The sequence below is a fragment of the Amycolatopsis kentuckyensis genome (genome assembly GCF_041679295.1).
GTDB lineage: Bacteria > Actinomycetota > Actinomycetes > Mycobacteriales > Pseudonocardiaceae > Amycolatopsis > Amycolatopsis kentuckyensis_A.
This window is the reverse complement of record NZ_JBGDMD010000018.1, coordinates 1-55,429: the sequence shown is the minus strand read 5'-3', so window position 1 is coordinate 55,429 and position 55,429 is coordinate 1. Positions and strand designations below refer to the sequence as shown.

The following is a 55,429-nucleotide window of genomic DNA, read 5'->3' as shown; positions in this document are numbered from 1 at the left end:
TGTCCGCGCCGGGCGTGGACGTGCTGTCTTCGCTGCCCGGCGGCGAGTACGGGCTGCTGAGCGGCACGTCCATGGCGACCCCGCACGTCTCGGGCACGGTCGCGCTGATGCTGCAGGCGAACCCGAAGCTGACCCCGGACGAGACCCTGGAAATCCTCGCCGGCACGTCGTTCTTCGACGACCGCTACGGCGCGCGGCCGAACACCCGCTTCGGCGCGGGCCGGATCGACGCGGCCGCCGCCGTCGCCGAGGCGCGGCTCGCGAGCGGCATCACCGGCACGGTGACCGCGTCCGGGAAACCCTTGGCGAAGACCACGATCACGGTCGCGTCCACCGGCCGGTCCTACACCAGTGACGGCGAGGGGCACTTCAAGATCCGGGTGCCCGCCGGCGCCTACGACCTCACCCTGTCCCGGTTCGGGTACCACGACGAGCGCGTGCGGGCCGTGGTGACCGCCGGGAAGCAGACGGCGCTGCGCGTCGCGCAGAAACCGACCCCGCGGGGCACGATCAGCGGCCGCGTCACCTACGGGCCGACCGGTTCGACGGTGCCCGGCGCGGCGGTCCGGGTGCTCGACGTGCTCGACGAGCTCACCGCCGTCTCGGACGGGAACGGCGGCTACACCGTCCGGGACGTGCCTGAGGGCACTTACCGGGTGGCGGCTTCAGCGGCCGGGATCTCGGCCACCGCCCCGCGTCAGGTCGTCGTGACCGGCGGCCACCGGCCCGCCGCGGCCGACTTCGCGCTCCCGCGGCCACCCGCGACGCAGCGGGTCTCGACGACCCGGGACGGCGGGCAGATCCGAGCCCACACCTTCTGGCCGGCGATGAGCGGTGACGGTGGGGTGATCGCGTTCGCCAGTGACTCCGCCGAGCTCGCGCCTGGCGACACCAACGACGACATGGACGTCTTCGCGCGGGACGGGCGCACCGGCGCGATCGACCGGATCACGGTGGCCTCGGACGGCACCGGGGCGAACGCGTGGTCGCTCAGCCCGAGCGTCAGCCCCGACGGACGGTACGTCGGCTTCCTCAGCGGCGCGACGAACCTGGTGCCGGGCGACGCCAACGGGATCCCCGACTCGTTCGTCCACGACCGCCGGTCGGGCGCGACCGAGCTGATTTCGGTGTCGTCGGAGGAGAAGCAGGCCGACGGGCTGTCCGGGCAACCGGTGTTCAGCAGCGACGGCCGTCACGCGGTCTTCCTCAGCCAGGCCACGAACCTGGCGCCGGGAGACACGAACGGCAAGCAGGACATCTTCCTGCGCGACCGGGTGGCCGGGACGACCGAGCTCGTCTCGGCGGGCCTCGGCGGCGCACCGGCGGACGGCGACTCGCTCGAGCCGAGCGTCAGCGGCGACGGCCGGTTCGTCGCGTTCGAAAGCGGCGCGGAGAACCTCGTGCCCGGTGGCGGCAACGCCCACCGTGATGTGTTCGTGCGCGACCGGAAGACCGCGACCACGGAGGTGATCCCGGCGCCCGGCGGGGCGGAGGCGACGCAGCCGTCGATCAGCGCGGACGGCCGGAAGGTGGCCTACGTGGTCAGCCCGGCCGACGGGCCCTCGCAGGTCTACCTCTACGACCGGCAGGCGCACACGAACACGCTGGTGTCGCAGGCGGCGAGCGGGACCGGCGGGGCCGATTCCTACACGGCGAGCCCGAGGATCAGCGGAGACGGGACCGCGGTCGCGTTCTTCAGCTTCGCCGGCAACCTCGTTCCCGGCGACGGCGGCGGGGCGTCCGACGTGTTCGTGCGCGACCTGCGCATGAACAAGACGGACAAGGTCTCCGGCGCGCTCGGCGGCCAGGAAGGCGATGCCTACGCCGATTTCCCGTCCCTCAGCACCGACGGCAAGTACGTGGCGTTCGAGAGCGAGGCGACGAACCTCGTCGAGGACGACACGAACGGGCGCTCGGACATCTTCGTCCGCGACCGGGCTCCCGGGCCGGCGCCGCGCTTCGCCGTGGCCGACCTCCGCACCGACGAAGGCCACGGGTGGTCGCCCGCCCGGGTCACCGCGTCGGTGAAGGACGTCGGGGAGCTGGCCGGTGAGTACCAGGCGGTGCTGTGGGTCGACGGCGTGGTCGCCGCCGAACGGCCGGTGTCCGGGTGGCCGGGCCGGACCGCGTGCGTCACGTTCGAGCTGCCGAACCTGGCCCGCGGCACGCACACCGTGCGGCTCGGCCCGCTCACCGGTTCGGTGACCGTGCGCCGCTGAGCGCGATCCGGCCGGGAGGGTGGCAGGCTCTCCCGGCCGGGATCGCCCGAACGGGTGGGTCCCGATCCGCCGGTGGGTGGGTTGGCTCGGGCGCCCGACGAGAGGGGAAGTGTGGCTGCGGTCGGCCGGGCACATGTTGGCCGTGGTCGGCGCCGACCACCCGGAGCCGGCCCCGCGAGACGACACAGCGCGTCACGGCCGGCCGACTCGGTCCAGGGCGCTCGGTGCAGCCGCCAGGCCAGGGCGACCTACATCGCTCTCAGCCGGTGGGGACGATGCGCCACCGGTTGGCCGCGGCGCCGTTGTCGGGGCCCTGGACGGCGAGCGCGCCGGCCGAGGCCGAGCCGTTCGCCACGGTCAGCAGCTTGCCGCTGTTGACGTTGCGGATCTTCGCCGTGCCGTCGCCCTGGTCGACCACCGTCCACCGGTGGTCGGCGGTGCCGTTGTCCGACCACTGCAGGACCTGGGCGTTGTCCACAGTGGACATATTCTGCACGCCGAGCACCTTGCCGCTGTTGGCGTTGCGGAACCGGACCGCCGTCCCGTCGGTGATCATCTCCCAGTTGTGGTCCGCGGTTCCGTTGTCGGTCCACTGCAGCGCGCGGCCACCGTCGGCCGTCGACATGTTCTCGATGCCCAGCAGCAGCCCGCTTCCCGCGTTGACCAAGTGGTATGCCGGCCCGCCGATGTACCAGTAGGCCGTGTAGTTGAAGCCCTGTGCGTCGTAGAACGGCACCAGGCCCACCGTCGCGCCGTTGGCCTTGGCGCTGAAGGACAACGTGCTGCTGCCGGCCCGGGTGACCGAGCTCGGGTCGAGCGTGGGCAGCCCGGTGAGCGTGCTGTTCCCGTAGTTGCCGGCCAGGACCACCGGCCCGTAGGTGACCGCAGCGACGTTCGCGTTGTCGTTGGCCGGCCGCAAGACGACCTTCATCGGCAGCCGGACGGTGACCGTGTCGCCGGTGGCCCACGCGCGGGTCACGGCGGCGTAGCTGCCGGGTGCGGTGGCGACGTTCTGGGCCACGCCGTTGACGGCGATGGTCGCCCCGCTCGTCCAGCCCGGGATGCGGACGCGCAGGTCCCACGTCCCGCCGACGTTCCCGGTGAGCTGCAGCGTGGTCGTGTCGCCGGCCGGGAAGGACGTCGTCTGGGTGACCGTGATGCCGCGCTCGGTCCAGTTCAGCACCGAGGGCAGGAACTGGTTGACGATCAGCGTCGTGCCGGCGCGGAAGTAGATCGAGTCCGCCAGCTTGGTCTGGGTTTCCAGGCCGGTGCCCTGGCAGCACCAGAAGGAGCTGTAGTCGGTGCTCCACGTGCCGCCGCCCCACGCCGGGCCGAGGCCGCGGCGGCCACCGGGGTTGAGCGAGCTGAAGTAGGTGACGTGCCCGTGGCTGTCGGCCGGGTTCTGCTGGCCGATCATCTGGTTGAGCAGCGCCCGCTCGTAGTAGTCGGCCAGGTCGGCGCGGTCCGGGTAGAGCGTGATCAGCTCCCGGGTCAGCTTGAGCATGTTGTAGGTGTTGCAGCTTTCGCACGTGTCCTGGTTCAGGTACGCGGCGATGGCGTTCGGCGCGCGGAAGTGCTCGGCCTGGCTGTTGCCGCCGATGGCGTAGGTGTGCGCCCCGACGGTGATGTTCCAGGCGTTGGTGGCGATGTCCCGGTAGCGGGTGGTGCCGGTGGCCTGGTACTCCCGCGCGGCGCCGATCCACTTCGGGACCTGGGTGTTGGCGTGCAGGCCGTTGAGCTGGTCGCGCCCGGCCGCCAGCGGGTCGAACACGGCGGCGTGGTCGAACCGCTGGGCGACGGCCAGCCACCGCGCGTCGCCGGTGGCCTGGGCGAGGTCGGTCAGCACGGCGTTCATCCCGCCGAACTCGGTGCCCAGCACCGACTGCATCTGGCTGTAGCCGAGCCGGCCGGTCCGCCGGTCGACCCACGCCGCCAGGTTCAGCAGTACGTCGCGGGCCTGGGTACTGCCGACGTACCGCCAGACGTCGAGCAGGCCGGCCATGGTCTTGTGGACGCAGTAGTACGGCACGTTGCCGTTCGACAGGCGGCCTGCCTCGAGGTTGTCGAAGTCGGCTTCGGGAAAGCCGGACAGGTACCCGGCGGTGAACCCGGCCGCGGTGTTGTTGGCCTGGCACTTGGCCAGCTCGGCGACCAGGTACGTGGCCTTGTCCCGGCAGGTGGTGTCGCCGGCGACCGCCCACAGCTGCGCCCACGCCGTCAGGAAGTGGCCCTGCACGTGGCTGCGGAACGGGAAGTCCGGCGCGTCCCAGCCCCCGTTGCTCGCGGCACCGCCGGTGGCGAGCCGGTGGTTGGCCCGGAAGACGTAGAGCAGCCGGTCGACGTCGACGAACCGCAGGTAGTTCTGCGTCCGGTTCTGGTTGTCCAGCCACCGGCTCGCGGTGAGCCGCACCTGGCCGAGGGCGAACGGAGCCGCGGGCACCGCGACCGCCGAACGGATCGGATCCGCTGCCGCGTCGGCGAAGGCGCCGCCGAGGGCGGGTCCGGCGGAGGTGGCGATGGCGGTGGCGCCGACGGCTCGAAGCCATTGCCGCCGGGTGTAGGAAGAGGTCACCGAAGTTCTCCGTTCAGTGGGGACGTGGTCGGAAAGGCACCCGATCGCCGGGTCGTTCCCGCGGAGCCGGCGTCAGCTCCACGGAGTGGCCGTGAGCCAACTGGTGTCCTGGGCCCAGGACACCGTGGAGTCCCGGCCGCTGGCACCGCCGTTGCCGGCCAGGTAGCCGGTGCCGGGAGCCACATACCCGCCGTACACCTTGTGCCCGCCGACGGTGACCGGTGCCTCGAAGGCGTTGGCGAGGTTGTCGTTGCCGTCGGCCGCCGGTCCGGGCGAATGGCCCCTGAGCGCGCGGGTGAGGTGGTTTCCTTTGCCCGACTCGTCGTAGCTGACGGCAATGACGCAGCTGGTGTTGGCGCAGAAGGATTCTTGCGCGGCGACGCACGGGGTGCCTCCCGCTGCGTAGATGTCGCAGAGCCCTTGCGCAGCCGCTTGCGAAGCAGTGCCGGAGGCGATCAGACCGGCGAAGACAACCGCCACCACGGCGGAGGACGCGATCGACCGCCTGCGAAAAGTTTGCCACGCAGGCACCGTGAACTCCTTTGTTCATCGATACGGAACAGCGCGCCACCCGGCCGTGTTTTCAATGCGTCGAGCAGCGCCGATGACCTCGCCGTCGAGGTTCATCGGTGCGAATGTTAGCGCTAACAGTTTTGGGTGGTTCGTTCATGCTCGGGCGTTCGGGTTGAGTTATCACTATCGACCCCCAGCAGGCCAACGTCAAGACGTCGGTCCGGGTGACTGACGTGAGGCAACGTGCGATCGACTTACCTCGAGAACGCCGCGAGGACAGGAAAACGCCGTCAGCGCCACGGTGCTCGCGCCGGAGCCGGACCCGACCACCCTCCGCAACGAGAAGGAGCCGGTCGAACACCTCGGTCACCACGACCCGAGCGACGCGCTCCGGATCCATACCGACCTGGTCCCGTCGAGTCATCGCCGGGCGGGGGAGGCAGCCGACGGGATCGTCGACCGCCGGTTGCCGTAGCAGCCGCCTCCAATAAGGACCATATGGTCCTTTTTTGTCGGGGCGGGTGCGTACGGCCGGAGCGGGCGCGACTACTGTGCACGCCATGACGGCCGACTGGTACGACGGGCCCCGACCACGTCTCGACGGTTCAGAGCCGGACTCTCGCGCACGCGTTGTGGCAGCAGCGACTGCACTCCTGGCGTGCCACGGCGTCAGCTCGCTCAGTTCGGCGTGCATTCAAGCCGCCGCCGGTGTGAGCCGCGCGGAACTCGAGCAGTTGTTCCCGGACCCCGACACGATGGTGGAGGCGATCGTGTCGTTCCAGCTCGACGCCGTGTTGAGAGTTCAGCGGCCCAGCCTCGAGGCCGTTAAGCATCTCGCGGATCTGGAGCAGTGGCTGTCACGACTACTCGACCCATCCGCGCCGGAAAGCAGCTGCGTACTCGGTTCGCTGATCCACCACCTCGCCGACCGGCACGATCGCGGTCACCAAGCACTTGCCGAGGCGTTCTCCCAATGGAAGACACTGCTGGCTTCGGCCTTGTCCCGCATCCAGGCGGCCGGCGAGCTCGACCCCCGCGTAGCGCCCGAGACGCTCGCTGTCGGCCTCATCGCCGCCTTGCAGGGAGGTCACCTGCTGGCGCACGTCACCCAAGACGCCGGCCAATTGCGCGTAACGCTCGAGATGGCGTTCGACCAGGTTCGCGCCCACGCGAAATAGTGGACCATGAGGTTCAGGTGAGAGCGACGGCCGGCTCAGCCGGTCGGGCCGAACCTGCTGACACGGATTCGCTTCACGTCAGCCCCGATGTCGACGAGCAGGCTGGTCGCCGAGTCGCAAAACCCCTGTGAACCGCAGACGTAGATCTCGCGGTCCACCTCGAGAAGCGGCCGGAGGTCGTCGGCCGTGAGGCGGCCCACGGGCCGGGAACTGCGCGCCGGGGCCTGGCGAGTGTAGACGACGGTCGTCTCAGGACCGGCGATTTCCTCTGCGTAGTAAAGCTCTTCGGGCGAACGGACGGACACGATCAGCCGCATCAAGTCGGTGCGGTTCGCGCGCCGGGCAACCCGCAGCATGGACATGAGCGGGACCACCCCGGAGCCGCCGGCGACGCCCAGGGCCGGTGCCGCGCCGTCCCAGGAGAAGAACCTGCCGATCGGGCCGCGAACCTGCAGGACGTCACCGACTTCGACCGCGTTGTGCAGGAACGCCGACACCTCGCCGTCCGGGAGCTTCTCGACCGTGAGCTCGATATCGTCTCCGCCGGGGGCACTGGCCACCGAGTAGTCCCGCTGGGCGTGGTAGCCGTCCGGGGCGGTCAGCCGGACGACGTAGAACTGGCCGGCCCGGTGCGTCCGGGGTTCCGGGAGGCGCAGGCGGAACGTCTTCGCGTGGAGAGTCTCCTTGCCGATGGCTGTCACGACACCGGCCTGCCAAGACGAAGGGGCGGTCATCAGTCCCCCTGGTAACGCTGCTCGAGCCACGGGTCGCCGTGGTCGTGGTAGCCGTTTCGCTCCCAGAAACCCTGCTCGTCCTCGGCCCGGAAGTTCAGTCCTGACACCCACTTCGCGCTCTTCCAGAAGTACAGGTGCGGTACCAGCAGCCGCGCGGGGCCACCGTGGATGTCGTCCAGCGGGGCGCCGTTGACGTCCCACACCACCCAGGCGCGGCCGTCGACCACGTCCTCGATCGGCAGGTTGGTCGTGTAGCCGGTGTGCGACCGCGCCATGACGTAAGCCGCGTCGTCACGCAGCCCGGTGACCTCGAGCAGGGTGTCGACGGAGACGCCGTCGAACCTCATGCCGAACTTGGACCACGTCGTGACGCAGTGGATCGCGCCCTCGTACCGGTCGCCCGGGAGGGCGTGGATCTCCTCCCAGGTCCAGGCGGTCGGCGTGTCGACGAGGCCGTCGATGGCGAACGTCCAGTCCTCGGTGTCGATCGACGGCGTCGCTTCCGCGTGCAGCACCGGCCAATCGCCGCCGGCGTCGTGCTGTCCGGGTGGTAGCCGTGGATCCCGGCCGGAGCGCCCACGCCCGACGAAGCCTCTGGTGACCACCATGTGCGTCTCTCTTTCTCGATTTCGTGTGCGTCGTGTCGACGGGTCATTCCGTGACGATGTGGATCGCCCTCGGTCACCTGACGGTGTTGGCCATGGTTTCTCCTTCGGGGAGTGGACCCTGTCGTTCATTCGTGTCGGCTCAGCCTCGGATCTTTCGTCCTGACAGCGAGAACGCGCAGTCCTTACGAAACGAGAACGTCTTCGCGGGCCCGGGGAATAGCGCTGGTTCGCGGCGTGTCTGTACCTCTGCACGTCCAGGTGCGTTCCACCTGGTTCCCCAGCTTCACGCCGCAAGGCGCGGAAGGGAGAGCTGTGCCCCAGCAGGCCAACTACCACAAGAACCCCGAGGCCGTGTCGCGCCTGACCCCGGAGCAGTACCGCGTGACCCAGGAGGACGGCACGGAGCGTCCCTTCGCGAACGCGTACTGGGACAACCACGAGCCGGGCATCTACGTCGACGTCGTGTCCGGCGAGCCGCTGTTCGCCTCGGTCGACAAGTACGACAGCCGCTCCGGCTGGCCGAGCTTCACCAAGCCGATCGCCAAGTCGAACGTCGTCGAGCGCGAGGACTTCAGCCACGGGATGATCCGGGCGGAGGTCCGCTCGCTGCACGGCAACAGCCACCTCGGCCACGTCTTCGACGACGGCCCGCTCGACAAGGGTGGCCTGCGCTACTGCATCAACTCCGCGTCGTTGCGGTTCATCCCCCTCGACGACCTGGAGAACGCGGGCTACGGCGACTACCGCACCCTGTTCACGAGCGACGCCGACGGCAAGTGAGAAGACGGCACGGCACCAGCCGTGCTGGTGCCGTGCCCACCCGCGCCCAGCCGGCGTGCGCAAGGAGTGCCCCGTGCCCGACCAGCCCCAGGCGATCGAACCGCTCGTCACCACCATCGCGGTGGAGGTCGTCGCGCTGCTGGTCTCCCCCGCGCACGCCTTCGACGGCCGCCCCGCGGACGGTCCGCGCCCGGACCCGGAACCCGTCGAGCGCGACGAGGTCGCCGTGCGCGCCGGCCTCGGGCTCGTCGGCGACCGGTACTTCAACCACCCCGCCCACCGCCGGGCCGCCGTGACCCTCTTCGACGCCGAATCGCTCGACGTTCTCGCGCGAGACCTCGGCCTCGCCGCGTCGCCACGCCCGCACCTGCCACGACGCAACATCGTCGTGCGCGGGTTCCCCGTCGACGAGCTGGCCGCGCCGCGCGGCGGAACCGGGGCGGTCTTCGGCCTGGACTCCGGGGCGGGCGAGGTCCGGTTCCAGGCCTATCGCCCCGCCCACCCCTGCGCCTGGATGGACGTGGTCCTGGCACCCGGCGCGTTCCGTGGGCTGCGCGGGCGCGGCGGCGTGCGTTGCGCCCCTCTCGACGACGGGCTGCTGCGCGTCGGTCCCGCGACCCTCACCGTCATGCACTCCCCCGTGGCCCGCGATCCGGCGTAGCGGGTTTCGGGCACTGCGCGGCTACGGGTTCCGTCCACCAGGGATCCCTGCGTGGCTCCGGTGGGACTCGCTGCTGAGGGGGCGCGGCCGGTGTCAGGGCTGGAAGCTGCGGATGTGGTCGATGGCCATGTCGAGCGCGATGCGCATCGGCGTGACGTCGTGGTCGGTCTGCGCGAGCAGGTACCCCCCTTGGAGGGCGCCCATCAGGCCGATGGCGAGCCGTTCGGGATCGGCGTCGGACCGCAGCTTGCCGGAGTCACGCATCCGCCGCAGACCGTCGGCGATCAGGCCACGCCACGTCTCGAAGTGACCGGCGAGAGCCGACCGCGCGCGCTCGTTCTGGTCGGAAAGCTCACTCGCCAGCGAGCCGAGCCGGCAACCATGGGCCCCGTTGCGCAACGCGCTGCGCTGGACGAGCGCGTCCCGCCAGCGCTCGAGCCCCCGGATCGAGTTGAGCCGGCGCAGCTGTTCCCCCTGGAAACCCAGCACCTCCCCGGCCTGGTACTCGATGACGTCCTGGACCAGGGCGTCCTTGTCGGGGTAGTGGTGGTAGAGCTGCGACTTGCTGGTGCTGCTGGCCGCGCGGACGTCGTCGAGCGTGGTGGCGGCCACCCCTTTCACCGTCATCAAGTCGACCGCGGCCTGCAGGATCCGCGCCCGGGTCGCCTCTCCGCGCGCCGTGCGCCGGACAGGCCTCACAGTGCTCTCCGGTTCCACCACCGCACCAGGTTATCGCACCGGCGCCGCCCACGACGTCGGACGCAGCGGAAGACGGACTCCGCGGACCACTTCCGGCCCGGCGGGAACGCCCTGCCGCTTTCATCGTCGTCGCAGTGCGATCGAGACCCGGCGGGCCAGCTCGGGGACGACCTCGGCGTCGAACCACGTGTTCCTGGCGTGCCAGCGGTGGTTCAGCGGTGACGGGTGCACCAGCGGGAACTCGCCGGGAAGGTACTCACCGTAGGCCCGCACGGTCTCGGTGAGGTTCGCCTTGGTCCGGCCCGCGAGGTAGTACCGCTGTGCGTACGCGCCGATGAGCACGCGGAGGGTCACGTCGGGCAGGCCGGCCAGGATCCGCGGGTGCCACCGCGGCGCGAAGTCCCGGCGCGGCGGCAGGTCGCCCGTCCTGCCCTTGCCGGGAAAGTAGAAATCCATCGGCACGATGGCGAACAGCCCGGGATCGTAGAACTCGTCGTCGCGGACGCCGAGCCACGAGCGCAACCGCGCGCCGCTGGCGTCGTCCCACGGGATCCCGCTCTCCTGGGCGCGCCACCCCGGCGCCTGACCGATGATGACGACGCGCGCCGAAGGCGATCCCGCCCACACGGGACGGTAGCCGAGGTCACGTGCCCACGCGTTGGAGGGATCCGCCGTCAGCTCGTCCAGGACTGCGCGCAAAACGTCTGCCAACTGCACTCCGGATCTTCGTCATCGGGAACTTCGGCCGCCCGAGACGATACGCGAAGTGGACCATTCCGTCCAACTTGCGATCACGTACGGGGAGGGAACATGCTTGCGAGGGACGTCGCCCCGCTGCGGGACGAGCGGCACGGCTGGTCTGTCGCGATCGAGCACGACTCCGGGCAAGACCTGATGGTGGTCGCCTCCCTCGGGGGCGAGCTGGTGCCCGGCCGCAGCGGCTGGTCCGTTTCCTGGCGGCCGTCCGGCGTGGCGCGGTGTCGTCGGCATCTTTCACCACCTTCTCGTAAGCCAAGTGTTCCCATGCGTAAGAACAACCGAAGATCAGGTGCTAACGTCCAGGACCGCGGCTCGAAAACCCGAGGTAAGGCATGAGCGACTGGGACGCACTGAACGAGTTCCTCCGGACCGATCCGCGGGACATCGGGTGTGACCTCGCCCTCGAAGCACTCCCCACCTACGCGGAGGTGGCAGCCGCCGGGGAGAACCCCGAGGAGCTCTTCCCCGGGCTGGCCGCGCACCTGAAGTCGTGCCCCGCCTGTTCGGGTGATCACGAATCCCTGGTCCGCGCGATCCGCGACTTCGGTGGCGGCGAATTCCGCTGACCGGACGTGGTCGCTGCGACGCGGTTGATCAGGTGTCTTGGCATTCTGCTGCGGGTTCCTTTTCCGTGGTTCTCATTGTCCTTTGTGGAACAATGATTCGGAGGGCCGACTCAGATCCCCGGCTGCTTCCGGTCCACTCGCAGGACGACCGGACCGCCGTTGGCGCCGCGGACCGCACGCTCGAGCGCGGCCGCCGCTTCGGTCAGCGGCAGGATGGCGCCCACCGACATGGTCAACCTGCCCTCGCCGAGCAGCCCGCTCAGCTTCTCGAGCTGGGCGGAATCCGGGCGCACGTAGACGTCCGCGAAGCTGACGCCCCACCCGGCCGACCGCCGGTCGCCCGTGATCGTCGCCAGCCGGCCGCCTTCGCGCACCGCCCGGACGGCGTCGGCGCTGCCGCCGGGTACGGCGGTGAGTGCGGTGTCGACGCCGGTGCCGCCGGCCCACTCGCGGACCCGATCCGGCCAGCTCCGGTCGTGGTAGCCGACGACCTCGACCGCGCCGGCGCGCGCCACTCGTTCGGCGCTCGCGGGTCCGGCGGTGGCGATCACCCGGGCACCACGCAGGGCGGCGAGCTGCACCGCCAACCCGCCGGTCGTGCCTCCCGCGCCGTGGACGAGCAGCGTCTCGCCCTCGGCGACCCGAAGCGCTTCGGAGAGCGCTTGCTCGGCTGTCAGGGCAGGCACGGGGAACGCCGCGGCCGTCTCCCACGGCACGCCCGCGGGTTTCGTCACGACGTGTGCGGCGTCGACCACCACCCGCTGGGCCCAGCAGCCCTGGTGACGCAGCGGAAGGGGGTGAGCGAGAACCTCATCGCCCGGCCGGAAGTCCGGCACGTTCGAACCCACGGCCACCACCGTGCCGGCGACCTCCACGCCGAGCGCCATCGGCGGTGTCAGCCCGACGTCCCACGCCCCCGATCGGACGATGTCGTCCCAGTTGCCGACACCGGCCGCCTCGACTTCGATCACCACTTCGCGCGGACTGGGGCCGGCCGGCTCCGGCAGGTCGAGCACCTCCACCGGGCCACCGATTTCACGCACGCCGACACCGAACACCACAGTTCTCCCTTCGCCTCACGGACGCACCCGGATGATCGTTTTCCCCTTGACGCGTTCGGCCGGGTTGAAGGCGGCGACGGCGTCGTCGAGGCTCGCCACGGCGCCGATGTTGGTCCGCAGCCGGCCGTCGCGCACCCGCTGCACGATCTCGCCCAGCTGGCCGCGGTCGGCTTCCACGACGAAGTCGACCGCGCGACCGTCGGCGGGCCGAACCTCGGGCGGGCCGGCGATCGTGACCAGCGTGCCTCCGGCCCGGACCAGGCGCGCCGACCACGCCCCGAGGTCGCCCCCGAACACGTCGAACACGAGGTCGACGTCGCCGACGTCCGCCGGCTCGTCGTTCTCCAGGTCGACGAACTCGTTCGCACCGAACTCCCGTGCCGCTTCCCGGTCCGCCGAACGCCCCGTGCCCACCACGTACGCGCCTGCCTCGCGCGCGAGCTGCGCCACCACCGACCCGACTCCCCCGGTCACGCCGTGCACGAGGACGCTCTGCCCCGCTTCCAGCCGGCCGTGGACGAACAGACCCTGCCACGCGGTCAGGCCCGAGATCGGCAGGCTCGCGGCCACCGTGAAGTCGACGTCACCCGGCAGCGGCGCCAGGTTGCGCGCCTCGACGACCGCGAACTCCGCCAGCGTGCCGTCCCTGGTCCAGTCCGTCAGGCCGAACACCCGCTGACCGGCCGACCACCCCGCGGTCCCGTAGCCCAGGGCCGCGACCACGCCGGCGACCTCGTGCCCGGGGACCGACGGCGTCCGATCCCGGTCCAGGCGGTCCGTCCAGGTCGAGGGCCACGACAGCTCGCCCGGGGTGAACCCCGACGCGTGGACCTCGACCAGGACGTCGTTTCCCGCCGGCACCGGATCGGGCCGGTCCACCAGCTTCATCCCGGCCGTTCCCGCGGTCTCGTCCGACACCACAATCGCCTTCATCCCAGCACCTTCCTTTGCGTCCAGGGCTTTACATGAACGTGAACAGCCGGTCCGCTTCGAACCGCGAAATCGGTCCCTGGTAAGCCTTTTCCCGGTCGGGGTAGCCGAGCGCCATCAGGACGGTCGTGGTGTGCCCGGTTTCGCGGATCTTGAACGCCTTGTCGACGCTGGTCGGGTCGAACCCTTCCAGCGGCGTCGCGTCGAAGCCGAGTGCGACGGCCGCCATCATGGCCATCCCCATCACCATGTACGTCTGCTTTTCCATCCAGTGGTTCAGATCCTTGTACGCGTAGTTGCGCAGGTTCAGGAAGTCACGGGTCATGTACTGCCACATCGCGCGTTTCGCCGGGTCGGGGAAGCGGCCGTCGGCGTCTTCCTTGCCGAACACTTCGTCGAGGTGGCTGTCCGGCACGTCCGCCCGGGTGGTGAGGATGAGGGTGTGCGACGAGTTCAGGATCTTCCCGCTGTTGTCCTGGAACCGTTCGCCCAGGTTGTCCGCGAGCTGCCTCTTCGACTCGGCCGACGCGAGGACGTAGAAGTGGTTGGGCTGGATGTTCGTCGACGTCGGCGCCGACCGCATGAACCGCAGCAGTTGCTGGAGCGATTCTTCCGGAATGGTCTTGCTGCCGTCGAACGCCCTCGTGAGGTGCTGGTTCATGAGCTTGTCGAGATCCATGTCGATCTGCCTCTTCTTCCGAGTGGTGGTGGGTAGGTCAGTTCCCGGCACCGGCGATCAGCTCGCCGATCCGGTCGAAGCCCATTCCGGTGGCGGCGGCTTCGATGTCACCCGCTATGAGCGCTTTAGCGGCTCGTTCGAGTGCAGCCATCGCGCCGGCGTACAGGAACGGGCCCAAGCTGATGCGCTTGACGCCGGCCCGCTGCAGTTCCGCGACGGTCAGCACCCGGTCCGAAGGCGACACGAGAACGTTGACCGGCGTCGGCGCGACGGCCGCCACGATCGCGCCGAGCGCTTCGAGGTCGGGCGGGAACGGCGCGTACACCACGTCGGCGCCGACCTCCGCGAAGGCCGTCAAGCGCCGGATCGTGTCGTCGAGATCCGGCCGGCCCTGGATGAAGTTGTCGGTGCGGCCAGTGACGACGATGCGCCGCTTCGCCGCGGCCACGGCGGCGCGCACGCGGTCGACGGCTTCGTCGAAGCCGCGGATGGGACGGCCGGGATCACCTGAGGTGTCTTCGATCCCGATACCGGCCAAGCCGTGCTCGACGGCGGCTTCGACCGTCGCCGCGACGGCCTCGCACGTGTCGCCGTAGCCGTCCTCGAAGTCGCCGTTCACCGGCAACCCGGTGAGCCGCCCGAGCAGGCGGGCGTGCTCGAGGTGCTCGCCGCGGCTGACTTCGTGCCGGCCGTCGGGCCGGCCGAGCGTGGCGGCCAGCGCCGCCGACGACGTCCCGATGGCCTCGAAACCGGCATCGGCCAGCACCAGGGCGGACAGGCCGTCCCAGGCGTTCGGCATGACGAGGCCGCCATCGCGGGTGTGCAGCGCCATGAATCGTTCGTAAAGCTCGGTGCCCGGCATTTCGCGCCTTTCCCGGTCCTGCCGCCTAGGCGGCGGGGACATCGATGCCGGTCTGGTTGACGTTGTTGATGAAGTTGGTGAGCAACGCCTGCACCGCGACCGCGACGATCGCCAGGATCTGCGAGTCGGTGTAGCCGGCCGCGCGCACGCCGGCCAGGTCCTCGTCGCCGACCCGGCCGCGGCTGTCCACCAGCCGGCGCGCGAAGCCGGCGGCCGCGGCGCGCTTGGGGTCGACCGAGCTGCCGGCCCGGCCCAGGGCGATGTCCTCTTTGGACATGCCGCCGAACTCCGACGACACGTACGTGTGCATGGCCAAGCAGTAGTCGCAGCCGTTCGCTTCCGAGACGGCCAGCGCGATGCTGTGCCGGGTCCGCGCGTCCAGCACCCGGCTCAGGGTGGCCTGCAACGTCGTGACGACCTCGAGCACGGCCGGGTTCGACGCGATGACCTTGAACATCTCCGGGACGAAGCCGAGCTGCGCGCCGAGCCCTTCGAGGACCTGCCGCGAGCCGGCGGGGACGTCCTCGTCGGCTGGTACGTCCAATCGTGACACGGTGGATCAACCTCCGGTGGGTGTGTGTGGAGCAGTCAGCGTCGAGCCGGAGCGGGTTCTTACGGCCTATCGTGGACTATATAGTCCAACTAAGGGTGACGGTCGCCTCACACCGGCCCCGCCGAGGTCAACGCCGGCCGCCCGCTGGCCGGCGAGGAGGTCGAAGCGTTCCCCCTGCCGTGGCGGCCGCACCGGTACCGGGTGGTCCGCGTTCTCGGGCTCACGCCGCGCGCGGCGCGGGCACCGGGCACCGCGCGCACGGCCGTTCCGATGAGGACCCGTCGGGCGTCAGCGCCGCGGCGAAGGCACCCAGGCCCGCGGCCGCTCCCGAAGGAACCATCGCGCATCATCGCCGCGGCCCGGCCTCCGGATCGCGGGCGGCCAGCACGGTGACCACGGTGGCGACGAGAGCGAGCCCGCCGTAGCCGACGGCGATCTGCGGGAGCGAGAACGTTGCGGAAAGCCGGCCGGCGACGAGGGCGGGAATCGTCGCGCCGCAGTAGGACAGGAGGTAGACGACCGTGAAGATCGGTGCCCGGTCGGCCACCCCGCTGCCTGCCAGCAAGCCGCGGGTGACCGCGCTGATCGCGATGCCCTGGCTCGCGCCCGCGACGACGGTCGCCGCGAAGAACAGCATCAGCGCCCCGGTCGCGATCGCCGCGATGAGGCCGGCCATGCCGGCCAGGAAGCCGAGCATGCCGGCCCGCTGGGCCACGGCAGGCGCGAACCGGCCGCTGATCGGCGCACCGAGCACGCTCGGTCCCATGTAGGCGGCGAACACCAGTCCGAGGGCGAGCGGACTGCGCGTGTGGAGCCGGTCTTCGACGAGCGCCGGCACGAACGCCTGGTAGAACGCCCCGGTCGCCCAGGTCGCCGGCAACACCGCCGCCGCGACGGGGAGCAGGTGCTTGACCCCGGCCGGAACGCGAACCCGGGGACGCAGCGATCGCCGGAGGCCCGGTGCCGGCGTCACGGTTTCCGGGCTGACGACGACGAGCGCGGCGGAGAGCAGGAGCAGGCCGATCACCACCAGGTAGATCAGCTCGCGCGGCCAGGGACCGAACTGCACCAGCGCGCCGGAACCGATGGCCCCGACGGCGAGGCCGAGCATGACCGTCTGGCTCGACGCGACCGAGGCCAGCCAGGCCGGTTTGGCCGGTGCGGCGTCGACGATGTAGGCCGTGAGGCTGCTGCTGGCCAGGCCCGCACCGAAACCCATCAGGAGCCGTCCCGCGATCAGGACTCCGACGTGGTGCACGTTCAGCAGGAGCACGCAGCCCAGCGAGAGCAGCCCGAGGCTTGCGATCGAGATGGGCCGCCGCCCCAGGTGGCCGGAGGCCCGGCCCAGCACCAGCAAGGTGCCGAGGGTGGCGACGGAGTACGCGACGACGGTGATCGAGATGTCGGCGTTGGTGAACCCCTCCTCGGCCCGGTAGACGTTGAACAGCGGGATCGTGGAACCCACCGCGGCGAACGACGCCACGAGAGACACCACCCCGGCCGGGAACGCCGGCGAATGCCGTCCGCCGCGCCGGGCGAGGTCGGATCTCGATGTCACAGCGCACCTCTCTTGATTTGGGCTAGATGGTCCATTAAAGGCACGCGGAGGGCAGCCGACTCGCTTCCCCGTGCAAGTCAGGGTCACATCAGCAGCCAAACAAACTTGCGCCACTCTGACAAGATGGACTAAGTAGTCCTCTTTGAGGCATGATGTGCGCGAGCCCGTCCAGCAGGACGGTCAACCGAACCGGAGTGATCACCATGTCGGCACGTACGGTCCTGATCACGGGCGGCACCAGCGGGATCGGGAAAGCGGCCGCCGAAGCCCTGCACAGCTGCGGGTACGGCGTCGCCCTCACCGGGCAACGCGCGGAAAGCGTCGCCCGAGCACGTGAGGAGCTACCCGAGGACGTTCTGGTCCTGCAGGCCGACGCGCGGTCGCTCGCGGACACGGACAAGGTCGTGGCCGAAGCCGGAGCCCGGTTCGGTAGTCTGACGACGCTCTTCCTGAACGCCGGCGTCAGCCTTCCGATGACGCTGGAAAACTGCGACGAAGCCGCGTACGACGAGGTGTTCGCCGTCAACACCAAGGGCCAGTTCTTCACGCTGGCCAAGGCGTTGCCGCTGCTGTCCGACGGCGCTTCCGTCATCGTCACGGTCGGGATCGGAGCCAGCCGCAGCCTCACCGGCAACAGCGTCGCGGCCGGGTCGCACGGCGCGATGCTGGCCATGATCCCCACCCTGGCCCTCGAACTCGCCCCGCGCCGCATCCGGATCAACGCGGTGAGCCCGGGCTTCACCGACACCCCGATGACGCGTACCGCACTCGGCACGGTGTCCGACGACGTCGCGGCGACGATGAAAGCGATGGCGGAGAAGAACCCGTTCGGCCGCCTCGCCCGGCCCGAGGACATCGCCGGTACCGTCGCGTTCCTGGCTTCGGACGAGGCCGCCTACGTGACCGGGCAGGAGATCGTGGTGTCCGGCGGCGCCGGCTTGGCCATCTGAGTCCGGGGAGCCGACACCATGGACGGACAGCAGCTGCAGCGGATCGCCGGTGCCTGCGCCACGGACCTCCCGGACGCCGCCCTCGAGCACCGGTCCGCGCCCGACTGGGACATCTACAAGGTACGTGGAAAGGTTTTCCTGCTCATGACCGACCTGCCGGGTCACCCGGTCGTGATCCTGAAGTCCGATCCGGACCACGCCGCGGCCCTGCACGAACGGCACCCGGACATCACCCCCGGCTACCACATGGACAAGAAGCACTGGATCACGGTGGCAGGCGGCGGCACCGTCGACGAGGGGCTGCTGAAGGAACTCGTGGCCGACTCCTACCGGCTGGTCGTCGAGGGGCTTCCCCGGTCGCGGCGGCCGGGCGCCGTCACCAACCGTTGTTCACCCAAGGGCAGCGGAGCACGAAGGAAGTGGCGCGGATGAGGGCGATCGTGGTGACGGACGAGGCCGCGGGCCGGGCGGGGATGACGCTGGTGGAGCGCCCCGACCCGGACGTGGCGAAGCTCGCGGACCTCGCCGGGGCGAACTACGGCGACGTGGTCGTCGAGGTCCACGCGTCGGGGTTCACCTGGGACGAGCTGTCGTGGCCCTCGACCTGGGTCGACCGCCGCGGCCACGACCGGACGCCGTCGATCCCCGGACACGAGGTCGCCGGCGTGGTTTCCGCGCTGAGCTACGGCGCCGCCGGGCTGTCGGTCGGCCAGCGGGTGTTCGGCCTGACGGACTGGACCAGGGACGGAACCCTGGCGGAGTACGCGGTCGTCGAGGCACGCAACCTGGCGCGGCTGCCCGGCGACGTCGAGTTCACGACCGGCGCGGGCATCGTCATGTCCGGCCTCACCGCGTGGCAGGGCCTGTTCGTGCACGGCCACCTGGAGCCGGGCCGAAGCGTCCTCGTGCACGGCGCGGCCGGTGCCGTCGGCTCGATGGCGGCGCAGCTCGCGCGCGAGGCAGGCGCCTACGTCGTCGGCACCGGGCGCGCGGCCGACGCCCGGACCGCGCGGGATTTCGGGGCGAACGAGTTCGTCGACCTGGAGAACGAGAAGCTCGAGGACGTCGGCGACGTGGACCTGGTGTTCGACGTGTTCGGTGGTGACCTCGGCGCGCGGTCGGCGAGCCTGGTCCGGGCCGGCGGAACGCTGGTCACGATCGCCGGCCCAGCCGAGGTCCGGCCGGCCGACGGCCGCACCGTCGACTTCGTGGTCGAGGCCGACCGGGCCCAGCTGGGCGAGATCGTGCAGCGGGTGCGCGACGGGCGCGTGCGGCCCCACATCGGGACCGTCGCGTCGCTCGACGACGCCGTCGCCGCCTTCAACCCCGCAGAACGCAAGAAGGGGAAGACGGTCATCCGCGTGCGCCCGTGACCGGAGCGCGGCCCTCGCCGCGGATCCGGTCAGGGCAGGAAACCGTTGGCCACGAGGTGAGCGCGGATGTTGCGCCGGGCGTCGAACATCGCCTTGTAGATGGCGTTGCGGTTGCTGTCCAGTTTCGCCGCGAGGGCGTCCATCGGGATGTTGTCGACCGCCAGGGCGACGAAGACGGTCCGCTGGCGTTCGGTCAGCGCGTGCTCGATGGCGTGGTCGAGGGCGGCCCGCAGCTCGTTGGCCTCCACCTGGCGAAGGGGTTCGTCGCCGACGGCGGCCGGGGCGCGGTCGGTCTCGCCGCTGCCGTCGAAGGACACCCGGTGATCACGCCAGAAGTGGCGGCCGACCTTCGTCGACACCTCGAGAATGACGAACTTGAAGGCCCAGGTCCTGAACTGTGCCTCCCCGCGGAATTCGCCGATCTTGCCGGTGATCCGCATGAGTGCGTCGGCCGCGGCCTGGTGCGCGAGGTCCTCGAGTTCCGGACCGGTCAACCGCAGGGTCGGCGACCTGCGTCCGGTCTCCCTCCTCGCGATCTTGAAGAGCATCGCGTACAGCCGGCGGCAGGCGGCCTCGAAAGCCGGGCTGCCCGGGCTGAGCTCCCGGACCCAGGCGGCGGACTCGGGGTCGAAGCTCCGGCCGTCGACCAGGACCCGTCCGCCGGCGTGGAACACACCTGACGTCATGCCGCCTCCTCCTGCCTTCCCAGTAAAAGAGGACTAAAAAGTCGAAATTGTGACCGGGGTCCCGCCACTGCGGCGATGGCGCCCGAGACGAACATGGCGGCGGCGCAGATCACGCACGCCAGCCGGTAGCCGGGCAGGAACAGCCCACCCTGCGTGTAGGAATCACCGGCGAGCCCCACCAGTGGGGGAAGCCCTGCGACCCACACCAAGCCGGCGGTGCGCGCCACGGTGTTGTTGACCGCGGACGCGACGCCGACGTGACCGCCCGGCAGGGACGACAGGGCGACGGACGTCAACGGCGCCACCATCGCCGCGGTCCCGAGGCCGAACACGCACTCGAGCGGGATCGCCACGCTCCAGTAGCCGGTCTCCGGCCCGACCCGCAGCGCCATCAGCGCCGCCGTGCCGCACAGCACGGGACCGATGGCCAGCTGCGGTCCGGGCCCGATCCGGGCCGCGAGCCTCCCGCTGAGCCTCGACAGCGCGAGGCTGAGGACCGTGATCGGCACCGTGGTGCTGCCCGCCTCGGCGGGGCTGTACCCGGCGACCGTCTCGAGCGCGATCGTGAACACCATGGAGAACACGGCGAACGCGCCGTAGACGACGAACGTGATCACGTTGATGGTGATGAACGCCCGGGACTTCGCGACCGCCGTGGGCAGCATCGGCGACGCCGTCCGCCTTTCGTACCAGGCGAACCCGGCCCCCGCTCCGACGGCGACGACCGCGCTCGCCAAGCCCGATGGCCGCGTCGGGTCGGCCGGCAGCACGGTCAGCGCGTACGTCGCCGCCGCGAGCGACGCGAAAGCCAGTGCCGAACCGCCCCAGTCCATTCCGGACGAACCTTCGTCGCGGGTCTCCGGGAGGTGGCGCAGGCTGATCACCAGCACGACGGCCGCCACCGGCACGTTGATCAGGAAGATCCAGCGCCACGACCCCAGCGAGAGCAGCCACCCGCCGGCGAACGGCGCCAGAGCGCCCGCGATCCCGGCGAACCCCGACCAGGTCCCGATCGCCACCGGACGGTCGCCGGGCGCGATCGTCGCCTGCAGGATGGCCATGCTCGCGGGCGCCATCAGCGCGCCGCCGACGCCTTGCAGGATCCGCGCACCGACGAGGGTCAGCACGTCGGGAACGGCGGCGCACAGCACCGAGGCGAGGGTGAACCCCGCTACCCCGATGAGGAAGATCCTCCTTCGGCCGTACCGGTCTCCCAGCCCACCGGCGAGCAGGATGAGCGAGGCGAGGCTGAGCGTGTACCCGGTCACCGTCCACTGCAGCGACGCGAAGCTCGCGCCGAGGTCCCGCCCGATTTCGGGCAGCGCCACGTTCACGACGCTGGTGTCGATGCCCGCGATGCCGGCGCCGAGGACGGTCGCGACCAGAATCCGCCGGCCTTGCCGGGACCGGACCGGGAAGCCCGTCGGCCGCGGCAGGGTCACGATCGGGGCGCACACCGATCGAGTTCGGTGACTTCGGCTTCGGTCAGGCGGATATCGGCCGCGGCCACGTTCTCCCGCAGGTGCCGGACGCTCAGCGTCCCGGGGGTGGGAAGCAGCGCCGGCGAGCGGTTCAGGAGCCAGGCCAACGCGATCTGCGCCGACGAGACACCGTGCCGCCGGGCCGTCTCGGCCACCGGGCCGTCCTCGGTGGCCAGCGCCCCGGTCGCCAGCGGAAGCCACGGGATGAACCCGATGTTCGCCGATTCCGCGTAGTCCACAAGCGGTTCGGCGACGCGGTCGACGAGGTTGTACTCGGCCTGGACGGTTGCGATGTCGGCGTGTTCACGCGCTTCCCGCAGTTCGGCCAACGTCACTTCCGCCAGCCCGATCTGCCCGATCTTCCCGTCGTGCTGCAGATCGGTGAGGAGCCCGAGCTGATCGGCGATCGGCGCGTGCGGGCTGAACCCGTGCAGCTGGAACAGCGGGATGCGGTCGAGCTTCAGGTACCACAGCCGCGTCTCGATCTGCTTCCGGAGGAACGACGGCCGCGGCAACGGCTCCCACTCCCCCTGCGGCGTCCGGAGAAGCCCGCCTTTGACCATCAGCAGCAGATCATCGGGAAACGGGCTCAGCGACTGGGCGATGAGCTCCTCGTAGTCGAAGGGCCCCGACGACTCGGCGACATCGATGAGGTTGACCCCGAGATCGACTGCTTCCCGGAGGACGCGCGCCGCTTCAGCGGCGTCTTCGGGATGGCTCCAGACACCCGACTCGCTCATCTGAGCGGTCCCGAGCCCGAGCCGGGTGATTTCGTGGCCGCCGATCGCGTGAGTACCGCATCGGTCGGAAAGGGTTCCGGGCATGGTCGTTTCTCTTTCGGCGTGCTTCGGTCAGATTTCGGTGGGTTCTTCCGGCGGCGCCGGCTCGCCCGGAACGTCGAGGTCGTACCGGCGCAGCCGGAACACGTCGAGCCTCGTGTCGTAGTACTTGCCGGTCTGCCCGACCCAGTCCATGCCCATCCGGCGGGCGGCGGTCGCGGCGCGCCGGTTCGCGGGGCGCGCGACGGCGAAGATCTCGTCCACGCCGGCGTCGAACGCGTAGTGGGCGACCGCGTCGCCGGCTTCACCGGCGTACCCACGGCCCCACCAGGCTCGGGCGATCTGGACGCCGACCTCGAGGTCGATGTCGTCGGGCGGCAGCGGCAGCAGCGAGACCGCTCCCACCACCCGCCCGCCGGCACGTTCGGCGACCTTCCACCGGCCGGCCGGCGGCTCGGCGTCCGCACTTGCGGAAACCCAGCCGCCGAGCAGCTGCCGCATGGCGGCCAGGTCGGGAACCCGCGCCATGGCCGGCGCCAGCCACCGGGCCACTTCCCCGTCACCGAAGATGCCCAGAGCCGCTTCGGCATCGGCGGTCGTCCACGGGGCGAGCTGCAGGCGGGCGGTCCGGATCAGCGGTCCGTCGATTTCGACGGAATGCGACGCCCGGGTCACATCCGCGCTCGTGGCGCGCGCTCGGGCACGGTCGCCCGCCCGGGGAACCGGCCGTCGACCAGGTCCTTGTATTCGGGGTGATCGGCGATGTAGTCCGCGACGAAGGTGCAGTAGTTGGTGAGTTTCTCGTCTCGGGCGCGCAAATCGTCCAGTGCGTGCTTCACGAGCCGCGTCGCGATTCCCCGGCCCCGGTACCCCGGTTCGACGATCGTGTGGCTCAACGTCACCCGCCGCCCACCACGTGGCACGTGGTAGACGATCATGCCGACGACCTGCCCGTCGACCACGGCTTCGTACGAGCCGGTGTCGCCGTTGCGTCGGACGTCCATCTCGGCGGTCATTTCACTTCTCCTGGGGTCTGCTTCCGGCGTTTCGGCCGAAGGGCACGGTGAGGTGCCAGGGGGAATCTTCGAGCGGCGAACTCTCCGCGCCCGGCGAGGTGGAGCACGTCCGGGATCATGCTCAGCAGAACCGCGTTGACGTGGAGTTCGTGGTGGTCGTGCGCCGTGCTTCCACCCGGCCGGTGGGTCGTGGCGAGCATGATCTCGGTTTCGCCCAGCACCAACGCGCTGATCGAGAGTTCCCACGGCAGCAGGGCATCGTCGCCGGCGGGTGTCACGACAGCCGAGGACAGCTTCAAGGCCCCGTCGGCCGCCGGCCTCGCCGCGAAACCCAGCTGCTCAGTCACCGCGGTGGCCCTTCTCGCGACCGCTCGACGCGGCTCCGTTCTCCGCCGCTCATCATGCCCCAAAGAGAACCATTTAGTCCAGCATCTGTATCGGAACCCGCTACTTGGTCGGTCAGGTCACAGAAATACTGGACCGCAAAGTCCATGATTGGCGGATGAGAGCCCGGTCACGACTGCGGCCGCACCGCCGAGCGGAGGGCCGGAAAGCTGACCCGGCCGCGGTAGACGCGTCCGTCGACGAACAGCGCCGGGGTGCCCCGGACCCCCAGCTCGGCACCGGAGGTGTAGTCGGCCACGACGGCGGGACGGAACCGCTGCGCGGCGACGCCCGTGACGTCGCCCGCCCCGATCAGCGCCGCGTACGCCCGCAGGTGAACGTCCGTCAGCTCGCTCTGGTGGGTGAGCAGCAGGTCGTGCATCTCCCAGAACAGCTCCCCCGACGCCTCGGCGGCGAGCGCTGCGGTGAGGGCGTACGGGTGGAGCGTGAAGATCGGGAAGTGGCGGAACACCAACCGGATCGAGCCGTCCGACCCGTCGACCAGCTTGCGCAGCTCGGGTGCCGCCGCCGCGCAGTACGGGCACTCGAAGTCGCCGTACTCCACCACGGTCACCGGAGCCGAGGGATTGCCGTACAGGTGCCGATCCGGATCGACCTCACTCGGTGTCGTCACAGGCGATCCCTCCGCCGGGCGGGTCCAATCGGGACAGTGCTCGCCCGACGCTACCCGGTCGCCCGTCAGGCATACTCGGCCCGTGAAACCCGACTCGAGCCGGTTCACCGAAGGACTCCTCCCCCAGCTGCCGGCCATGGCTCGCCGCGTGAGTACGCCGCTGCCGTACGTGACGGCCGGGTTGCGCCGGTTCCTGCTCACCGAGGCCGGCAGCGCGGTCCTGCTCCTCGCCGCCACGGCAGCCGCGCTCGTATGGGCGAACGCGGCCGGCGCGAGCTACGACGCGTTCTGGGGAATCCAGGCGGGCGTGGAAGCCGGCGGCGCGCACTTCACGCTCGACCTTCGCGCCTGGGTGAACGACGTGGCCATGGTCGTGTTCTTTGCCGTGGTGGGCTTGGAGATCAGCCGCGAGGTGTCCGTCGGCGAGCTCCACGACCTGCGCTCGATCATCGTGCCGGCCTGCGGCGCGGTGGGCGGCCTGGCTCTGCCCGCGATCATCTGCTTCGCGTTCGCCGGCTCGGGCCCGGCCGCCGCCGGCTGGGGCATCCCGATGTCGAGCGACACCGCGTTCCTGATCGGCGTACTGGCGCTGTTCGGTCCCCGCTGCCCCGACCAGCTGCGGCTGTTCCTGCTCACGCTCGCGATCGGCGACGACATCGGGGCGATCACCGTGATGGCGGTGTTCTACACGCACCACGTGTCCGTCGTGGCGCTCGCCGCGGCGGCTGCGCTGGTCCTGGCGCTGTTCGCCCTGCGGGCGCTGGGCGTGTGGCGGCTGGTGCCGTACCTGCTCGTCGGCGCCGGGTTGTGGGTGGCGGTCGACGCGTCCGGGGTGCACCCGACCCTGGCAGGCGTGCTCATCGGCCTGCTCGTGCCGGCCGGCGAGGTCGACGGCCACGCCCGCGAACGCCTTCGCCTCTACGGGCGTGCGGTGATCGAGCGCGCGGACCCGACGCGGGTCCGGCTCGCCACCACCGCGATGAAAGCCACGCTTTCCGCGAACGAGCGCTTGCAGGCGATCTTGCACCCCATCAGCGCCTTCGCGATCATCCCCGCGTTCGGCTGGGCCAACGCCGGCGTGCACCTCGACGGCGACGCGCTGCGAGCGGCGATGTCCTCCCCGGTCACCCTCGGCGTCGCGGTCGGCCTGGTCGCCGGCAACACCATCGGCATTTCCCTGGGCGCGGGAATCGCACTCCGGACCGGGTTGGCGACCCTGCCCGGCCGCGTCCGCTACAGCCACCTCATCGGCGGCGCGATGCTGGCCGGAATCGGCTTCACGATCGCGTTGTTCATCACCGGCCTCGCGTTCGCCGACCCCGCGCTCCAGCAGCAGGCCAAGGTCGGCGTCCTCGGCGGTTCACTCTTTTCGGCGGTCCTGGGGTCCGTCGTGTTGCGGTTCCTCGGCGAACGCCTGCCGCTCTGCTCCTTCGACGAGCAGTTCGCCCTTCCGGAGCTGCCCGAAGGCCCGTGGCTGGAGCCGAGCTTGCCCTAGCGGCATCCCGCGCAGCCATTATCGTTGTGCCGTGAGCGACGGAGCGGCCGAGCACCGTCCCAGGACCGCGGGCCTCGACCTGCATCTGGGGCAGCTCGACGGGAACGTGCGGACCAGCCTCGCGGACGCGGTCCGCGACGCGATCCGCGCCGGCCGGCTCGCGCCCGGGACCCGGCTGCCGTCGAGCCGCGCCCTGTCCGCCGACCTCCGAGTGGCCCGCAACACCGTGGTCCGGGTCTACTCCGAACTCATCAACGAGGGCTGGCTGACCGGCCTTCAAGGATCCGGCACCAAAGTGTCCGAACGGGTGGCCGAATTCGTCGACGACCGGCCTCGGCCGGCCGGCACCCGCTCGCGGCCGGGACACGATCTGCGGCCGGGGCATCCGGACCTGTCGTCGTTCCCGCGCGACGAGTGGGTTCGCGCGGTGAAGAAGACGGTCGGCGCGGCGCCGTTCGAGGCGTTCGGCTACACGGATCCCCACGGCCGGGGCGAACTGCGCGACACCCTGGCTCGATACCTCACGCGGGCCCGCGGGCTGCGCGCGCACGCCGGCAACGTGGTCGTGTGCAGTGGCGCCGCGGAGGGAATCCGGCTCGTCGCGGCCGCGCTCGCCGCGGCGGGGGTGACGCGAGTGGCGGTCGAGGAGTTCGGCCTGCCGACCCAGCGCCGCACCTTGGCCGACGCCGGGCTCGAAACCGTTCCCCTCGCCGTCGATGCCGACGGCGTCGACCCGTCGGCACTGGAAGGACTGCCGGCGATCGACGCCGTTCTGCTCACGCCTTCACACCAGTTCCCGCTAGGGGTCACGCTGCGTTATGACCGGCGCGCGGCGATCGTCGAGTGGGCCCGCCGACGTCGTGCACTCGTCATCGAAGACGACTACGACGGGGAGTTCCGCTACGACCGCTCCCCCGTCGGCGCGCTGCAGAGCCTGGACCGCGATCACGTGCTGTACCTGGGCACCGCCAGCAAATCGCTCGCACCGGGCCTGCGCCTCGGCTGGCTCGTGGCGCCGGACCGCCTCGTCGAGGCGATCATCGCGCAGAAGGGGGACACGGAGGAAACCGTCGGGTTCGTGAACCAGCTGGCGATGACCGAGTTCGTGGAGTCGGGCGCCTACGACCGGCACATCCGGGCGATGCGCGCGCAGTACCGCCGCCGGCGACGGCACCTGGTCGAGACGCTCGCCCGGCACGCACCGGACGTGCGAGTGGCGGGGACGGCCGCCGGATTGCACGTGCTGCTCGAACAACCCGGACGCACGGGCCGCGAACTCGTGCGGCGGATCGCCGGCGAGCAGCTGACGGTCGAGCCCCTGGAGTTCTTCCGGCATCCCGACGCCGGCTCGGACCGCGACGGCGTGGTGATCGGCTTCGCCGCACCGTCGCCGAGCGGGTGGTCCGGAGTTCTGGACGCGTTGGTCCGCGCGCTCGCGTGAGCCGAGTGGTCCCCGCTCGCGCGTCCCAAGTGGACCCAGGTGCCGAGCCGGACCGGAGCTAGCCTCGCTGACAGGCCGGCGAACCCCGCGGCCACCAAGTTGCCCGCTCACCACGAGGACTCAGCATGAAAGCCATCATCGTCAAGGACCCCGCCGCCGGGGTCGACGGGTTGACCCTGACCGACCACCCGGCCCCGCACGCCGCGACGAACGACGTCATCGTGCGGGTGCACGCGGCCGGCTTCACCCCCGGCGAGCTGGAGTGGCCAGGCACCTGGGCGGACCGGGCGGGCCGTGACCGGACGCCCAGCGTGCCCGGTCACGAGCTGTCGGGTGTCGTCACCGAGCTCGGCTTCGGCACCACCGGCCTCACTGTCGGGCAGCGCGTGTTCGGGCTCGCCGACTGGACCCGCGACGGCTCGCTCGCCGAGTACACCGCCGTCGAAGCCCGCAACCTCGCGCCGCTGCCGGCCGACGTCGAGCACGCCGTCGGCGCCGCGTTGCCGATCTCCGGGCTGACGGCCTGGCAGGGTTTGTTCGACCACGGCCGCCTCCAGGCGGGACAGACAGCACTGATCCACGGCGCGGCCGGCGGAGTCGGCTCGATCGCGGTCCAGCTGGCCAAGCGAGCGGGCGCGATCGTGATCGGCACGGGCCGCGCCCACCACCGTGAGCTCGCCCTCGACCTGGGTGCCGACGCGTTCATCGACCTGGAGAACGACAAGCTGGAGGAAGCCGGCGAAGTCGACGTGGTGCTCGACGTGTTCGGCGAGGAGATCGGCGTGAAGTCCGCCGGCCTGGTGCGGGCGGGAGGCACGCTGGTCACCATCGCCGCCCCGCCGGAGTTCGAGCCTCGTTACGGGCGATCGGTCTTCTTCGTCGTGGAGGCAAACCGGGCCCAGCTCGTCCAGCTCGCCGCACTCGTGCGCGAAGGCAAGCTGCGCGTGCCGATCGGCTCCCGCCACCCGCTCGCCGAGGCATCGAAGGCGTTCGGCGCCGGACGGCAAGGTGGCGGGAAACCGATCGTCGTCGTCGACGAGTCCTAGCCGCCGCGGCCACGGAAGCGGGAGCCTTCCGGCCGCCGCCCCCGCCGTCGTTCCTGGCCCCGAAGGACCTGGCGGACCTGATGACCGACGCCCACGACGGAAACTCAACCGCCGGCGGGCTTCGTGCGTGAAGGGAGGAGCCGGGCCGTCACGTGTTGATTGTCTGGTGATTTCTGCTCTGTTCCGTTTGTCCGTGTTCCGTGTTACGTTCGGTTGACGGGCCCGCGGTAGTGCTCCGGGCTCGGCGTGCCCGCCCGCCCGGAGTGCTTCGCCGTCCCCGCCAGGCCGGTGCGCGGTTCCGTGCGCGTCCGAAGGGGAGTCCGATGCGCCGTCTCTTCGTCCTGGTTTTCGCACTGCTGTGCACGATCGTTCCCGTGGTGCCCGCGGCCGACGCCGCCGTCGCACCCAAGCCACCGCCGTTGTCCACGCCGTGGACCTCGCAGGTCAGCACCACGAACCCGCTGCCCGAGTACCCACGGCCGCAGCTGACGCGGCCCGACTGGCAGTCGCTCAACGGTGAGTGGGAGTTCCTCAACCCCGCCACCGGCGCGAACGGCAGCGTCGACCGCTACGCCGCGCCGCCGCTCGGGCAGACCCTGCCCGAGCGCATCCTGGTCCCCTACCCGGTCGAATCCGCGTTGTCGGGCATCATGCGCAACGACAACCGCGACCTGATGTTCTACCGCCGCACCTTCACCGTGCCGGCGGCCTGGGCCGGGCGGCACGTGCAGCTGCACTTCGGCGCCGTCGACTACGAAGCCACCGTGTGGGTCAACGGCGTCCAGGTCGCTTCGCACAAGGGCGGCTACGACCGGTTCGAAGCCGACATCACCGCCCGGCTGAACGGCGGCGCGAACGAGGTCGTCGTGCGCGTCTACGACCCGACCAACGGCCGCGACGAGAAGCAGCCGGTCGGCAAGCAGGCCACCACCCCGTCGGACATCTTCTACACCCCGACTTCGGGCATCTGGCAGACCGTCTGGCTCGAGCCGACCGCGCCGACGTCGATCTACTCCGTCGACATCCGCCCGAACCTGGCCGACAACACCGCACGCGTGCGGGTGTTCGGCCGCGGGGACGTCAGCGGCTACTCCGTGCTCGCCGAGGCGGTGACCGGCGGCGCCGTCGCCGGCAGCGCGACCGGCGGCTTCGCCGAGTTCTCGGTGCCGGTGCCGAACGCGCGGCGGTGGTCACCCGACGACCCGTTCCTCTACGACCTGCGCGTGTCGCTGCGCGACGCCGCGGGTACGACGGTCGACCAGGTCGTCGGCTACTTCGGCATGCGCGAGGTCGGCACGAAGAACGTCAACGGCGTGCTGCGCCCGACGCTCAACGGCGAGTTCGTGTTCCAGGTCGGCACGCTGGACCAGGGCTTCTGGCCCGACGGCCTGTACACCGCGCCGACCGACGCCGCACTGGCCTCGGACCTGCAGAAGCACAAGGACCTCGGCTTCAACATGGTCCGCAAGCACATCAAGGTCGAGCCGGCCCGCTGGTACTACTGGGCCGACAAGCTGGGATTGCTGGTGTGGCAGGACATCCCGTCGACCACGAACGCGAACGCCGACCGCACGCCAGCGCAGATCGCCGAGTTCGAGACCGAAGCACGCGAGATCGTCGACGAGCACCGCTTCTCCCCCGCCGTCATCACCTACGTGCCGTTCAACGAAGGCTGGGGCGAGTGGAACCTGGCCGAGACCAGGCGCGTCACGACGAACATCAAGAACCAGGACCCGACGCGGCTGGTCGACGCGCACAGCGGGTTCAACTGCTGCGCGTCGAAGGGTGATCCGGGCACCGGGGACATCATCGACTGGCACGTGTACACCGGGCCGGACGCGCCACGGCCGGCCGGGGCGCGGGTGTCGGTGCTGGGCGAGTTCGGCGGGCTCGGCCTGCGCAACCCGGGGCACGAGTACAGCCCCACCGGCAAGTTCTTCGCCTACGAGCAGATGGCGAGCGCGGCGCAGCTCAACGACCGCTACACCGGCATGGTCCGGGACGCACGTCAGCTGATGACCACCAAGGGCCTGTCGGCGTTCGTCTACACCGAGATCACCGACGTCGAAGGCGAGTACAACGGGCTGCTCACCTACGACCGGCGGGTGCAGAAGGTCGACACCGCGCTGGTCCGCGCGGCGCACACCGACCTGATCAACGCCTCGAAGAACCTGAACGCCGCGGTGCCGCTGACGCTCGGGCACATCCGGTCGTTCCGGGTGACCACGCCCGGGTACACCGACCGGTACCTGCGGCACGCGGACTCCTTCGCCCGCACCGACGTGCTGACCACGGGCAGCGCCGACGGACCGCGGCAGGACGGCTCGTTCCGGACCGTCCCGGGCCTCGCGAACCCGCGCTGCTTCTCGTTCGAATCGGTCAACTTCCCCGGGAAGTTCCTGCGGCACGCCGACAACCGCGTCCGCATCGACGGCGACACCGGCGGCACGTTCGCCGCGGACGCCACCTGGTGCGACCGGCCGGGGCTCGCCGCCGGCGGGACGTCGTTCGAGTCGCTGAACCTGCCGGGCCGGTACTTGCGGCACTACGACGAAACCGTGTACCTGGCCGTGAGCGGCGGCCCGAACCCGTGGGACACCGCGACGAGCTTCGCCGCCGACGCGACCTGGGACGTCTCGGCGCCGGCGCTGTGGCGCAGTTCGGTGCCCCTGGCGGTGAACGCGCGGCAGTCGCTGCGGGTGACGACGTGGGGCTACACCGACCGCTACCTGCGGCACGCGGGCGGCCTCGCCTACACCGAGGTCGTGAACAGCGGCAGCAGCGCGTTGCTCAAGCAGGACGCGACGTACACGGTGCGGCGCGGGCTCGGTGAGTCGTCGTGCTACTCGTTCGAGTCGGTGAACTACCCCGGGCAGTTCCTGCGGCACCAGGACGGGCGCGTCCGCAACTCGGTCGACGACGGATCGGCCTTGATGCACGCGGACGCGACGTTCTGCACGCGGCCGGGGCTGGGTGGCACCGGCGTGACGTTCGAGTCGCTCAACATCCCGGGCGCGTTCCTGCGGCACTTCGATTCCGCCGTGTACATCGCTTCCGGTGGCGGAACGGGTTCCGACCGTCCCCAGACGGTGACGGCGGACAGCAGCTGGACCGTCGCCGCACCCTGGGCCCCGTAACCGGAGCCGGTCCGGTGTGGACACTCCACACCGGACCGGGCTCAGTGCCGCTCGGGCACGGCTTCGACCTCGGGCTCCGCGGGCGGCGCCCCGCGGCGCAGGTCCGCTTCGGTCCGCACCTGGATGCGGTTCGGGTTTGCGACGAGCCGGGGCGTGGGGTTCTCGTTCACGTCGGTCCTTTCGACTGCTTCCAGTCTCGCGAATACCCCGGCGCCGGCGCTTCGAACAGTGGCCAACAGCACTCCCGGCGGACGCTCCGACGGCCTGACGCCATCAAAAGCTACACAACAGCAGGTCAGGCTGGTTGAGGCTGACCAGGGCCGACCCGGGCCGGCCGAGCAGTGCCGAGGACATCACGCACGCGGTGCTCCCGCTGCTCTCCGCCGGCTTGTCTTTCACCACCGTTGCGGTGGTGCACTGAGGCGCGCCTGAACATGAACGTGAAACCGAAGCTGTAGCGGCTGAACCAAGAACCAGATCCGCGAACCAATCGGGCGGCTCGGTGACATCCGGAAGGTCGATCCGCACGTGGGGCGATGGTAAGTGTCCGAGGACCGAGTTGATCTACAACCCCACCTTGAGGTTCGCGGTTGACCTACAGCCGCTCAGCCACTGGGTGCCGGGCAACGGACCCCTGTCCGTTTGCTCAGGGGCCGCTGGCCGTTCTGCCCGCGGCGACCAGGTGCAGCATCTGAAGCCGCCGTCGGAGTCGTCCTGCGTTCGCTCACGGGCGGAGACGATCCGAGCGCACCGACAAATGGTCAGGGCGTGCAAGGTCCTCGGACAGTGCACGCCCTGACGTTCAGAGGTTGGTGTCGGCGCCTCCGGCCGTCAACGCAGAAACTCGAGCAGCAGCGCGGTGAGCTCCCGCGGTCGTTCTTCGGTGAGCCAGTGGCCGGTGCCGGCCATCACCCGGGTCTCGACGTTCGAAGCGTAGCCCTTCCACTGTGTACCGACGGCACTGCTCAGCGCCTCTTCGCCACCGACGGCCAGGACAGGCATCTTCAGTGGCCCCGACTCACGGAACTTCTCGTTCTGGGCAATGTCGGTGTGCAGCGCTTGGTACATGTCCATCCACGCCTTGAACCGGCCGGGCTCGCGGAGGTAGCGGGCGTAGAACTCGTAGTCGCCGTCGTCGAACGCGCTGTCCACTGCCAGGTACTGCTCGATGAACCCCTTGACCAGGTCACGCTCGTGCCCGCGGACCAGATCCTGAGCGAAGTCCTTCTGGAAGAAGCCCAGGTGCCACGTCGAAAGCTCACCCTCGGGCGAGAAGGCCGGGAACGTGTAGAGGGACCGGTCGGGGATGGGCCCCTCCATCACCACCATCCTGCTGACCTCGCTGGGCCACATCGCGGCGTACGGGTAGGCAATCCACGCGCCGATGTCGTGGGCCACGATCTGGATGCCCTTGTCGAGGTTGAGGTGAGCGAGCAGCGTGTGCACGTCGTCAGCCAACTGTGTCGTGTCATAGCCGGTCTCCGGAACTGAGGAGTCACCGGTTCCACGAAGGTCGACAGCGATCACGGTGTGGTTCTTCGCGAGCGCCTGAAGTTGCGGCTCCCACTCGGCGGACGTCTGCGGAAAGCCGTGCAGAAGAACGACCGGTGAGCCGCTGCCTCCCCGGAGGTAGTGCATCCGGAAACCGTTCACCCACGCGTAGTTCGACTGGTAACCGAGCGGCCGGGCGGACGATTCGTTGGTCTGGCCGGCGGCGCTCTGCACGGCAGCCGACTCCGGCCTTGCGGTCACGGCGGCATCGGCCGAGACCAGGCCGGTCCCCACGACAGCGGTGGCCGCAGTGACGGCGGCAACCACCGCCCTGGTCAAGACAGTCATTCTCTTGCTCATGTTTTTCCTCTGAAAGTGGGATCGGCCCCGGGCCGATCGGTTGGTCCGCGAGTTCGCTGTCGCTCAGCGGTCGAGGGCAGCCATGTTGGCTTCGTCGTAGCGGTCACCGACGGCAGACTCCAGGTTGTTCAGCCGGGCGACGTGGGCGTCGGTGAGCCCGACGCCGTCGGCGGCGGTGTTTTCCTCGAGCCGGTCGATGCGGGTGGTGCCGGGGATGGGGGCGATGTCGTCGCCCTGGGCGAGCAGCCAGGCCAGGGCGACCTGCGCGGGGGTGGCCCCGGCTTCGGCGGCGACCGCGTTGACCTCGTCGACGATGCGCAGGTTGAGTTCGAGGTTGCCGCCGGTGAACCGCGGGTTGGTGCGGCGCCAATCGTCGGCGTCGAGGCCGTCCAGCGAGCGGATGGTGCCGGTGAGGAACCCGTGGCCGAGCGGCGAGTACGGGACCAGGCCGATCCCGAGCTCGCGCAGGACCGGCAGCACCTCCGTTTCGAGGTCGCGGGTCCACAGCGAGTACTCGGATTGCACCGCGGCGATCGGGTGCACGGCGTGCGCGCGCCGGATCGTCGTGGGGCCTGCCTCGGACAGGCCGATGTGGCGGACCTTGCCCTCGGCGACCAGGCCGGCCAGGGCTCCGACGGTGTCCTCGATCGGGGTGTCCGGGTCGACGCGGTGCTGGTAGCAGAGGTCGATGTGGTCGGTGCCCAGGCGCCGCAGCGATCCCTCGACGGCGATCCGGATGCCGGCCGGGGTGCTGTCCGGACCGGGGCGCCCGGTGTGCGAGACGAGGCCGAACTTGGTGGCCAGGACAACTTCGTCCCGGCGCCCCTTGACGGCGTGGCCGACCAGCTCTTCGTTGACGAAGGGGCCGTAGACCTCGGCGGTGTCGAGGTGGGTGACGCCGAGGTCCAGGGCGTGCCGGATCGTGCGGATCGACTGGTCGTCCAGCCGGCCGGCTCCGGTGTAGAAGGCTGACATTCCCATCGCGCCGAGACCGATGCGGGAGACCTTCAGCCCTCCGAGTGACGTGGTTTGCATGGTGATGTCCTCTTCCTGAGGTGAGGTCGGCTACTTAAGTTCCGATCGGTACAGAACGCTAGCACATCAGGACTGATCGGTACTAAAGTCTGGGTCATGAGTGGTTCGCGGAGCGCGGCGTTCGGCCGCCCCAGGGAGTTCGACGTCGAGGAGGCGCTCGAGCGCGCCATGCAGGTGTTCTGGGCCCGGGGGTATGACGGCACGAGCCTGACGGATCTGACCGGCGCCATGGGAATCACCAAGTCGAGCATGTATGCCGCGTTCGGCAACAAGGAGCAGCTCTTCCGCAAGGCCGTGGAGCGCTACGCCCAGGGGCCGGCCTCCTACGCGACGCGCGCCCTGCACGAGCCCACGGCACGAGCGGTGGCCGAGGCGTTCCTCCGGGGAGCCGTCCGGACCACCACATCGCCCGGCGCCCCCGCCGGCTGCCTGTCCGTTCAGGGCGCACTGGCGCTGAGCGAGCAGGGCCGCCCGGCACACGACGTGCTCCTCGACTGGCGCAACGATGCGGGCGTACGGCTCGAGGAGCGCTTCCGGCGTGCTGTCGACGAGGGCGACCTCGGGCCGGACGCCGATCCGAGACGTCTCGCCCGGTTCGTCATGACGATGGGATTCGGCATCGCGGTCCAAGCCGCGAACGGCCTGGGGACCGACGAACTCGACGAGATCGTCGCCACGGCGCTGCTCGCCTGGCCGGGCCAGTAGCCCCGCACCTCAGCTGACGAACGAATCCGGAAGGAAAGCGGTGGGAGAACGCGAAAGACGGCCGACCGGTGTCGGGATCGTGGGCCTGAGCGCGTCGGGAGGATGGGCGGCCGGAGCACACCTGCCCGCGCTTTCGGCCGTCGACGGCATGGAACTGAGCGCTCTGGCGACGAGCTCCGAAGCCTCGGCGGTCGCGGCCGGCGCCGCGTTCGGGGTGCCCGGCTACGCGTCGGTCGAGCAGCTCGCCGACGACGAGAACGTCGACCTGGTGGTCGTCGCGGTCAAGGTGCCCAGGCATCGCGAGCTGATTTTGCCCGTGCTGGCGGCGGGAGTACCGGTGCTCAGCGAGTGGCCGCTCGCCGTCGATCTGGCCGAGGCCGAGGAAATGCACCAAGCCGCCCGCGGGACGCGGACCTTCGTCGGGCTCCAAGGGCGTTCCTCCCCCACCGTCCGCTGGCTGGCCGACCTCGTCGCCGGCGGATACGTGGGAAAGGTGCTGTCCGCGACGGTGCTGGCGTCCTCGGTCGAGTGGGGCACCCCCGTCTCGGAGCGCATGCGGTACACGCTCGACCGCGCACTCGGGGCCACGATGCTCACCATCGCCTTCGGGCACACCATCGACCTGGTGTCCATGATCGTCGGCGAGTTGCAGGACGTAGTCGCTTCGACAGCGGTCCGGCGACCGCTCGTCCCGTTGGACCGCACCGGCCGGACGGTCCCGATGACGGCCGAGGATCAGATCGCCGTCTCGGGCACGTTGCCGGGCGGAGCCGTTCTCTCCGTCCATCACCGCGGCGGAACGCTGTCCGGACCTGGGTTCTCTCTTCTGGTCGACGGCACCGAGGGAACTCTCGAGGTCACCGCCGCCGGCGGGTACCCGCACCTCGGCCCGGTCACGGTACGCGGGTCACGCGGTCGCACCCGGCTGTCGGAGCTGACCTTGCCCGACGGCTACGACGATTACCCCCAGCTGGCCGGAACACCGATTCACACCTTGGCGCACGCATACGCGGCGGTCCGCGACGATCTCACCCACGGCACCGCGACCGCCCCGGACTTCAGCCACGCCGTCAGACGTCACCGGCTCCTGGACGCGATCGGCCGATCCGCTGCCGAAGGACGACGAGTGTCTCTGCCCGGCCTCTGACAAGGAGGCCAAGAACAACACCGTCACACCGAACGCGATCCCGATCCCGGTAGCACACAGGCGCGCCTGGGCCGGAGTCGTCTCGCCGAGCCTCGGGGTCTTCGCCCTGGTCATCGCCGGACGTCACATAGTTCGTGAACCCGACTCGGAGGTCGGCCACGAAGTCGGGTTGCTCGGGCCCAAGCACGGCCGAGGTTGGGGTCGCCATGAGGAATGTTGCAGGTGGGCGATCAACCGCTCTTGACCGGCTTGGTGCCCGGCGCCACATGCGAATACACCTCCACCACTCGGCTCGGCAGGTGATGACCCAGCCGGCGGGCTTGCGCGATCTCGGCCGCTCCCCCGGCGATCAGCCATGTCTTGTGGCTGTGCCGCAGGCGGTGGAACGTCAACCCCGGCTGGACCGCATACAGCCGCACCCCTGCCCTGCCACCGCCGTCGATCGCTGGGCGCAGCACCCGCCGGGCGCAGCTCGAGCGCCACAATCAGGTGCCACACGCGTTGGTGAACACGAACTCGAACGGATGCGTCTCCAAATGCCGACGCAGCAACCAGACCAGGGCCGCGAGCTCACCCCACCGGCACCCGGTCCACGCCGCCGTGATGATCAGCAACCGCGCCACTGGTCCGCCGACCACGACGGCCTGATTCGCGATCCGCAGCACCTGCGCCGGACTCGCCCACACCCGCTCCGCCACCATTACCCGAGAACGGCGTCCGCGAACAGAAGCCGACAACCGAAGCACTTGCGTCCGAAACGCCACAGTGTCCGACATGCGCCAAATGCACCGCCTGAAACAGCGACATCCCCTGTCCGAATAGGTCGAAGGCGATGTCGATGTCGGACTCAACGGGAAGCGGAGGTCACAATCGCCGGTCAGGGCGCGAAGATCGACCGCGCGCGTACGTAGTGAACGCGGCCAGTGCCGCGAAATCGTCAACGGCGTCCCGGCTGACGACCTCCTCCAACCGGTGTCCTTGGATGAGCCGTTTGACCGGCACCTCCAGCCGCTTTCCCGTGCGGGTGTGCGGCAGGGCTCGGACAGCGATCACGTCGTCAGGCACGTGCCGCGGGGACGCTTCGGCCGCGATCGCCGCCTTCACCTCCGCCGCTGACTCCGCCGAGAACACCACCCCGGCGGCCGGCACCACGAACAGCACCAGCCAGTAACCGCCGTCGGGCAGCTCGGCGCCGACGACCAGGGAGTCGGCGATGGCGGGGAGCTTGTCGACGACGGCGTAGATGTCCGCGCTGCCCAGCCGGACGCCGTTGCGGTTGAGGGTGGCGTCGGAGCGGCCGGACACGATCACCGAGCCGTGATCGGTGGTGCGCAGCCAGTCCCCGTGCCGCCAGACCCCCGGATACGTCGAGAAGTACGCCTCGCGGTACCGCCGGTCACCAGGGTCATTCCAGAAGTGCAGCGGCATGGACGGCATCGGCTTCGTGACGACGAGTTCGCCGACGTCGCCGGCGACCGGCCGCCCGGCGTCGTCCCACGCCTCCAGCGCGACGCCGAGCAGCGGCGCGGAGATTTCCCCGGCCCACACGGGGGTCGTGGGCGCGCTGCCGGCGAACCCGCTGACGACGTCGGTGCCGCCGCTGGTCGAGGCGACCTGGATGTGCGGCCCGACCTCGTCGTGGACCCAGTGGTAGGACGGCGCGGGCAGCGGCGCACCGGTGACCCCCAGGGTGCGCAGGCGGGACAGGTCGAAGTCGCGGCCCGGGTGGGTGGCGGCCTTGGCGTTCGCCAGCAGGTAACCCGGGCTGACGCCGAGCACCGCGACGCCGTGGGCGGCGGCGATGCGCCACAGCCGGAGGGGGTCCGGATGGGTGGGGCTGCCGTCGTACAGGACGACGGGCGCGCCCACGAGCAGCGCGGAGACGGCGAGGTTCCACATCATCCAGTTCGTGGTGGTGTACCAGAACAACGGACGGCCGGGGCCGGCGTCCAGGTGCAGCCCCAGCAGCTTGAGGTGTTCGAGCACGACGCCGCCGTGCCCGTGCACGATGCCCTTGGGCACGCCGGTCGTCCCGGAGGAGAACAGCACCCACAGCGGGGCCGCGAAGTCGACCGGCGTGAACTCGAGGTCGGCCGTCCGGGTGCTGACGTCGTCCCACGCCACGGCGGTTCGCGGGTCGGCGTCGGTGCCGAGGTGCGGGACGTGGACGGTGACCCGCAGCGTCGGCAGCCCGGCCCGCAGCGCGGCGACTTCCGCGCGGCGGTCGTGCGCGCGCCCGTTCCACCGGTACCCGTCGGTGGCGAACAGGACGACCGGTTCCAGTTGCGCGAACCGGGAAAGCGCTCCGGCGGCAGCGTAGTCGGGGCCGCACGCCGACCACACGGCGCCGATGCTCGCGGTGGCCAGGAAGGCGACCAGGCCGGGGGTCGTGGCAGGCAGGTAGCCGACCACGCGGTCCCCTTCCCCGACGCCGACGCCGCGCAGCCACCGGGCGACGGAGGCGACCTGCGCCCGCAGCCCGGCCCAGGTGGTGGTCATCGTGGCGCCGTCCTCGGCGATCGCGGTCACCGCCACCGTGTCCTTTGTGGACGGATCAGTGCCGTGGCTCAGCGCGTGCCGGGCGTAGTTCAGCCGCGTGCCGGGGAACCAGCGGGCGCCGGGCATCCCGGCGTCCGCGAGCACGGCCTCCGGCTCGCCTTCGGCCTCGACGGCGAAGAAGTCCCGGACGGCGGCCCAGAACTCCGGCAGGTGGTCGACCGACCAGCGCCACAGCTGCGCGTAGGTGTCGGCCGGCCGGCCGACGTGACCGGCGAAGCGGGCGATGGCCGAGCCGGCCACCACGTCCGGGTCGGGACACCAGAGGGGAGCGTGCGAAACCATTTCAGCCGATCTCGAACCGGTTGTCGAAGAGGTTGATGTTCAGCCGCAGCGCGCCTTCGCTGAGCTGCCAGCCGTGCGCGGTGTTCACGCGCAGGCCCTTGGTGTGGAACGGTTCGGTCTCGGCGATCCGGCGGGCGTCCGCCAGCGACTCCGCGCGGATGATGGCCGTGCCGCTGCCGTCCCACTCCTCGTCGCACCGGTTGGGGCCGGACATGAACAGCGCGCCCGTCCGCTCCTGGTGGCGCAGCCACAGGGCGTGCTCGCGCAGGTGCGGCAGCAGGAAATCGATCGGCGACGCGACCGGCTCGATCATGTCCATCCGGATCATGTACAGCTGGACCTGGCGCAGATCGGGCAGCAGCTCCTCGAGCGTCCGCCCGTCGCCGTGCGGGTCGAAGGTCAGGTCATCGGACGCTTCGGTCATCGTCGGTCCCTTCCAGGTCGAGGAGGTACTTTTCGCCGGTGGCGCGCCGGCTGACGGCGCGCAGCGTTTCGGGGTCGGTGAGGGCGGAGAGCGAGACCGTGCCGGTGTAGCCGCTGGCGAAGGTCGTGCCGATCTCGTCGACGGCGCGGCGCCGGAGCCGGGCGGCGCGTTCCGGGCCGATCCGCTCGAGGAACGGGAACACCAGCCAGCCGCCGATCGACCAGGTGAAGCCGAAGCGGCGCTCGATCGTGCTCGGGCGGGCGTCGAGCCCGCCGTAGGAGTAGACCTTCTTGGGCACGGTCGTCCCGTAGCGGGGGCCGTGCGGGAAGCCGGCGCCGCCGCGGATCGCGGCCTGCTCCATGGCCGCCAGGATGTCGGCGGGCAGTGTCCCGCCGCTGACGGCGTCGAAGGCGAGCGTGGCCCCGGTGGCGCGCAACGCCTCCACCAGTTCCTCGAAGAACGCCGGCGAGGACGTGCTCACCACGTGTTCGGCGCCGAGCGAACGCAGCAGCTCGACCTGGTCGGGCCGCCGCACGACGTTCACCAGGCCGATGCCCTCGGCGAGGCAGAGCCGCTGCAGCATCCGGCCGAGGTTGGACGCGGCGGCGGTGTGGACGAGGGCGGTGAACCCCTCCTCCCGCATGGTTTCGACCATGCCGAGCACCGTCAGGGGGTTGATCAGGGCGGCCGCCCCCTGCGCGGGCGGGATGTGGCCGGGCAGGGCGACGCTGTCGCCGGCCCGGACCCGGACGTACCGGGCGAACGTGCCGGTGCCCATGACGCTGACGACCCGGCCGAGCAGGGCCTGCGCCGCGCGGCCGGCTCCGGCCGCGACGACCCGGCCCGCGCCCTCCAGGCCGAGCGGGCGGACCACCCCGAGCGTGGCCGGGTCCACCTCGGCCGGCCGCGGCACCTCGAGCACCAGGGTCCGCTCCCCCGTGCGCCGCGCGGTGGCGGGATCCGCGCCCCCGAGCAGCGAGCCGATGTCCGAGGGGTTGATCGGCGCGGCCAGCATGCGGACGACGATGTCGTCCGGGGCGGCGGGCAGGGGCAGCTCGACTTCGCGCACCGAGACCTCGACCCGGTCCGCCGAGCGGCGCGTGCTGAGCAGGGCGTGGTTGCGGTCGTTCGCGGTCATGGTCCCCCTCGGGGTGCCGGCGGCGGCCCACCGGCCGAGGACGGCGGCCGTCGACGGTTCGGGCCAGGTCAAGGTGGCGACCGCGAAGTCCCGGACCGCGGTGCGGGCGCGTTCGGCGGTCAGGTACTCGACGGGTGACGACCCGTCGACGCGGGCGAGCAGGAGCGCCGGGAGCAGCGTGGCGATCCGGCGGTCGAGCTCGGCGTGGGGTTCCCAGTCCACGTGCGCGAAGTAGGCCCGGTGGAAGCTTTCCGCCGCCGTCCGCAGCTCGGCTTCGCGGTCCGGGCGCACCAGGGTTTTCAGCACCAGGTGGGTGAGGCAGAACGCCGGGTCGAAGGCGGGGTCGCCGAACCAGGCGCACTCGGCGTCGAGCAGCACCGGCCCGGCCGGCCCGTGCAGGATGTTCTTCGGGCTGACGTCGCCGTGCACGAGGACCCGGTGGATCGCCGCGGTGCGGTCGGCGAGGTCGTAGAGCACGGTCGCCACCTCGGGACGGCGGCGCGCGGTGGTCCGCAGGTACGGGTCCAGCCGCAGGGCGGCGAAGGCCTCGTCGGTCGCGAAGGCCGCGGGCAGGCCGGGGTCGTGCCGGGACGCGGCGTGCAGCCGGCCGAGCAGGTCGCCCACCGCGGTGGCGAACCCGGTGTCGACGCGGCCGGCCATCAGCTCGGCCTTCCAGACCGGGTGCGTCGCCGGCGGCAAGTACTCCATGGCGAACACGCCGGCGTCGGGATCGTGCCCGAGCAGGCGCGGGACGGCGGTGGGCGCGTACCGGCCCGTCACCGACAGCCAGCGGTACTCGGCGCTGTTGCGCTCGATCGGGGCGTGCCATTCGGCGGCGACACGCAGCGTAGGCAGCGCGCGCTTGACGCAGATCGTGCGCCCGGGGAGGTCGACGCGCCACAGGTCGGCCGACACCCCGCCCGCCAGCGGTGTCCAGGTCGCGGTTTCGCCGGGTGCCTGCAGCCCGGCCCGGTGCAGGAACGCGCGGGCCACGCCCGGCTCGGCCCGGGTGTCCGTCACGACCGCGCTCCCGGTGCTCCGGCGAACGGAACGCGGTCGTCCTCGGCGATGCGCAGGAGCTGGTTGTACTTCGCGAGCCGGTCCGAGCAGCGCAGGGAGCCGACCTTGATCTGCCCGGCCGCGGTGCCGACGGCGAGGTCGGCCAGGAAGTCGTCCTCGGTTTCGCCGGACCGCGCCGAGACGACCGGCACGTACCCGGCGGCGCGGGCGTCCGCGAGCACGTCGAGCGTCCCGGACAGCGTGCCGTTCTGGTTGACCTTGACCAGGATCCCGGTCGCCGCGCCGAGCGCGGCCCCGTGCGTCAACCGCGCCGGGTTGGTGGTGAACAGGTCGTCGCCGATCAGGGTGACCCGCTCGCCGAGGCGGGCGGTCAGCGTCGTCCAGCCGGCCCAGTCCTCCTCGTCGAGACCGTCTTCGACGGACACGACCGGGAAGTCGCGGACCCAGCCCTCGATCAGGTCGATCACCTCCGGCGTCGTCCGGGTGACCCCTTCGCGGCCGAAGCGGTAGCGGCCGTCCGGGCCGGCGAGCGAGTGCGCGGCGACGTCGATCGCGATCAGCGCGTCCACCCCGGGTTCCAGGCCGGCCGTTGCGAAGATCTCGACCATCAGCTCGAGCGCCGTCCGGCTGTCGGGGCAGCCCGGCGACAGGCCACCTTCGTCCGCGAGCAGGGTCGGGAGGCCCCGGGCGGCCGCGACTTCGCTCGCGGCGGCACGCACCTTCGCGACTTGGTGCAGGGCCTCGCCGATGGTGTTCGCGGAGGCGGGCACCACCAGGAAGTCCTGGACGTTCATGCCCCGGCCGGCGTGCAGGCCGCCGGAGAGGATGTTGACCATCGGCATCGGCAGCACCGGGGCGGGCACCCCGGCGAGCTCGGCGATGTGCCGGTACAGCGGCCGGCCGGCGGCGAGCGCGGCCGCGCGGCACACCGCGAGCGACGTGCCGAGGACGGCGTTCGCGCCGAGCCGCGTCAGGTTCGCGGTCCCGTCGAGTCCGCGCAGTGCCGCGTCGATGCCCCTCTGGTCGGCGGGGTCGTGCCCGCGCAGGGCGGCCGAGATCTCGCCGTCGACCGCGGCGACCGCCCGGCGCACGCCCAGGCCCGCGAAGTCGGCCGGATCGCCATCGCGCAGCTCGTGGGCCTCGTGGGTGCCGGTCGAGGCCCCGGACGGGACCGACGCCCGGCCGAGGGTGCCGTCGGCGAGCCGCACGTCGACTTCGACGGTCGGCCGCCCGCGGGAATCGAGGATCTGGCGGGCGTGGATCCGCTCGATGGTCCGGCCGGTCATGCCGGTACCCCCGGTCCGGCCGGGGCGTTGCGCGGGTGCCGCGCGGGCTCGTCCCGCAGGACGCGCACGACCTCTTCGGCCGCGCCGCGTCTCAGGTCGAGCAGGGACCGGTCGGAGGAGAACGCGATGTGCGGGGTCAGCACGGCACCTTCCTGGGTGAGCAGCTCCGGCGGCACGTGGGGTTCGCTGTCGAGGACGTCGAGGGCGGCGCCGCCGAGGTGCCCGCCGGCGAGCGCGGCCTGGACCGCGGACGTCACGACGAGCCCGCCGCGGCTGACGTTGACGAGCAGGCCACCGGGCCGCATCCGGGCGAGCTGGGGCGCACCGATCAGCCCTTGGGTCTCCGGGGTCAGCGGCGCGTGCACGATCACGACGTCGCTCAGGGCGAGCAGCGTGTCGAGGTCGGTGAACCGGACGGGACCGGGGTCGGCCGGCGGGAGGGGGTCGGTGGCGACGAGGGTGCAGCCGAAGGCGCCGAGCTTGCGCGCGGTCTCCCGGCCGATCCGCCCGTACCCGACGATCCCGCAGGTCAGCGCGCCGAGCCGGCGCAGCCGGGCGGCGGCGGGGTCCCACCGCCCGGCCCGCACGGCCCGGTCCGCCGCCACGATCCCGCGGGTCCAGGCGAGCACCAGCGCGAGCGCGTGGTCGGACACCTCCGGCACGCAGTAGTCCGGGACGTTGGTGACGAGCACACCGCGCTCGGTCGCGGCTTCGACGTCGATGTTGTCGAGCCCCACGCCCATGCGGGCGACCACCCGCAACGCCGGCGACGCCTCGATCGCCGCGCGGGTCACCGGCGCCCAGCAGGTCAGGATCGCCGCGGGCCGGTGTTCGCGGACGAGGTCCTCGATCAGCTCCGCCGGGGCCGGTTCGCCGGGGCCGGCGACGAGGTCGAACCCGGCGGCGGTGATGACGCCGCGTTCGACCTCGTCGTCCGGCCAGGCCCGGTCGGTGAGCAGCACGGTGCCCGGCACGTCAGACCCACTGCAGCGCGTCGTCGTGGGCCAGGCGCGGCAGCCGCGGGAACCACGGGTTCTCCCCGGGGTGCCCGATGTTGACGACCAGGATCGAGCGGAACCGCCCCTCCGGGAAGAACTCGGCGTCGACGGCGGCCGCGTCGAAGCCCGCCATCGGGCCGGCCGCCAGCCCGACCGCGCGGACGGCGAGGATGAAGTACCCGGCCTGCAGGGTGGCGTTGAAGGTCGCGGTGTCCTCCCGCATCGCGGGGTTCGCCGCGAAGACCTCCTTCAGCTCCGGCTTGTAGGGCAGCAGTGCCGGGATGTGTTCGTGGAACCGGGTATCCATCGCGAGGACGGCCACCGCCGGCGCGGACTGCGTCTTGGCCCGGTTGCCTTCGTCCAGGTGCTTGACGAGCCGGTCGCGGCCCTCGCCCGGGCGGACGAACAGCACGCGCAGCGGCTGGGTGTTGGCCGCGGTGGGCGCCCACTTGGCGAGTTCCCAGATCTCCGCGAGCTCTTCGTCGCGCACGGGGGTCTCCGCGAAGGTGTTCGCGGTCCGGGCGCCGGTGAACAGCACCTGCTTCGCCTCCGGGTTCACCGGGTTGAGCGGCGAGGTCATCTTCGTTCCTTCCAAGGAGTTTGCTAGGACCGGTCGGGCATGCCGACGGGGTGTGCGATGTCTTCGCGGATGGCGTGCAGCCCGGTCAGGGGTCCGTCGACCTGCATCAGCCGGCCCATCGTCAGCGGCCCGAGGTCCACCGGCGCGTAGCCGAATTCCTCGGCCACCGCGCGGAAGCGAGCCTTGGCGTCCGCGTCGTCCCCGGCGTGGAAGAGGATGCGGCGGCCCACCGGGGTGACCGGGTCGGCCGCGATGACCGGCCCGTAGAGGTTGTCGAACGCCTTGATCACGTGGGCGTCCGGCAGGAGCGAGGCGACGAACTCGCTGCCGCCGACGTCCAAGTTGTCGAAGACGGCGGCCGGAGGCGGGTCCGCCCACTGGTTGGTCGCGTCGATCAGGATCCGGCCCGGCCGGTCGGGAAGCGCTTTCAAAGCTTCCCGCACGCGGCGCCAAGTCACGGCCAAGACGACGAAATCGGCTTCACCCGCTTCGGCGATGGTGCCGGCGGAGGCTCCCGGGCCGAGCCGGGAGACCAGCTCGGTCAGGGTGTCCGGCCCCCGGCTGTTGCTGAAGACCACTTCGTGGCCCGCCTTCAGCGGGTGGCTGGCGATGGCCTGGGACAGCGTCCCGGCCCCGATCATCCCGAACTTCACGTCAGTACGCCTCCGGCAGCAGGACGTCGGCGGGCGGGACCTCCGGCGGGTACTTGCCCGCCCGCGCGCCCGCGTGGATCTCGTCCTTGGTCAGGCCCTGCTCGCGGGCCTCGACCAGCTGGTCCGGGTCGAAGTACACGCCGAGCGGGTTCGCGGCGAACTCGCGCGAGGCCCACATCCATTCGGTGGACTCGCTCCAGTCGCCGAACGCGTCGACCTGGATCTCGACGCCGTTGCCTTCGGGATCGGCGTAGTAGGTCGACATGGTGACCCCGTGGTCCAGCGACATGAACGGGACGATGCCTTCGTCCTTCAGCCGCACGTAGTTGTCGAGCCACTGGTCGAAGTCGGTGTACTCGAACGCGGTGTGGTGCAGCCCGGCACTGGTCGGCTTGTCCACGGCTTTCTTGATCTTCGGGTGCGCGATCAGGGCGATGCGGTGGTTGGCTTCGTCGTTGGTCAGCCACGCGGCGCTTTCGCCGTAGTGGACCGGGGTGAGCCCGCAGACCAGCTCGTACCAGGACACCATCTCGTCGAGCTTGAGGGTGAGGAAGGTGGCGTGGTGCAGCTTCGGCGCGATGATCGGACGTCGCTTGCGGGGGTTGGGCATCACTTCTCCTTGCGTGGTGGGGTTTTCCGGAATCGGGGGTCAGGCCGGCCGCGCGACGAAGGTCGTCGTCATCGCGCCGATCCCGGCGATTTCGCTGCGCACTTCGTCGCCCGGGGCGAGGAAGCGCGGCGGACGGCGGGCGGTGCCGACCCCGGAGGGGGTGCCGGTGAAGATGAGGTCGCCGGGCAGGAGCGTGACGACGGCGGAGAGGTACTCGACGACCTCCGGGATGGTGAAGACGAAGTCGTCGGTCCGCCCGTCCTGCACCAGCTCGTCGTTGACCCAGCACCGCAGGCCGAGGGCGTGCGGGTCGCCCACCTCGGCGAGGTCGGCCACGACCGGCCCGATCGGTGAGAAGCCCGGGAACGACTTCCCCAGCCCGAGCTGCGGGGTCGCCGCCGGGCGCATCTGGACATCCCGGTCGGAGATGTCCTGCCCCACCGTGAAACCGGCGATCGCCGGCCACGCGTCGGCCGCGGCGATCCGGTGGCCGCCGGCCCCGATCACGACGACGAGCTCGACTTCCCAGTCCACTCGGGGTCCGGTGATCCCGACCCGCGCGTCGGGGCCGGTGACCGAGCTGGGGAACTTGGTGAACACGAGCGGGGTGTCCGGGATCGGCCAGCCGACCTCTTCCGCGTGCTTGCGGTAGTTGGTGCCCAGCGCGAACACCTGCCGCGGCGCCGGGACGGGCGCGCCCAGTTCCGTGGCGGGCGGGGCTTCGGTGAACCCGTCGTCCGGCTGGTCCGCCGCCCACCCGGTCAGCTCTTCCCACCGGGCGTAGGCCTCCCCCGGCTCGGCCGGGAACCGGCCCCCGCTCGCCTTGGCGACGTCGAGCACCCGCCCGTCGCGGACGAGGTGCAGCCGTCCCGAGACGTTCGCGACCTTCATGTCTGTCTCCCACATTTGGTTAACGTGTTAACCAGAAGCTACGCCGCAACTTGTTAACGTGTCAACCACTTCGGTAGGCTCGGACCATGACGCAGGTGCGGTGGCTGGACGACCGGGAAGAACGGGCGTGGCGGAGCCTGATGGCGATGCAGGAGGGCCTGACCGAGTTCGTCGACCGGCAGCTGCGGCACCGGTGTGGTCTGTCCAATGCGGACTACCAGGTGCTCGCGCACCTGTCGGAAGCGGCGGCACCGCTGCGGTCGTACGAACTCGGCCGGCTGCTGCACTGGGAGAAGAGCCGCCTGTCCCAGCACCTGACGCGGATGGAGAAACGCGGCCTGGTGCGCCGGGAACCCTGCGACACCGACCAGCGCGGCTCGGTGATCGCCATCACCGCCGAGGGCACGAAGCTGATCGAAGCGGCGGCTCCCCAGCACGTCTCGGACATCCGCGAGGTGGTCATCGACCACCTCACCCCGGAGGAACTCGACGCGCTCGCGGCCATCAGCGCCAAGGTCAACGCCCGGCTGGCGGCGCGGGAGCAGGGCTGACCGCGGCTACACCAGCTCTTCGACGTGCCCGCCGGGCGAGTATTCCGCCCACCCGGGGTCACCCGACCCGGCGAACGCGACCCACGAGCGGTGCGTCCGGGCGGCGAGTGCGGCGGGCGGTTCGCCGGTGCCGAGCAGCTTCCGCGGCCCGCGCAGCGCGGGCAGCGTGAGGGTGTCGAAGACGAACGGCAGCTCCATCACGTGACTGGCGCCCAGCTGCCCGTCGACCGCGTCCGACCGCCAGCCGAACTCGTAGCGGTAGGTCGGGCCGGCGGTGTGGGCCGTCGCCAGCGCGTGCGTGCCGGTGCGGAACAGGCCGTCACTGAGCACCCGCGTCCGCAGCTCGGCCGCGCCCGCCCGCGGGTACCGGTTCCGGTAGCCGCGCACGGCGTCGTCGGGGTCGCGGTGGAAGAGCGCGGCCGTCTCGCGGACGTCGAGGTCGGTGCTGCCCGCCAGTTTGCCCACGGGCGCGAGGTAAAGGCTGCCCTCGTCGCGGTTGTCGCCGATCAGCAGGTCGACGGCACTGCCACCGGCGGCCTCGACCGGCTGGCGTTCACTCACCAGGCTGAACGACGTGATGCCGCCCAGCGGATGGTGGTGCGTGGGCGTGCGCAGATCCAGTCCCGCCAGGTCGGCCAGGACCGCGACGAGCCGGTCCTCCGGGACGTCGGCCAGCGCCGCGGCGGAGGGCTCGACACCGAAGTGCCGGCCCACCCGCTCGGTGACCATGGCCGCCTGCTCGGGTGCGAAAGCGCCGGTGCCGCTGCCGCTCTGGACGATCGCCCGGTGGAAGAGACCGGCCGCGGCCGGCTCGGCGAGCACGCCACCGACGATGATGGCGCCGGCGGACTGCCCGGCGAGCGTGACGTTGCCCGGGTCGCCGCCGAACGACGCGACGTTGTCCCGCACCCACCGCAAAGCGGCGACGACGTCGAGCAGGCCCCGGTTGTCCGGGGCGTCCGGGAGGTGGAGGAACCCGGGGATGCCCAGCCGGTAGTTGACGGTCACCAGCACGACGCCGTCCCGCGCGAAGGCCGTGCCGTCGTACAGCGGTGCTCGGTTGGAGCCCGCGACGAACCCGCCGCCGTGGACGAACACCAGTACCGGGCGCGGCGAGCCGTCCGCCGGCGGGGCCCAGACGTTCACCGTCAGGTAGTCGTCGCCGCGCTGCCAGCCCGGGCCGAAGTACGGGGACATGTCGAGCACCCCGAAGGAGTCCCGTGCCGGCTGCGGCGCGGTGGGGCCCGGCCGCGTCCCGTCGCGCACTCCGGACCACCCCGGGTGGGGATCCGGCGGGGCGAACCGCCGGATCCCCAGGGGTGCCTTGGCGTAGGGCACGTCGAAGTGGACGGTGCCGTGGTCGTGCCGGCGACCGCGGACCGGTCCCCCGCTGGTGGTGACCGTGCTGGATCCGGTCGCGGCCATCGTGCGTCTCCTCTCTGCCGGTCCCGGTTCAGTACCGGGGGAACGGGGCCCAGTTCTTGATCCCGAACCCGCTGCCGCGGTGTTCGACCTCGAGCGCGCTGTGGCCGCTGAAGTGGGCGGGCAGGACCAGCGCGGCGGAATCCGCGGCCCAGCCCAGCAACCGGCGGCGCGTCGCCCGTGCTTGCGCCGGGTCCTCGCAGAAGCAGCTGTTGTGCTCGGCGTGGGTGACCTGCAGCGGGGTGTGCATCAGGTCGCCCGCGAACAATGCCCGGTCGCCGCCGGATTCCAGTTTCACCACGCTCGATCCGGGGGTGTGCCCGGGCGCGGCCTCCAGGCGCAGGTTGCCGTCGATGACGTGGCCGGTTTCCCACAACTGCACCTGGCCGGCGGCGTGCACCGGGGCCACGCTGTCCTCGAAGACGTTCTCGTTGACCCCGCCGGCGATCCCGGAGTTGTTCGCCGGGTTCCAGAACTCGAAGTCCGCCTCGGGCATCAGGTAGGTGGCATTCGGGAACGTGGGCACCCAGTTTTCCCCGTCCCAGCGGGTGTTCCAGCCGACGTGGTCGACGTGCAGGTGCGTGTTGACCACCAGGTCCACGTCCTCCGGCCGGACGCCGGCCCGGGCGAGGGCGCCCAGGTAGTCCAGGTCCAGGTGGTCCCACGCCGCCACCGCGGGCCGGGCCTTGCCGTTGCCGACGCCGGTGTCCACCAGGATGGTCCGGCCGCCGCTGCGCAGCACCCACGACTGCATGGCGACGTGCACCATCGTGTCGTCCGCCCCGAGGTGGTCGGGCACCAGCCACTCGCGGTGCTCCTGCCAGGCCTCCTCGGGCACGTCGGGGAAGAACTGATCGGTGGGCATGATGGGGCCGTGCGTCTCCTCGACGCGGGTGACGGTGACCTCGCCCAGTGCGATCTGGTCCATGACGGTTCTCCTTGCGGTGAAAGGGGTTCGGTCAGCAGCCGAGGTCGGCGACGACGAGGTTCGGGTCCTGCGCGGTGACGTAGGCGGCGCTGAACACGTAGACGGTGCGGCCGCGCACGGCCACCGAGGTGGGGTTCTGCAGGCCGTCGGCCGGGGTGAGCACGATCGCGTGGCTCCCGTCGGGCCGCACGAGCGCGACCTCGCTGGGGCCGTTGAGCGCGGCGAGCAGCTCGTCTCCCCGGCCGGTGAACGCGAAGTCGTCGATGCCTGCCAGCCCGGTGGCGACCGTCCGCACCGCGCCGGCGCTGCCGTCCCGCCGGATCGGGATGCGCAGCACGGTGCCCCGGTCGAGGTTCGTGGCCCACACCGCACCGTCGTGCAGCTTCAGGCCGTTGGCGCCGAGGAAGCCGGTGGAAGCCAGCTCCGGCGCGGTCGACCACGCGGTCGGAGTGCCGCCGGCCGCCGGCATCCGCCAGATGGTGCCGAGCACGGAGTCGGTGACGTACAGGGTGCCGGTGGCCGGGTCGAGGGCCAGGCCGTTGGGCAGTCCCTCGGCCGGGAGCGCGGCGATCCGCTGCGGCCGGCCGCCGGGCCGCAGCCGCCAAACGCCGGTGAGGTCGGACGTGCCGGTGGCGTAGAGGAAGTAGAGCGTGCCGTCGGCCGCGCGGGTGATCCCGACGGTGAGCGGGAAGCCGAGCACCGGGGTGTGGACGCCCCCGTCGGCGGGCGCGGGCAGGGTGGCCAGCACACGGACCGACCCGCCCGGGGCGATCTCGGCGATCTGCCGCCCCGCCGCGAACGTGACGTCGAGGGCGCCGCCGGGGGTCAGGGCGACGTTCTCCGGGGTCTGCCCGGTGGCCAGGTCGAAGTGGGTGGCGATCCGCGCGTCGTGCAGCGGAGCGGTGACAGCGGACGCGGGCGCGGCGGTCAGCGCGACGCTCGCGGCGGCCAGGACGGATGCCGAGGTCGTGTACCAGGGCAGCTTCTTGGACAACATGGTTCCTTCACTCGTTTTGCGGGCGCGCGCCGGCGACACACCGGCGCGCGGGGGTGTGTGGAGGGGTGGTGGACTCGGCCGGGCCGGGTCAGACCGGCGTCGAGGCCGGAGCGGTGTCGCGTTCGACCGCCTGGGCGAGCAGCGTCAGGGCGGCCTGGGCGGGCGAGCCCGGTTCCGCCGTCGCGACGACGACGGCGGGCCCCTGGCCGCTGCTCAGGGTCTGCTGCAGCACGGTGAGGGTGCCGACGAGTGGGTGCCGCATCTCGTACGGGGCGACCGCGCAGGCCTTGACCCGGTGGTCGGCCCACATGCCGGCGAACTCGGGGCTCTTGGCGCTGAGCTCGCCCACGAGGGCGTGCAGCACCGCGTCGTCCGGGTACTCCCCCGCCACCAGGCGCAGGTTCCCGACGACCGCGCGGGCTTTGCCCGTCCAGTCGGCGTAGAGCTCCCGGGTGTGGCTGTCGAGGAACACCAGGCGGGCCATGTTCGGGCGCTCGGCGGGCCGGCCCGGAGCGGCGAAGTCCAGGTGACCGGCGAACAGCCCGTGCCCCAGCCGGTTCCAGGCCAGCACGTCGGTGCGCCGGCCGAGCACGATCGCGGGCACCCCGGCCAGTGCGTCCAGCAGCTGCCCGGCCGCCTCGGTCACCCGCTCCGGCGCGGGCCGCCGGTTCCGGGGACGGCGCCGGTCGGCCCGGGCCAGGTCGTGCAGGTGCCGCCGTTCCGGGTCGTCCAGCCGCAGCGCCCCGGCGATCGCGTCGAGGACCTCGGCCGACGCGCTGAGGGACTGGCCCTGCTCCAGCCGGGTGTAGTACGAGGCGCTCACCCCGGCCAGCAGGGCCAGCTCCTCCCGGCGCAGCCCCGGCACCCGCCGGCGTTCGCCGTAGGTGGGCAGCCCGAGGTCTTCGGGCCGCACCTGGGCTCGCCGGGCCTGGAGGAAGGCTCCGAGCTGCGTCTTTCCGGTCATGGCTCCAGTATCGATCGCCTCGCCGCCGTCAGCCTGCCCCAGCTGGGGGTAGGTAACGGCGGGGCTGGCAACGGGGCGCTCGCACGGGTGGGCTGAGCTGGTGAACATCACCGAGGAACTCGACGTGACCGGATTCGCCTTCACCAGGAGCGCGTGGGTCGACGCCACCCCCGCCCGCGTCTACGACCTGATCAGCGACGTCTCCGCCATCGGCCGGTGGAGCCCCACGGCGAGCGCCGTGTCCTACGACGACGGCCACGGCCCGTGGCCGGGCGCGTGGTTCAGCGGCGCCAACCGCCGGGCCGACCGGGAATGGACGACCCGGTCCCAAGTGGAGCGAGCCGACCCGGGAAGGGCGTTCAGCTTCGTCGTCGGCGGCACCGAGGACGGCATCGTCCGCTGGGCGTGGGACTTCCGTGCCCGCGGACGCGGGACCCTGGCTCGGCAATCCTGGCAGCTGCTGCGCTTCGACCCGGTGCTCGGCCGGACCCGACCCGACCTGGAAGCGCTGCGCGAGTACATGGCGGCCAGCGTCGAGACCACCCTGGCGGCGCTCGCTCAATGGGTCTCCGAGCAGGGCGGATCGCAGCGATAGCAACGACGGAACGGCCGGCCGCGCGCGACAGGCGCGGCCGGCCGGACCGGTCAGCTCGGCTCGGTCCCGCCAGCGAAGCTCCACGCCGGCTTGCCCCCGGCGGCGGTCGAGGTGACCGCGGGCCCGATCAGCAGGAAGCGGGCCTCCTCTTCCGCCACCGGGCAGTGCTGCGTCCCGCGCGGGATCACGTAGAGGTCGCCGGGGCGCAACTCGACGTCGCCGGTGCGGAGCTGGATCCGCAACCGGCCGCTGAGCAGCAGGAACGTCTCGTCCTGGTCGTCGTGCTGGTGCCAGGTGGTCGAGCCGATGCCCTTCGCGACCTTGAACAGGTTGCCGTTGGCTTCGGCGAGCACCCGCTGCGACCAGAACTCCGTGAGCCCCGCCGCTTCGTGCGCCAAATCGATCGCCGTCATGGTCACCCTCCTCGTGGTTCTCGCCGATCGTGCCGCCGGAGCGGCCGGGAAAACAGTGGTAGAAATGGCGGATGCCGCGCGATTCCTACCACCCGATTCCGGTCGGCCTGCTCCTCGACGAGGGATCGAACCCCTTCGAGTTCGGCTGCGTGTGCGAAGTGTTCGGCGCGCGGCGCCGGCCGGAGATCGGGCGGGAGCTCTACACACTGCAGGTCATCGCCCCGCACCGCTCGATCCCCGTCCGCGACCGCATGTTCACCGTGGGGAGCACCGCGCCGCTGTCGGCGTTGCGGGACGTCCACACGGTGTTCGTGCCGAACCGGCCCGACGTGGACACCCCAGCCCGGCCCTCCGTGCTCGCCGCGCTGCGCGAGGCGCACGAGCGGGGCGCCCGGATCGTCGGGTTGTGCACCGGCGCGTTCACCCTGGCCGAGGCCGGTCTGCTCGACCACCGCCCGGCGACCGTCCACTGGCAGCTCGCCGACGAGTTCCGGCGCCGCTTCCCCGCCGTGGACCTGCGGGAGGACCAGCTGTTCGTCGACGACGGCTCGGTCCTGACCTCGGCGGGCAGCGCGGCCGCGCTCGATCTGGCCCTGCACCTCGTCCGCGCCGACCACGGCGCCGAGGTCGCCAACGCGGTCGGCCGGCGGCTCGTCTTCTCGACCTACCGCGAAGGCGGCCAGAAGCAGTTCGTCGAGAAACCGGTGCCGCAACCGCACCAGCAGTCGCTCAGCGACACACTGGCGTGGGCCCGGGAACGGCTGGACACCCCGCTCACCGTCAACGACCTCGCCGCCCACGCCTGCCAGAGCGTGACCACCCTGCACCGCCGGTTCCGCACCGAGCTGGGCACGACCCCGCTGGCGTGGCTGAACCTCGAGCGGGTCGAACTGGCCCGGCGGCTGCTGGAAACCGGCTCCGGCGGCCTGGACCACGTCGCGGCCCGCAGCGGCCTGGGCACCGCGTCGAACCTCCGGCGGCTGATCCGGCGCAGCACCGGCCTCACCCCGAGCCAGTACCGGTCGGCCTACTTCCGGCAGCCCCCTCCGCGAACCGCCGCGCGGTGACCAGCCTCGCCGCGGTGAGGTCGCCCATGGGCCGCCGGGCGGCGTCGACGATGTGCCGCGGCGCGGTCGCCGGCGTACCGCAGTCGAACGGCGGCTCGGGCGCGTACTGCAGCAGGAGCTGGATCGTCTGCGCCGCTTCGGTGCCGCGCAGGAGTTCCGCGACGCGGAGCGCGCCGTCGATCCCCGCGGTGACGCCGCCGGCACTCACCAGGCGCCCGTCGATGACGACCCGTTCGTCCGAAGCGTCCGCACCGAAGTACGGCAGCAGGTGCACGCACGCCCAGTGCGTCGTGGCCCGCACCCCGCGCAGCAGCCCGGCCGCGCCGAGCAGCAGGGCGCCGGTGCAGACGGAGAACACGGAGGTGGCGCCCGCGGCCTGGCTCCGGAGCCAGGCCAGCACCCGTTCGTCGTGCATCAGCTCCTGCTGCCCGGGGCCCCCGGGCACGAGCAGCACGTCGAGCTGCGGCGCTTCTTCGAGCACCGCATCGACCCGCAGGACCAGGCCGCTCGTGTCGGCGATCGGGCCGGCGACCGGGCCGTAGGTGGTGAACGTCGACTCCGACACCTTCGCCAGTACCTCGTATGGTCCGGTGAAGTCGATCTGGTCCAGTCCCTCGAACAGGAGCGCGCCGATCCTCAGTGGACGGTGGCCGGTCATGGCACCTACCGGCCGTCCCGCGACCGCGGCGCGGCGACCTGCTCGAGGCGGCCGGTCTTCACGTCGTAGCGGTAGCCGGAGACCTTGATCCGGCCCGACACGGTCGGTGCGTCGAGGATCGCCTGCACGTCGACCGGGACCGTGTCCGACGGCTCGACGACCGCGGTCCGCCGGATTTCCGCGTCGTCGAAACCGAGTTCCACGAACCCCTTGCGCAGCTCCGGATCGGCCATCAACGCCGAACCGCAGTCCGTGTGGTGCACGACCGCGATCTCGAACCACTCCGCGTCCGGGGTCTTGGTCTCGTGCAGGTAGCTGATCCACGCCAGGTCGTCCAGAAAGGACTGGTTCGCGCGGCCGCCGACCGTGCGGGCCACGATGGCGTCCCCCAGCTCGAGGCCCATGGTGGCCGCCGGGTCCACCCGGGGGTCGATGCAGGTCAGGACGTAAACCTGCTTGTTCGGGATGAACGGGATGGCCGGCACCTTCTCCTTGGCGTCGGTCTCGGCGAAGCGTGCGTTGTTGTCCAGCAGTTCCTTGAAGTTGCTCATACCTCAAGCCTGCCGACGCAGCAGGAGCCCGGCGAGGGGCAGGACAGCCACTTCGCGAAAGGCTTCAGCCACTACGACGCGCGCAGCGGCTCCCCCGCCGCGCGCGACTTCCGGTAAGCGGTCGGTGTCGTGCCCAGCTCGCGCGCCATGTGCAAGCGCAAGTTGGCCGCCGTGCCCAGCCCGGTGCGTTCCGCGATGTCCTCCACCGGCAACGGGGTCGACTCCAGCAGCCGCTGCGCTTCCAGCAGCCGCTGCGTGGCCAGCCAGCGCATCGGGGTCATGTCCGTCCGGGCCCGGAACTTGCGCGCGAAACTGCGCTCCGGCATCCCCGCGTGCCGGGCCATCTGGGCGACGGTCAACGGCCGGTGCATCTCGCCGACCATCCACCCGAACGTCGCCGACAGGCCGTCGTCCTCGCTGACCTGGCTCGCGAACTGCGCCTGCCCGCCCGGCCGGTGCGCCGCGACCACCATGTACCGGGCCACCCGGGAAGCGGCCGCCGCACCGTGATCCTGCCGGATCATGTGCAGGCACAGGTCGATCCCCGCCGACAGGCCGGCGCTGGTCAGCAACCGGCCATTGTCGACGTAAAGCACACCGGGATTGAGCCGGACCGCGGGGAACCGGCGCCGGAACTCCGCAGCCTCCCGCCAGTGCGTCGTCGCCACATGGCCGTCGAGCAACCCCGTGGCGGCCAGCGCGAACGCCCCGATGCACACCGAGGCGATCCGCGCGCCACGCGCGTACGCC

At 71.2% G+C, this 55,429-nt stretch carries 59 protein-coding genes (1 of these 59 cut by a window edge); 17 read left to right on the top strand and 42 right to left on the bottom strand.

All coding sequences use genetic code 11. The features are described 5' to 3' along the window. Positions 1 to 2,219: the 3' portion of a S8 family serine peptidase gene (locus tag ACERZO_RS46935; protein ID WP_372672482.1), read on the top strand. The gene continues 1,198 nt to the left of window position 1, outside the view; the window shows 2,219 of its 3,417 coding nt (coding positions 1,199-3,417); the start codon falls outside the window, past its left edge; the stop codon is at positions 2,217 to 2,219. Between the two features lie 259 nt (positions 2,220 to 2,478). Here ACERZO_RS46935 and ACERZO_RS46930 read toward each other — a convergent pair whose 3' ends face one another. Together ACERZO_RS46930 and ACERZO_RS46925 are read right to left on the bottom strand one after the other, a co-directional pair. Next, positions 2,479 to 4,791 carry a beta-L-arabinofuranosidase domain-containing protein gene (locus tag ACERZO_RS46930; protein ID WP_372672481.1) on the bottom strand — a complete coding sequence of 771 codons (2,313 nt, stop codon included), beginning with the start codon at positions 4,789 to 4,791 and terminating at the stop codon, positions 2,479 to 2,481. Positions 4,792 to 4,863: 72 nt separating this feature from the next. After that, positions 4,864 to 5,322 carry an arabinofuranosidase catalytic domain-containing protein gene (locus ACERZO_RS46925; protein WP_372672480.1) on the bottom strand — a complete coding sequence of 153 codons (459 nt, stop codon included), beginning with the start codon at positions 5,320 to 5,322 and terminating at the stop codon, positions 4,864 to 4,866. A gap of 542 nt (positions 5,323 to 5,864) precedes the next feature. Between ACERZO_RS46925 and ACERZO_RS46920 the strand changes: the two genes are divergently transcribed. Further along, positions 5,865 to 6,482: a TetR/AcrR family transcriptional regulator gene (locus tag ACERZO_RS46920; protein WP_372672479.1), complete on the top strand. Its 618-nt coding sequence runs from the start codon at positions 5,865 to 5,867 to the stop codon at positions 6,480 to 6,482. A gap of 35 nt (positions 6,483 to 6,517) precedes the next feature. On the opposite strand, the gene ACERZO_RS46915 is transcribed toward ACERZO_RS46920, so the two are convergent. Both ACERZO_RS46915 and ACERZO_RS46910 read right to left on the bottom strand, forming a co-directional pair. Next, positions 6,518 to 7,216 (bottom strand): FAD-binding oxidoreductase, encoded by a 699-nt coding sequence (locus tag ACERZO_RS46915; RefSeq protein WP_372672478.1) that lies wholly within the window; start codon positions 7,214 to 7,216, stop codon positions 6,518 to 6,520. After that, entirely contained in the window at positions 7,216 to 7,824 is a 609-nt protein-coding gene (locus tag ACERZO_RS46910) for a molybdopterin-dependent oxidoreductase (RefSeq protein ID WP_372672477.1), read from the bottom strand. The genes ACERZO_RS46915 and ACERZO_RS46910 overlap by 1 nt, the downstream gene beginning before the upstream one ends. Positions 7,825 to 8,136: 312 nt before the next feature. Between ACERZO_RS46910 and msrB the strand changes: the two genes are divergently transcribed. Together msrB and ACERZO_RS46900 are read left to right on the top strand one after the other, a co-directional pair. Beyond that, positions 8,137 to 8,604, top strand: coding sequence for a peptide-methionine (R)-S-oxide reductase MsrB (gene msrB, locus ACERZO_RS46905; protein WP_372672476.1), 468 nt, complete (start codon positions 8,137 to 8,139; stop codon positions 8,602 to 8,604). Positions 8,605 to 8,677: 73 nt separating this feature from the next. Next, positions 8,678 to 9,265, top strand: coding sequence for an MOSC domain-containing protein (locus ACERZO_RS46900; RefSeq protein ID WP_372672475.1), 588 nt, complete (start codon positions 8,678 to 8,680; stop codon positions 9,263 to 9,265). Between the two features lie 93 nt (positions 9,266 to 9,358). On the opposite strand, the gene ACERZO_RS46895 is transcribed toward ACERZO_RS46900, so the two are convergent. Both ACERZO_RS46895 and ACERZO_RS46890 read right to left on the bottom strand, forming a co-directional pair. After that, positions 9,359 to 9,964 (bottom strand): TetR/AcrR family transcriptional regulator, encoded by a 606-nt coding sequence (locus ACERZO_RS46895; RefSeq protein ID WP_372672474.1) that lies wholly within the window; start codon positions 9,962 to 9,964, stop codon positions 9,359 to 9,361. A 120-nt stretch (positions 9,965 to 10,084) separates the two neighbouring features. Next, on the bottom strand, positions 10,085 to 10,681 hold the full coding sequence (locus tag ACERZO_RS46890; protein ID WP_372672473.1) for a uracil-DNA glycosylase family protein: 597 nt from the start codon (positions 10,679 to 10,681) through the stop codon (positions 10,085 to 10,087). A 374-nt stretch (positions 10,682 to 11,055) separates the two neighbouring features. On the opposite strand from ACERZO_RS46890, the gene ACERZO_RS46885 reads away from it, so the two are divergent. Beyond that, a complete protein-coding gene (locus ACERZO_RS46885; RefSeq protein ID WP_372672472.1) occupies positions 11,056 to 11,289 on the top strand; it encodes a hypothetical protein in 234 nt (77 codons plus the stop codon). A gap of 110 nt (positions 11,290 to 11,399) precedes the next feature. Here the strand turns inward: ACERZO_RS46885 and ACERZO_RS46880 are convergent, their stop codons facing one another. From ACERZO_RS46880 to ACERZO_RS46855, 6 genes are all read right to left on the bottom strand, one after another. Then, the gene (locus ACERZO_RS46880; protein WP_372672471.1) at positions 11,400 to 12,332 is read right to left on the bottom strand and encodes an NADP-dependent oxidoreductase; all 933 of its coding nucleotides are present in this window, start codon (positions 12,330 to 12,332) and stop codon (positions 11,400 to 11,402) included. A gap of 33 nt (positions 12,333 to 12,365) precedes the next feature. Then, a complete protein-coding gene (locus tag ACERZO_RS46875) occupies positions 12,366 to 13,283 on the bottom strand; it encodes an NADP-dependent oxidoreductase (protein ID WP_372672470.1) in 918 nt (305 codons plus the stop codon). Positions 13,284 to 13,311: 28 nt separating this feature from the next. After that, a complete protein-coding gene (locus tag ACERZO_RS46870) occupies positions 13,312 to 13,959 on the bottom strand; it encodes a nitroreductase family protein (protein WP_372672469.1) in 648 nt (215 codons plus the stop codon). A 37-nt stretch (positions 13,960 to 13,996) separates the two neighbouring features. Further along, positions 13,997 to 14,791 (bottom strand): isocitrate lyase/PEP mutase family protein, encoded by a 795-nt coding sequence (locus tag ACERZO_RS46865; RefSeq protein WP_372672468.1) that lies wholly within the window; start codon positions 14,789 to 14,791, stop codon positions 13,997 to 13,999. Between the two features lie 55 nt (positions 14,792 to 14,846). Continuing rightward, the gene (locus tag ACERZO_RS46860) at positions 14,847 to 15,374 is read right to left on the bottom strand and encodes a carboxymuconolactone decarboxylase family protein (RefSeq protein ID WP_372672467.1); all 528 of its coding nucleotides are present in this window, start codon (positions 15,372 to 15,374) and stop codon (positions 14,847 to 14,849) included. 346 nt (positions 15,375 to 15,720) lie between these two features. Then, positions 15,721 to 16,932 (bottom strand): MFS transporter, encoded by a 1,212-nt coding sequence (locus tag ACERZO_RS46855; RefSeq protein WP_372672466.1) that lies wholly within the window; start codon positions 16,930 to 16,932, stop codon positions 15,721 to 15,723. Positions 16,933 to 17,135: 203 nt separating this feature from the next. Here ACERZO_RS46855 and ACERZO_RS46850 point away from each other — a divergent pair, with 203 nt between their 5' ends. The 3 genes from ACERZO_RS46850 to ACERZO_RS46840 are packed head-to-tail and all read left to right on the top strand — an operon-like array spanning position 17,136 to position 19,255. Beyond that, a complete protein-coding gene (locus ACERZO_RS46850; protein ID WP_372672465.1) occupies positions 17,136 to 17,882 on the top strand; it encodes an SDR family oxidoreductase in 747 nt (248 codons plus the stop codon). Between the two features lie 18 nt (positions 17,883 to 17,900). Continuing rightward, positions 17,901 to 18,314, top strand: a complete 414-nt coding sequence (locus ACERZO_RS46845; RefSeq protein ID WP_372672464.1) for an MmcQ/YjbR family DNA-binding protein — start codon at positions 17,901 to 17,903, stop codon at positions 18,312 to 18,314. After that, entirely contained in the window at positions 18,311 to 19,255 is a 945-nt protein-coding gene (locus tag ACERZO_RS46840) for an NADP-dependent oxidoreductase (protein ID WP_372672463.1), read from the top strand. The genes ACERZO_RS46845 and ACERZO_RS46840 overlap by 4 nt, the downstream gene beginning before the upstream one ends. A gap of 29 nt (positions 19,256 to 19,284) precedes the next feature. Here the strand turns inward: ACERZO_RS46840 and ACERZO_RS46835 are convergent, their stop codons facing one another. From ACERZO_RS46835 to ACERZO_RS46805, 7 genes are all read right to left on the bottom strand, one after another. Next, positions 19,285 to 19,941, bottom strand: a complete 657-nt coding sequence (locus ACERZO_RS46835; protein ID WP_372672462.1) for an RNA polymerase sigma factor — start codon at positions 19,939 to 19,941, stop codon at positions 19,285 to 19,287. Next, entirely contained in the window at positions 19,938 to 21,398 is a 1,461-nt protein-coding gene (locus tag ACERZO_RS46830; protein WP_372672461.1) for an MFS transporter, read from the bottom strand. Before ACERZO_RS46830 ends, ACERZO_RS46835 begins: the two co-directional genes overlap by 4 nt. Further along, complete coding sequence (locus ACERZO_RS46825) at positions 21,380 to 22,162, bottom strand: aldo/keto reductase (protein ID WP_372672460.1); 783 nt, start codon at positions 22,160 to 22,162, stop codon at positions 21,380 to 21,382. The genes ACERZO_RS46830 and ACERZO_RS46825 overlap by 19 nt, the downstream gene beginning before the upstream one ends. A 111-nt stretch (positions 22,163 to 22,273) precedes the next feature. Continuing rightward, complete coding sequence (locus ACERZO_RS46820) at positions 22,274 to 22,876, bottom strand: GNAT family N-acetyltransferase (RefSeq protein WP_372672459.1); 603 nt, start codon at positions 22,874 to 22,876, stop codon at positions 22,274 to 22,276. Continuing rightward, on the bottom strand, positions 22,873 to 23,217 hold the full coding sequence (locus ACERZO_RS46815) for a GNAT family N-acetyltransferase (protein WP_372672458.1): 345 nt from the start codon (positions 23,215 to 23,217) through the stop codon (positions 22,873 to 22,875). Before ACERZO_RS46815 ends, ACERZO_RS46820 begins: the two co-directional genes overlap by 4 nt. Next, the gene (locus tag ACERZO_RS46810) at positions 23,214 to 23,564 is read right to left on the bottom strand and encodes a hypothetical protein (protein ID WP_372672457.1); all 351 of its coding nucleotides are present in this window, start codon (positions 23,562 to 23,564) and stop codon (positions 23,214 to 23,216) included. The genes ACERZO_RS46815 and ACERZO_RS46810 overlap by 4 nt, the downstream gene beginning before the upstream one ends. A gap of 167 nt (positions 23,565 to 23,731) precedes the next feature. Continuing rightward, entirely contained in the window at positions 23,732 to 24,235 is a 504-nt protein-coding gene (locus ACERZO_RS46805) for a DsbA family protein (RefSeq protein ID WP_372672456.1), read from the bottom strand. An 82-nt stretch (positions 24,236 to 24,317) separates the two neighbouring features. On the opposite strand from ACERZO_RS46805, the gene nhaA reads away from it, so the two are divergent. The 4 genes from nhaA (at position 24,318) to ACERZO_RS46785 (ending at position 31,354) form a co-directional block, all read left to right on the top strand. Continuing rightward, positions 24,318 to 25,730 (top strand): Na+/H+ antiporter NhaA, encoded by a 1,413-nt coding sequence (nhaA, locus tag ACERZO_RS46800; protein ID WP_372672455.1) that lies wholly within the window; start codon positions 24,318 to 24,320, stop codon positions 25,728 to 25,730. 31 nt (positions 25,731 to 25,761) lie between these two features. Then, entirely contained in the window at positions 25,762 to 27,171 is a 1,410-nt protein-coding gene (gene pdxR / locus ACERZO_RS46795) for a MocR-like pyridoxine biosynthesis transcription factor PdxR (RefSeq protein WP_372672454.1), read from the top strand. A 125-nt stretch (positions 27,172 to 27,296) separates the two neighbouring features. Continuing rightward, complete coding sequence (locus tag ACERZO_RS46790) at positions 27,297 to 28,217, top strand: NADP-dependent oxidoreductase (protein ID WP_372672453.1); 921 nt, start codon at positions 27,297 to 27,299, stop codon at positions 28,215 to 28,217. 323 nt (positions 28,218 to 28,540) lie between these two features. Beyond that, complete coding sequence (locus tag ACERZO_RS46785; RefSeq protein ID WP_372672452.1) at positions 28,541 to 31,354, top strand: AbfB domain-containing protein; 2,814 nt, start codon at positions 28,541 to 28,543, stop codon at positions 31,352 to 31,354. 41 nt (positions 31,355 to 31,395) lie between these two features. Here the strand turns inward: ACERZO_RS46785 and ACERZO_RS46780 are convergent, their stop codons facing one another. From ACERZO_RS46780 to ACERZO_RS46765, 4 genes are all read right to left on the bottom strand, one after another. Next, a complete protein-coding gene (locus ACERZO_RS46780) occupies positions 31,396 to 31,524 on the bottom strand; it encodes a hypothetical protein (RefSeq protein WP_372672451.1) in 129 nt (42 codons plus the stop codon). A 103-nt stretch (positions 31,525 to 31,627) separates the two neighbouring features. After that, positions 31,628 to 31,882: a hypothetical protein gene (locus ACERZO_RS46775; protein ID WP_372672450.1), complete on the bottom strand. Its 255-nt coding sequence runs from the start codon at positions 31,880 to 31,882 to the stop codon at positions 31,628 to 31,630. A gap of 303 nt (positions 31,883 to 32,185) precedes the next feature. Beyond that, a complete protein-coding gene (locus ACERZO_RS46770) occupies positions 32,186 to 33,193 on the bottom strand; it encodes an alpha/beta fold hydrolase (RefSeq protein WP_372672549.1) in 1,008 nt (335 codons plus the stop codon). 75 nt (positions 33,194 to 33,268) lie between these two features. Beyond that, positions 33,269 to 34,240, bottom strand: a complete 972-nt coding sequence (locus ACERZO_RS46765) for an aldo/keto reductase (RefSeq protein WP_372672449.1) — start codon at positions 34,238 to 34,240, stop codon at positions 33,269 to 33,271. Positions 34,241 to 34,336: 96 nt separating this feature from the next. On the opposite strand from ACERZO_RS46765, the gene ACERZO_RS46760 reads away from it, so the two are divergent. Further along, positions 34,337 to 34,945, top strand: coding sequence for a TetR/AcrR family transcriptional regulator (locus ACERZO_RS46760; protein ID WP_372672448.1), 609 nt, complete (start codon positions 34,337 to 34,339; stop codon positions 34,943 to 34,945). Between the two features lie 40 nt (positions 34,946 to 34,985). After that, positions 34,986 to 36,092 (top strand): Gfo/Idh/MocA family protein, encoded by a 1,107-nt coding sequence (locus ACERZO_RS46755; RefSeq protein ID WP_372672447.1) that lies wholly within the window; start codon positions 34,986 to 34,988, stop codon positions 36,090 to 36,092. Between the two features lie 230 nt (positions 36,093 to 36,322). On the opposite strand, the gene ACERZO_RS46750 is transcribed toward ACERZO_RS46755, so the two are convergent. The 11 genes from ACERZO_RS46750 to ACERZO_RS46700 all read right to left on the bottom strand — a co-directional run bounded on the left by ACERZO_RS46750 (position 36,323) and on the right by ACERZO_RS46700 (position 46,548). Beyond that, on the bottom strand, positions 36,323 to 36,550 hold the full coding sequence (locus ACERZO_RS46750) for a hypothetical protein (RefSeq protein WP_372672446.1): 228 nt from the start codon (positions 36,548 to 36,550) through the stop codon (positions 36,323 to 36,325). Positions 36,551 to 36,577: 27 nt separating this feature from the next. Continuing rightward, a complete protein-coding gene (locus ACERZO_RS46745) occupies positions 36,578 to 36,778 on the bottom strand; it encodes a hypothetical protein (RefSeq protein ID WP_372672445.1) in 201 nt (66 codons plus the stop codon). Positions 36,779 to 36,956: 178 nt separating this feature from the next. Beyond that, on the bottom strand, positions 36,957 to 38,933 hold the full coding sequence (locus ACERZO_RS46740) for an acetoacetate--CoA ligase (protein WP_372672444.1): 1,977 nt from the start codon (positions 38,931 to 38,933) through the stop codon (positions 36,957 to 36,959). Position 38,934: 1 nt separating this feature from the next. Then, positions 38,935 to 39,357, bottom strand: coding sequence for a YciI family protein (locus ACERZO_RS46735; RefSeq protein WP_372672443.1), 423 nt, complete (start codon positions 39,355 to 39,357; stop codon positions 38,935 to 38,937). Further along, on the bottom strand, positions 39,338 to 41,515 hold the full coding sequence (locus tag ACERZO_RS46730) for a hypothetical protein (protein ID WP_372672442.1): 2,178 nt from the start codon (positions 41,513 to 41,515) through the stop codon (positions 39,338 to 39,340). Before ACERZO_RS46730 ends, ACERZO_RS46735 begins: the two co-directional genes overlap by 20 nt. Then, positions 41,512 to 42,801, bottom strand: coding sequence for a phosphopyruvate hydratase (gene eno / locus ACERZO_RS46725; RefSeq protein WP_372672441.1), 1,290 nt, complete (start codon positions 42,799 to 42,801; stop codon positions 41,512 to 41,514). Before eno ends, ACERZO_RS46730 begins: the two co-directional genes overlap by 4 nt. Beyond that, entirely contained in the window at positions 42,798 to 43,775 is a 978-nt protein-coding gene (locus tag ACERZO_RS46720; RefSeq protein WP_372672440.1) for a C-terminal binding protein, read from the bottom strand. Before ACERZO_RS46720 ends, eno begins: the two co-directional genes overlap by 4 nt. A gap of 1 nt (position 43,776) precedes the next feature. Beyond that, the gene (locus ACERZO_RS46715; protein WP_372672439.1) at positions 43,777 to 44,379 is read right to left on the bottom strand and encodes a malonic semialdehyde reductase; all 603 of its coding nucleotides are present in this window, start codon (positions 44,377 to 44,379) and stop codon (positions 43,777 to 43,779) included. 23 nt (positions 44,380 to 44,402) lie between these two features. Beyond that, a complete protein-coding gene (locus ACERZO_RS46710) occupies positions 44,403 to 45,032 on the bottom strand; it encodes an NADPH-dependent F420 reductase (RefSeq protein WP_372672438.1) in 630 nt (209 codons plus the stop codon). A gap of 1 nt (position 45,033) precedes the next feature. Then, the gene (locus ACERZO_RS46705; RefSeq protein ID WP_372672437.1) at positions 45,034 to 45,642 is read right to left on the bottom strand and encodes a VOC family protein; all 609 of its coding nucleotides are present in this window, start codon (positions 45,640 to 45,642) and stop codon (positions 45,034 to 45,036) included. A gap of 39 nt (positions 45,643 to 45,681) precedes the next feature. Beyond that, entirely contained in the window at positions 45,682 to 46,548 is an 867-nt protein-coding gene (locus ACERZO_RS46700; protein WP_372672436.1) for a fumarylacetoacetate hydrolase family protein, read from the bottom strand. Between the two features lie 71 nt (positions 46,549 to 46,619). Here ACERZO_RS46700 and ACERZO_RS46695 point away from each other — a divergent pair, with 71 nt between their 5' ends. Continuing rightward, complete coding sequence (locus ACERZO_RS46695; protein WP_372672435.1) at positions 46,620 to 47,084, top strand: MarR family winged helix-turn-helix transcriptional regulator; 465 nt, start codon at positions 46,620 to 46,622, stop codon at positions 47,082 to 47,084. Positions 47,085 to 47,090: 6 nt separating this feature from the next. Here ACERZO_RS46695 and ACERZO_RS46690 read toward each other — a convergent pair whose 3' ends face one another. From ACERZO_RS46690 to ACERZO_RS46675, 4 genes are all read right to left on the bottom strand, one after another. Further along, positions 47,091 to 48,509, bottom strand: a complete 1,419-nt coding sequence (locus ACERZO_RS46690; protein WP_372672434.1) for a carboxylesterase/lipase family protein — start codon at positions 48,507 to 48,509, stop codon at positions 47,091 to 47,093. A 28-nt stretch (positions 48,510 to 48,537) separates the two neighbouring features. Next, positions 48,538 to 49,434 carry an MBL fold metallo-hydrolase gene (locus ACERZO_RS46685; RefSeq protein WP_372672433.1) on the bottom strand — a complete coding sequence of 299 codons (897 nt, stop codon included), beginning with the start codon at positions 49,432 to 49,434 and terminating at the stop codon, positions 48,538 to 48,540. A gap of 31 nt (positions 49,435 to 49,465) precedes the next feature. Continuing rightward, positions 49,466 to 50,431 (bottom strand): SMP-30/gluconolactonase/LRE family protein, encoded by a 966-nt coding sequence (locus ACERZO_RS46680; protein WP_372672432.1) that lies wholly within the window; start codon positions 50,429 to 50,431, stop codon positions 49,466 to 49,468. Between the two features lie 88 nt (positions 50,432 to 50,519). After that, positions 50,520 to 51,395, bottom strand: coding sequence for a helix-turn-helix domain-containing protein (locus ACERZO_RS46675; RefSeq protein ID WP_372672431.1), 876 nt, complete (start codon positions 51,393 to 51,395; stop codon positions 50,520 to 50,522). 100 nt (positions 51,396 to 51,495) lie between these two features. Here ACERZO_RS46675 and ACERZO_RS46670 point away from each other — a divergent pair, with 100 nt between their 5' ends. After that, positions 51,496 to 51,990, top strand: a complete 495-nt coding sequence (locus ACERZO_RS46670) for an SRPBCC family protein (protein ID WP_372672430.1) — start codon at positions 51,496 to 51,498, stop codon at positions 51,988 to 51,990. A 50-nt stretch (positions 51,991 to 52,040) separates the two neighbouring features. Here ACERZO_RS46670 and ACERZO_RS46665 read toward each other — a convergent pair whose 3' ends face one another. Then, positions 52,041 to 52,403: a cupin domain-containing protein gene (locus ACERZO_RS46665; protein ID WP_372672429.1), complete on the bottom strand. Its 363-nt coding sequence runs from the start codon at positions 52,401 to 52,403 to the stop codon at positions 52,041 to 52,043. Positions 52,404 to 52,474: 71 nt separating this feature from the next. On the opposite strand from ACERZO_RS46665, the gene ACERZO_RS46660 reads away from it, so the two are divergent. Beyond that, a complete protein-coding gene (locus ACERZO_RS46660) occupies positions 52,475 to 53,470 on the top strand; it encodes a GlxA family transcriptional regulator (protein WP_372672428.1) in 996 nt (331 codons plus the stop codon). Here the strand turns inward: ACERZO_RS46660 and ACERZO_RS46655 are convergent. The 3 genes from ACERZO_RS46655 to ACERZO_RS46645 all read right to left on the bottom strand — a co-directional run. After that, complete coding sequence (locus tag ACERZO_RS46655; RefSeq protein WP_372672427.1) at positions 53,406 to 54,128, bottom strand: DJ-1/PfpI family protein; 723 nt, start codon at positions 54,126 to 54,128, stop codon at positions 53,406 to 53,408. The two genes, ACERZO_RS46660 and ACERZO_RS46655, sit on opposite strands and share 65 nt — an antisense overlap. 5 nt (positions 54,129 to 54,133) lie before the next feature. Next, complete coding sequence (locus tag ACERZO_RS46650) at positions 54,134 to 54,679, bottom strand: carbonic anhydrase (protein ID WP_372672426.1); 546 nt, start codon at positions 54,677 to 54,679, stop codon at positions 54,134 to 54,136. Positions 54,680 to 54,750: 71 nt separating this feature from the next. After that, on the bottom strand, positions 54,751 to 55,429 hold a 679-nt coding region (locus ACERZO_RS46645; RefSeq protein ID WP_372672425.1), incomplete at its 5' end, for a GlxA family transcriptional regulator.

Excerpts from the sequence above, each read along its gene's own strand:
- ACERZO_RS46850 (WP_372672465.1), top strand. The coding sequence starts at position 17,136 with ATGTCGGCACGTACGGTCCTGATCACGGGCGGCACCAGCGGGATCGGG.
- ACERZO_RS46870 (WP_372672469.1), bottom strand. The coding sequence starts at position 13,959 with ATGGATCTCGACAAGCTCATGAACCAGCACCTCACGAGGGCGTTCGAC.
- ACERZO_RS46825 (WP_372672460.1), bottom strand. The coding sequence starts at position 22,162 with ATGAGCGAGTCGGGTGTCTGGAGCCATCCCGAAGACGCCGCTGAAGCG.
- ACERZO_RS46875 (WP_372672470.1), bottom strand. The coding sequence starts at position 13,283 with ATGAAGGCGATTGTGGTGTCGGACGAGACCGCGGGAACGGCCGGGATG.
- ACERZO_RS46655 (WP_372672427.1), bottom strand. The coding sequence starts at position 54,128 with ATGACCGGCCACCGTCCACTGAGGATCGGCGCGCTCCTGTTCGAGGGA.
- eno (WP_372672441.1), bottom strand. The coding sequence starts at position 42,801 with ATGACCGGCCGGACCATCGAGCGGATCCACGCCCGCCAGATCCTCGAT.
- ACERZO_RS46865 (WP_372672468.1), bottom strand. The coding sequence starts at position 14,791 with ATGGCGCTGCACACCCGCGATGGCGGCCTCGTCATGCCGAACGCCTGG.
- ACERZO_RS46760 (WP_372672448.1), top strand. The coding sequence starts at position 34,337 with ATGAGTGGTTCGCGGAGCGCGGCGTTCGGCCGCCCCAGGGAGTTCGAC.
- ACERZO_RS46700 (WP_372672436.1), bottom strand. The coding sequence starts at position 46,548 with ATGTGGGAGACAGACATGAAGGTCGCGAACGTCTCGGGACGGCTGCAC.
- ACERZO_RS46690 (WP_372672434.1), bottom strand. The coding sequence starts at position 48,509 with ATGGCCGCGACCGGATCCAGCACGGTCACCACCAGCGGGGGACCGGTC.
- ACERZO_RS46885 (WP_372672472.1), top strand. The coding sequence starts at position 11,056 with ATGAGCGACTGGGACGCACTGAACGAGTTCCTCCGGACCGATCCGCGG.
- ACERZO_RS46815 (WP_372672458.1), bottom strand. The coding sequence starts at position 23,217 with ATGACCGCCGAGATGGACGTCCGACGCAACGGCGACACCGGCTCGTAC.
- ACERZO_RS46790 (WP_372672453.1), top strand. The coding sequence starts at position 27,297 with ATGAAAGCCATCATCGTCAAGGACCCCGCCGCCGGGGTCGACGGGTTG.
- ACERZO_RS46910 (WP_372672477.1), bottom strand. The coding sequence starts at position 7,824 with ATGGTGGTCACCAGAGGCTTCGTCGGGCGTGGGCGCTCCGGCCGGGAT.
- ACERZO_RS46920 (WP_372672479.1), top strand. The coding sequence starts at position 5,865 with ATGACGGCCGACTGGTACGACGGGCCCCGACCACGTCTCGACGGTTCA.
- ACERZO_RS46770 (WP_372672549.1), bottom strand. The coding sequence starts at position 33,193 with ATGACTGTCTTGACCAGGGCGGTGGTTGCCGCCGTCACTGCGGCCACC.
- ACERZO_RS46785 (WP_372672452.1), top strand. The coding sequence starts at position 28,541 with ATGCGCCGTCTCTTCGTCCTGGTTTTCGCACTGCTGTGCACGATCGTT.
- ACERZO_RS46715 (WP_372672439.1), bottom strand. The coding sequence starts at position 44,379 with ATGACCTCGCCGCTCAACCCGGTGAACCCGGAGGCGAAGCAGGTGCTG.
- ACERZO_RS46685 (WP_372672433.1), bottom strand. The coding sequence starts at position 49,434 with ATGGACCAGATCGCACTGGGCGAGGTCACCGTCACCCGCGTCGAGGAG.
- ACERZO_RS46835 (WP_372672462.1), bottom strand. The coding sequence starts at position 19,941 with ATGACGTCAGGTGTGTTCCACGCCGGCGGACGGGTCCTGGTCGACGGC.
- ACERZO_RS46650 (WP_372672426.1), bottom strand. The coding sequence starts at position 54,679 with ATGAGCAACTTCAAGGAACTGCTGGACAACAACGCACGCTTCGCCGAG.
- ACERZO_RS46845 (WP_372672464.1), top strand. The coding sequence starts at position 17,901 with ATGGACGGACAGCAGCTGCAGCGGATCGCCGGTGCCTGCGCCACGGAC.
- ACERZO_RS46840 (WP_372672463.1), top strand. The coding sequence starts at position 18,311 with ATGAGGGCGATCGTGGTGACGGACGAGGCCGCGGGCCGGGCGGGGATG.
- ACERZO_RS46735 (WP_372672443.1), bottom strand. The coding sequence starts at position 39,357 with ATGACCGAAGCGTCCGATGACCTGACCTTCGACCCGCACGGCGACGGG.
- ACERZO_RS46665 (WP_372672429.1), bottom strand. The coding sequence starts at position 52,403 with ATGACGGCGATCGATTTGGCGCACGAAGCGGCGGGGCTCACGGAGTTC.
- ACERZO_RS46680 (WP_372672432.1), bottom strand. The coding sequence starts at position 50,431 with ATGTTGTCCAAGAAGCTGCCCTGGTACACGACCTCGGCATCCGTCCTG.
- ACERZO_RS46660 (WP_372672428.1), top strand. The coding sequence starts at position 52,475 with ATGCCGCGCGATTCCTACCACCCGATTCCGGTCGGCCTGCTCCTCGAC.
- ACERZO_RS46695 (WP_372672435.1), top strand. The coding sequence starts at position 46,620 with ATGACGCAGGTGCGGTGGCTGGACGACCGGGAAGAACGGGCGTGGCGG.
- ACERZO_RS46705 (WP_372672437.1), bottom strand. The coding sequence starts at position 45,642 with ATGCCCAACCCCCGCAAGCGACGTCCGATCATCGCGCCGAAGCTGCAC.
- ACERZO_RS46765 (WP_372672449.1), bottom strand. The coding sequence starts at position 34,240 with ATGCAAACCACGTCACTCGGAGGGCTGAAGGTCTCCCGCATCGGTCTC.
- ACERZO_RS46675 (WP_372672431.1), bottom strand. The coding sequence starts at position 51,395 with ATGACCGGAAAGACGCAGCTCGGAGCCTTCCTCCAGGCCCGGCGAGCC.
- ACERZO_RS46915 (WP_372672478.1), bottom strand. The coding sequence starts at position 7,216 with ATGACCGCCCCTTCGTCTTGGCAGGCCGGTGTCGTGACAGCCATCGGC.
- ACERZO_RS46740 (WP_372672444.1), bottom strand. The coding sequence starts at position 38,933 with ATGGTTTCGCACGCTCCCCTCTGGTGTCCCGACCCGGACGTGGTGGCC.